Genomic DNA, 57,118 nt, shown 5'->3' with positions numbered 1-57,118 from the left:
CTCGCCGATGATGGCGACCTTCTCGCCGGCTTCGATGGCGATCGAGAACTTGTTGATCAGCGGCTTTTCCATGCCCTCGTAGCCGAAGCTGATGCCGTCGACTTCGCAGGCCAGGCGGTGCAGCTTGTCCTTCTCGTCGTAGTCGAAGCGGATCCACGGGTACTGGCGGCTGGACGGCTTGACGTCCTCGGGCTTGAGCTTGTCGATCAGCTTCAGGCGGCTGGTGGCCTGCTTGGCCTTGGACTTGTTGGCCGAGAAGCGGCGCACGAAGGCCTGCAGTTCCTGGATCTTGTCCTTGGCGCGGGCGTTGGCGGCGGACTGGCGCTCGCGCGCCATCGTCGACGCTTCCATGTAGTCGTCGTAGTTGCCCGGGTAGATGGTGATGGTGCCGTAGTCCAGGTCGGCCATGTGGGTGCAGACCTGGTTCAGGAAGTGGCGGTCGTGGGAGATGATGACCATCGTGCAGTCGCGGTTGTTCAGCACGTCTTCCAGCCAGCGGATGGTGTTGATGTCGAGGTTGTTGGTCGGCTCGTCCAGCAGCAGGATCTCGGGGTTGGCGAACAGCGCCTGGCACAGCAGCACGCGCAGCTTCCAGCCGGGGGCCACTTCGCTCATCGGCCCGTTGTGCAGCGCGGAGTCGATGCCCACGCCGAGCAGCAGTTCGCCGGCGCGCGCTTCGGCAGTGTAGCCGTCGTATTCGCCGACCTTGCCTTCCAGCTCGGCGGCGTGCATGTAGTCGTCTTCGGTCGCGTCCGGGTTGGCGTAGATCGCATCGCGTTCCTGGATGGCGGCCCACAGCTCTTCGTGGCCCATCATCACGACGTCGAGCACGCGCATGCTCTCGTAGGCGAACTGGTCCTGGCGCAGGTAGGCCATGCGCTCATGCACGTCCTTGGAGACGTTGCCGGCGGAGGGTTCGAGAATCCCGCACAGGATCTTCATGAAGGTCGACTTGCCCGCGCCGTTGGCGCCGATCAGGCCGTAGCGGTTGCCGTCGCCGAACTTGACGGAAACGTTCTCGAACAGGGGCTTGGCCCCGAACTGCATGGTGATGTTGGCTGCGACGAGCACGGAAAATCCTGTTTATCAGATAAAACAAAGCCTTGCATTATAGCTCAGGCTGTTCGACAGGAGTGTTTCAGGACTGTGGCGCGCAGGAGTGCCGCAGGCATGCCGCCCTGGCCGGAGCAGGCAGGAAAAACCCCCTGCCGGGCGCCACCGGAGCGGGCCGCGGAAGGGGGAGAAAGGAGGACAGGAATAAAGGAGGGCCGGCTTATTTCAATCGCGGCTGGACGATGATCTTCACCGCCGACTCATTGTTGTGGATCAGCGTTTCGAAGCCTTGCGAAACCAGATCGTCGAGCTGGATGCGCTGGGTGATGAAGGGCTCGAGGTCGATCCTGCCCTGCTCGACCAGCTTGATGGTTTCCTGGTGGTCGTTGCAGTAGGCGATGGTGCCGCGCACGTCCAGCTCCTTCATCACCACGCTGTGCACGTTGATGGTGGCCGGATGACTCCAGATCGACACGATCACCACCACGCCGGTGGGCTTGGTCGCGGCCACCAGCGCGTCCAGCACCTTGTTCACGCTGGTGCATTCGAAGGCCACGTCCACGCCCTTGTCGCCGGTCAGCTTCATCACTTCCGCGACCACGTCCACTTCGGACGGATCGAGGATGTGGTCGGCGACGCCGGATTCGCGGGCCTTCTCCTTCCGCTTGGCGCTCAGCTCGGTGATGATGACGGTCAGGCCCTTGGCCTTCAGGATCGCCGACAGCAGCAGGCCGATCGGGCCGGCGCCGCCGACCAGGGCGACGTCGCCGGCCTTGGCGCCGCTGCGGCTCCAGGCGTGGTGGCCGACCGACAGGGGCTCGATCAGCGCGGCCTGGTCCAGCGGAATCCTGTCGGAGATCGGATGCACCCAGCGGCGCTTGACGGCGATCTTTTCCGACAGGCCGCCGCCGCGGCCGCCCAGGCCGATGAAGTTCATGTTCTTCGACAGATGGTAGTTCTCGCCCGGTCCGGTAGGCACGTCGTCGGCGACGATGTAGGGCTCGACCACCACGTGCTGGCCGACCTGGATGTCGGTCACGCCTTCGCCGACGGCATACACCACGCCGGAAAACTCGTGGCCCATGGTGACGGGGGCGGACTCGCCGGAAATCGGGTGCGGATGGCCGCAGGGCGGAATGAAGATCGGCCCTTCCATGAACTCGTGCAGGTCGGTGCCGCAGATGCCGCACCAGGCCACTTCGATGCCGACGGTGCCCGGCGCCACGACGGGTTCGGGGATGTCTTCGATGCGGATGTCGCCGCGGTCGTAAAAGCGTGCTGCCTTCATGGATCAAACTCCGTGGTTGTGAATTCCTGTGGCCGTCGCCGGAGCGCCTCGCCCCTTGCCGGGGAGGCGCTCCGGAAACCTCCCGCTCAGCGCAGGTGATGCACTTCCTGCATGCCGTAGACCTGCACCGGCAGGTCTTCCTGGCGCGCCTTCAACTGCAGCGCCAGGTACAGCGAATAGTGGCGCGACTGGTGCAGGTTGCCGCCGTGGAACCACATGTTCTCCTGCTGCGTGGGCTTCCACATGTTGCGCTGCTCGCCTTCCCAGGGGCCGGGGTCCTTGGTCGTGTCCGAACCCAGGCCCCAGACCTTGCCGACCTTGTCGGCGACTTCCTGGCTGACCAGATCGGCCACCCAGCCGTTCATCGAGCCGTAGCCGGTGGCATAGACGATGAGGTCGGCGGGCAGCTCGGTGCCGTCGTCCAGCACCACGGCGTTTTCGCTCAGGTGACTGATGCCCTTGCCCGACTGCAGCTTGATGCTGCCGTCGATGACCAGGTCGCAGGCGCCGACGTCGATGTAGTAGCCCGAAGCGCGGCGCAGGTACTTCATGAACAGGCCCGAGTCGTCGTCGCCGAAGTCGAGCATGAAGCCGGCTTCCTCCAGCTTGCGGTAGAACTCGGCGTCGCGCTCGCGGATGCGGTCGTAGATCGGAACCTGGAAGTCCGCCATGATGCGGTAGGGCAGCGAAGCGAAGATCAGGTCGGCCTTCTTGGTCGTCACGCCGCTGGCGACGGCGCGTTCGGAATACAGGTCGCCCAGGCCGATGTCCATCAGCGAATCCGAGCGCACGATGTGGGTCGAGGAGCGCTGCACCATGGTCACGTCGGCGCCGTGTTCCCACAGCGCGGCGCAGATGTCGTGCGCCGAGTTGTTGGCGCCGATCACCACCACCTTCTTGCCCTTGTATGCGTCCGGCCCGGGGTGCTGCGAGGAATGCTGCTGCTCGCCCTTGAAGACGTCCTGGCCCTCGATCTTCGGCACATTGGCTTTGCCCGACATGCCGGTGGCGAACACCAGGTGTTTCGGCCGGATGACCAGCGTCTCGCCTTCGCGCTCCACCGTCACTTCCCATTCCTTGCGGGCCTCGTCGTAGCGGGCCTTCACGCAGTTGGTGGAAGACCAGTAATTGACTTCCATGACCTTGGTGTACATCTCCAGCCAGTCGCCGATCTTGTCCTTGGGCGCGAACACCGGCCAGTTCGGCGGGAAGGGCAGGTAGGGCAGGTGGTCGTACCACACCGGGTCGTGCAGGCACAGCGACTTGTAGCGGCTGCGCCACTGGTCGCCGGGGCGGGGATAGCGGTCGATGACGATGTGCGACACGCCCAGCTGGCGCAGCCGCGCGCCCAGCGCGATGCCGCCCTGGCCGCCGCCGATCACCAGCACGAAGGGCTGCTGGCTGCGGCCCAGTTCGGCCGCTTCTTCCTCGCGGCGTTCCAGCCAGGTCTTGCGTCCGCGCTGGATGCCGTGCTCGGCGCCCATCGGCCGGCGCGGGCCCAGCGGCTCCTCGTGGTCCTTGAGTTCCTGCGCCGTGGTCAGCAGCGTCCAGATGCGGCCGTCCTTGATGCGGATGTGGCCATGGCCGGCGATGAGCCGGGTATCGATGTCGATCCACGCGGAAACCACGCCATCGGCTTCGTCCACCGCTTCGCCGGGAGTGAGGCCGAAGACGACCGGCGCGGCGGCATCCAGCTGTGCGTCCAGCATCTGCCGGATGGCGTCCCGGCCTTCCAGGGTCTTGAGGTTCCAGGTCAGCAGCACCAGGTCGCGCCAGTACGATTCGTCGGCGAACAGTTCGGCTGCGGCCTGGATGTCGCGTCTGGCCAGTGCGTCGTTGAGCTGGTCCAGCATTGCCTGGGCGCGGGCAGTGGGGCTTGTGGTCATGATGTCTCCAGAATTGTTGTTGGTGTATGCCCGTGGGGTGTGCGGGCGGAGGAGGTATCGCAAAGGCCGTGCCATGCCTGTCCGGGCCACTCGGGCATCATGAAATCAATGGCTTGCCGAACGACGGCTTGAACATCTGCGTCGCGCTGGATCATTTCGCCGCTTCAGGTGTTGCAATGGCTGCGACAGGTGTCGCATTGGCCATGCTGCGGTGCAATGCCATTTCTGGGTAAACCTTCATTCACCTGCGGGTGCTTTGATTCCAGAATCCCTGGCACTTTCCGCCGCGCAATACGCCACGCCATTCGGGCAATTCAGGATTTGGGCGCGCACATGTTCCATTGCAAGCCAATCAACGGCAGGCGTGCCTGAATGAGCTGCCGTGCCGGCCGGCTGGTTTTTCCGATTTCGGCGTCATCGATTTTTCGATCGTTCATTCACCAGGAGGCATCATGAGCAAGAAAGTCGCAGTCATCACCGGTTCCGCCGACGGCCTGGGCAAGGGGATTGCCGAGCGCCTGGCCGCAGACGGTTTCCGCATCGTGCTGTCGGACATCAATGCCGGATTGCTCGCCACGACCGAGCAGGAATTCAGGAGCAATGGCTTCGAAGTGAGCTCCTTCGTCGGCAACGTCGCCAGGCGCGACGAGCAGTTCGCGCTGGTGGCGCATGCCGTGGCCGCTTTCGGCCAGGTCGATGTCTTCATCAACAATGCCGGCATCGAGGACGTGATGCCGCTGGATGCGGTGCGCGAGCCGGACCTGGAGAAAGTTTTTGCGGTGAACGTCTATAGCGTGGTCTATGGCACGCAGGCCGCCGCCGAGCAGATGAAGAAGCAGGGCACGGGCGGCAAGATCATCAATGCCTGCAGCATCGCCGGGCATGAATCCTACGAATTCCTCAGCGTGTATTGCGCCACCAAGCATGCCGTGCGTTCGCTGACGCAAAGCGCCGCCAAGGAATTGGCGCGGCACAAGATCACCGTCAATGCCTATTGCCCCGGCGTTGCCGCGACCAGGATGTGGGACCGCATCGACGAGGAAATGGGCAAATACCTCGGCACCAAGCCGGGCGAGGCCTTCGAGCGCTTTTCATCGGGCATCCTGCTGGGCCGACCGCAGACGGCCAAGGACGTGGCCGATTTCGTTCACTACCTGGCCTCGCCCGATTCGGACTACATGACCGGGCAGTCCATCATGATCGATGGCGGTATCGTGCTGCGCTGACTGCCGATAAACTGCAGCGGATGGGCGAGGGGCTTGCTTGCAGGCCCATCGTCCAGGTGCAGACACCCAGCAGCACACACCCAGCGCCCGAGCCTGCGATGCCACCCCAGTCCTATGCCTCGCACATCAAGGAGATCGAAGCCTTCGGGCTGGGGCAGCCCATGCACGGGGGCAGCAGGGACGAAGCCGTGCTCGACAGCTGGCGGCGCTGCCTGGACCACCACCGGCTGGATCCGGCGCGGACCTGCGAAGCCGTCATCGTCCCCGAAGGGCAGTTGCGCCAGCACCGGGAAGAATCCGAGTCGCTGATCCGCATCGCCCGCAGCGGGCTGGAGCGGCTCTACCAGCAACTGAAGGGCCTGGACTACGTGCTGCTGCTGGCCGACCGCCACGGCGTGGCGGTGGATTTCCTCGGCCGCGAGGCTGCCAGCGGCGACCTGCGCCGCGCCGGCCTGTACCTGGGGGCCGAGTGGCGCGAAGACCGTGCCGGCACCTCCGCCGTCGGCGCCTGCCTGGCCACCGGCGACGCCCTGACCGTGCATCAGAGCGACCATTTCGATTTCACCCACACGCGGCTGTCCTGCACCGCGGCACCGATCTACGACCTGCGCGGTGAGCTGGCGGCGGTGCTCGACCTTTCCCAGCTCAGGTCGCCCGAGGAGCGCGCCAGCCAGGGCCTGGCGCTGAACCTGGTGGTCGCGGCGGCACGGCGCGTGGAACTGGCGAACCTGATGGCGCAGTCGCGCAGGGACTGGGTGCTGCGCTTTTCCCAGTCGCCGGACTTTCTCGACGTGGACCCGGACGCCGCCATCGCCCTCGATGCGCATGGCCGCATCAACGCCATGACCCACGCCGGTGCCCGCCTGCTGGCCGCGGCGGCGCGGCTGGACTGGCGGCAGCGCCATGCCCTGATCGGCCAGCCGCTGGAACGCTTCTTCCAGTTCGACGCGCGCCACCTGCCCAGTCTGCGCGCCGACCGCCCGGCGCAACAGCGCATCGTCCGCGCCTGCGATGGCAGGGTGCTGTTCGCCCATGCGATCGAGCCGATGCGGGTGCTGAGCCCGGCCTCACGCCCGGCGGCGCCCGCGCCGCTGCCTGCCGCCTTGCAGATGCTCAGCGCCGGCGACCCGGCAATGGACGCGCTGCTGCACAAGGCGGCGCGGCTGGCGCCGCAGAACCTGCCGATCCTGGTGCAGGGCGAGACCGGCGCCGGCAAGGAATTCCTCGCCCGCGCCATCCATGGTGCCAGCGGCCGCAGCGGCGCGTTCGTGGCCATCAACTGCGCCGCCATTCCCGAGTCGCTGCTGGAGAGCGAGCTGTTCGGCTACCTGCCCGGCTCATGGACGGGCGGTGCCAGCAAGGGCCGCCAGGGCCTGATCGAAGCCGCTCATCGCGGCACCCTGTTCCTCGACGAGATCGGCGACATGCCGCTGGCGCTGCAGGCCAAGCTGCTGCGCGTGCTGTCGGAATCGCAGGTCCTGCCGCTGGGGGCGCGCGAGCCGCGCACGGTCGATATCCGCGTGCTTTCGGCCTCGCACCGGCCATTGGCCGAACTGGTGCAGTCCGGCCAGTTCCGCCAGGACCTGCTCTACCGCCTCAACGCCGCGGAACTGCAACTGCCGCCGCTGCGCCGGCGCTGCGATCTGGGCGGCATGATGGACCGGATGCTGGCCGAGCTGGGCAGCCGGTACAGCCTCGGCGAGGCGGCGCGGGCGATGCTGCTCGCCCACCCCTGGCCCGGCAACCTGCGCGAGCTGCACAACGTGCTGCGCTACGCCGTCGCGCTGTGCGGCGACGGGCCGCAGGCCGGCGCGCCGGCCTGGGAGTGTGTCAGGGAGTGTGTCATCGAGCCGGCTCATCTGCCCGACAGCCTGCAGGCGGCCGATGTGCTGGATGCCGGGCCATCCATGCTGCAGATGGACAGCACTGCCGGGCTCGACGCGGCGGACGGCGCTGGCGGACGTTTCCAGCCCGGCACGGCCGTGGAACTGGAACAGTTGCTGGCGCAATGCCACGGCAACGTCTCGGAAGTGGCGCGGCGCCTGGGCGTGAGCCGTTCCACGGTACACCGGCGCATCCAGCGCCTGCAACTGGGCGTGCGCTGCGCCCGCTGGAGCAAGAGACCGTCCTGATCGCCGCGCCGTTCGAGTTCAGTGCTGCGGGAAGATGCCGCCAATGATTTGTTCGTCAGGGGGAGGCGTACGGTCCATCCGGCGGCCCATCGCTCCCGGCTTCTGCGTGATATGGTCACTGCTCCCGGCGAATCGGCGCCATGGAACTGTACGCAAGCGTGAGGACCATCATGAAGATCGCGGTGCTGGACGACTACCTGGATTCGGCCCGGAGACTCGCGGACTGGGAGTCGCTGGGCGCGGGGGCGCAGGTGTCCTTTTTCCGGGAGTACCTGGCCGACGACGATGCGCGTGCACAGGCACTGGCACCTTTCGACGTCGTCGTCGCCATGCGCGAGCGCACCCCGTTCCCCGCCGCGCTGATCGAGCGCCTGCCGCGCCTGCGGCTGCTGGTGACCACGGGCATGCGCAACAATTCCATCGATATGGCGGCCTGCCGCACACGCGGCATCGACGTCTGCGGCGCGCCGGGCAGTCCCGACAGCGCGGGTGCCACGGCTGAGCTGGCCTGGGCGCTGATCCTGGCGCTCTTCAAGCGCATCCCCCGCGAACACGCCACCATGGTGGCGGGCGGCTGGCAGAGCGCCATGCCCGAGCCGCTCGCCGCCAAGCGGCTGGGCGTGGCCGGGCTGGGCAATCTCGGCCAGCGCGTGGCCCGCGTCGGCCAGGCCATGGGCATGGACGTGGTGGCCTGGAGCCCCAACCTGACCGATGCCCGCGCCGCCGAGGCGGGCGTGGCGCGGGTGGACAAGCACACGCTGTTCGCCACCTCGGACGTGGTCAGCCTGCATCTGGTGCTCAGCGCCGCTACCTGCGAAGTGGTGGACGCCGAGGCGATCGCCGCCATGAAGCCCACCGCCTTCCTGGTCAATACCTCGCGCGCGGGGCTGGTCGACCAGCAGGCGCTGATGCGGGCGCTGCGCGACGGCGGTATCGCCGGCGCGGGCCTGGACGTCTATCCCGAAGAGCCGCTGCCGGCCGACGACCCGGTGCGCGGCCTGCCCAACGTGGTGCTCACCCCGCACCTGGGCTACGTTACGCCGCAGAACTTCGGCGCCTTTTACTGCAACGCGGTCGAGGCCATCGCGGCCTGGGCCGCGGGCCAGCCCATCCGGGTACTGAACAAGCTCGGTATGGCAGGTGACGGGCGCACCCGGTAGGAGTTGCAGGGCGGGTCTCGGCCCGCCACCTGGATTGGTGTCGTCGCAGAGTTGGAGCAGGGCCGCCAGATTTCGAGTGTGATGGCGGCCGGCTGTCGGAATCGTCCGACGCGGCTTTCGGATCGGGCTGATGGGGCGCGCGGGCGGCCTCACCTAAAGTGAAGGCGTGCTCAGACACCGAGCCGCATCCCCAACCCCAAGGAGAGCAGCCATGAACAAGGACATCATCGAAGGCAACTGGAAGCAGCTCAAGGGCAAGGTCCAGCAGCAATGGGGCAAGCTCACCGACGACGACTTCGACGTCATCGCCGGCCGCGGCACCGAGCTTGCCGGCCGCATCCAGGAACGCTACGGCATCAGCCGCGACGAGGCCGAGAAACAGGTCAGGGACTGGCAAAGCCGTCTTTGAGCCCGTTGGCCGATGAGTGCCTGCATTCGTCGCCGGATTCCCGCCTTCGGGCGGGCGTCCTGTGGCTTTCCCGACCTGCAAGGAGAAAACCATGCTTCACTACGCAGTCGTTTTCTTCGTCATCGCCCTGATCGCGGCGCTGTTCGGCTTCAGCGGCATTGCCGCCGGCGCGGCGGGCATCGCCAAGATCCTGTTCGTCGTCTTCCTGGTGATGGCGATTGCCAGTTTCGTCGTCAACCTCCTCAGGGGACGCTGAGCGAGCTTGATCAACTTCGACCGGATGAACCGACATGTTGCGCATCGCCATCGTCGATGACCACCAGATCGTGCGCGCGGGCTTTCGCGAGATGCTCGCCGATGAGTTGGGCTTCGCCTTCCCGTTCGAGGCGGCGTCCGGCGAAGAGGCGCTGCAGGGCCTGCGCGAGCACGAGGTGGATGTTCTGCTGCTCGATTTGTCGCTGCCGGGGCAGAGCGGCATCGACGTACTGCGTGCCGCGCGCCAGCGCTACGAGAAGCTGCGCATCCTGGTGCTGTCCGGCTTCCCGGAAGAACGCTACGCACTGGCGATGATCCGCAACGGTGCCGACGGCTATCTGTGCAAGGACTGCTCGCGCGAGGACCTCATCAACGCGATCCATGCCGTCGCCCAGGGCCGGCGTTACCTTTCGCCCCGCACGGCCGAACTGCTGGCGGAGGAGCTGACCGGCGGTGGCGGCGGCGCGCCGCATGAAAAGCTGTCCGACCGCGAACTGCAGGTGTTCCTGCGCCTCGCGCGCGGCGAATCCGTGTCCGACATCGCCGCGGTGCTCAATCTCAGCGTCAAGACGGTCAGCACCTACCGCTCGCGCCTGCTCGAAAAGCTCGAGGTGTCGAGCAATGCCGAACTGGCGACCTATGCCCTGCGCCATGGGCTGATTCTCGAATGATCGAATGACCGGTTTCGAATCATGGCTGCCCCTGCGTCTTCTTCTTCGCTACGCGTCGTGCTGATCGAGGATTCGCCGATCCTCTGCGCGATGCTGCGCGACATGTTGAACGAGCTCGACGGCGTCGAGGTCGTGGGCAATGCCGATGGCGAGCAAGCGGCCGTGGCCGAACTCGAACGGCAGCAGGCCGATGTCGTCATCGTCGATCTGGAATTGCGCCAGGGCAGCGGCCTCGGCGTTCTAGCCTGCCTGCAGGCCGAACCGGAGCGCTACGGCAGTCCGCGCGCGGTGGTGTTTTCCAACTATGGGCACAGCGCGTTGCGGGCCCGCTGCAAGGGGCTGGGCGTCGAGCACTTCTTCGACAAATCCTTCCAGATGGACGAACTGCTCGAATTCGTCCAGAGCGCTGCCGCGCGGCGCTGAATCGCCCTCGGCGAGCTGTTCTCAGCTCTCCACCGCCGCCGCAAGCGGGATGCGCGCCACGATGCGCGTGCCGCGGCCGGGGCGGCTGTCGATGTCGAGCTGGCCGGCCAGCATCTGCACGCGGTGGGCGATGCCGGTCAGGCCGTGGCGCATCGGCTGGCGGACCGACGGGTCGAAACCGGTGCCGTTGTCTTCCACCTTCAGCACGATGCGGTCCGCCTCCGCGGCGAGGCTCAGGCGGACGTGCGTGGCCTGGGCGTGGCGGCGGATGTTGGTGAGCGCCTCCTGCGCGATCCGGTACAGCGCCAGCGATACCGGCGCCGGCAGATCGGGCAGGGTGTCGGGCAGATCCAGCTCGATCCGGCCGCCGTCCTCGTCCCCCGTTCCCGGCTGCGCCAGCGAGCGCAGCGCTTCGACCAGGCCCAGGTCGGACAGCAGCGGCGGGCGCAGGTCGGCGACCACGCGGCGCTTGATCGCGATGATCTGGCCCAGGGTGTCGAGCAGGCGGTCGAAGCGCTCGCGCAGCGGGGCGATGGCTTCGTCCGGCAGCTTGCGCGCAATCCAGGCCGCATCCATCTTCGCTGCGGTCAGCATCGAGCCGAGTTCATCGTGCAGTTCGCGGGCGAGGCTCTCCTTCTCGGCTTCGCGCGCATTGGTCAGGTAAGTCGCCAAGCTGCTCAGTGCGGCGGTGCGCATTTCCACCACGGACTGCAGGCGCTCGTTCTCGGACTGGAGCAGCGCCGACAGGTGATCGCGCAGGCGGTCCTGCCGGTAAAGCAGCACGATGATCGTCGCCAGCAGCACCAGCACGCCCATGCCGAGCACGGTGTTGGTCCGCCGTGCATCCCCCAGGTTGTCGAACGAGGCCAGGATGGTGTCGTGGATCTGCTCCATCGTCTGCGTCCGCAGCGTTTCGATCAGCGTACGGATGTCGTGGGTGATCTGCTTGCCGTTTTCCGTGCCGTCGTCGGCTTCCGGGCCGGCGCTGCGTTCGATGGCCCGGGCCAGCAGCGCCCAGCGGGTTTCGACCCGCCTGGCCAGCTGTTCGACCGTGTCGCGCTGGGCGGCATCCGGCCAGTTTTCGGCCCGCAACGCGGCAAGCGTGATGTCGATGTCGGCGCTGCCGTCCCGGTAGGGGGCGAGGTGGGCCGGATCGCCCGTCAGGATGAAGCCGCGCACGCCAGATTCGGCATCGAGCAGATGCACCAGCAGGCTGTCGAGATGGGCGACGCGGCTCGATTGCTGCTGCAGCTTCTGCAGCGCGTCGCGGCTGGTTTCGGCGTGATGCTGCGCCGCCATCAGCCAGACGGCCCCCAGTACGAAGCCGAGCACCAGCACCACCAGCAGAAGCAAGGTGGAAGCGCGCGGCAGGCGGGAAGGCAGGCGGGGCAAGAAGCGTCTCGGCAAGTGGTGTGTCTGATCGTGGAGATGTTATAGCGGATGCCCGCCGCATCGGCCAGACGGGCCATACCCTGATGGCGCACCATGGCAAGAAGGGGGATTGCTCCCCCTTGCTTGCGCGTACCGCGGCCGAGGCTTGGCCGGGGCTTACTGGCGGATGACGATGTCGTTCTTGACCGCATGCACGCCCGGCGTGCTGCGGGCGATGTCGGCGGCGCGGCTGCGTTCGGCGGCGCTCTTGGCGAAGCCGGAGAGCTGGACCGTGCCTTTCAGCGTCTCGACGCTGATCGCCATGGCGCTGACGGTCGGATCTTCGGCGAACTTCGCTTTCACTCGAGTGGTGATGGTGGCGTCATCGACGTACTCGCCGACGGTGGATTGGTCGCGGGTGACGGCGCAGCCGACTGCGGTGAAGGCGAGCAGACCGGACAGGGCGAGCGTGGCAGCGGTATGTTTCATGATGCGTCTCCTTGGTATTCGCGGGCTTTCCCGGATATCCGCGGCGGGCTTCATTCCCGCCTGCAGGTGCGATTCAAATGTATCCTCGGGGCCGACCCGGCGCTGTCCGACAGCGCGGATTGCGTTGTAGGACGATTCTGTCAGCCGCTCCGCATTTCCATCCGGCATTCATCCGAACACTTCAGCCGCCATGCGCTTCCTCCATTCCGCCGACTGGCATCTCGGCCGTGTGCATCACGGCGTTTCGCTGCTCGAAGACCAGGCCCACATCCTGGGCGAATTCGTCCGCCTTGCTGCCGACGTGCGGCCCGATGCCATCCTGCTGGCCGGCGACATCTACGACCGCTCGGTGCCGCCGGCCGAGGCGGTGCGCCTGCTCGACCTGGTGCTGACCGAACTGGTGCGGGGGCTGCGCATTCCGGTGGTGATGATCGCCGGCAACCACGACGGCCCCGACCGCCTCGCTTTCGGCGCCGGCCTGCTCGGCGGCGCGGGGCTGACCGTGCGCGGCCCGTTCGAGCCGCAGCCCCGGCCGCTGGTGCTGCACGACGCGCACGGCGTGGTCGCGATCCATGCGCTGCCCTACGCCGAACCCGCCGTCGTGCGCAGCGCGGTCGCCGGCCAGCAGGGCGAAGACGGCGCAGACGCCGCACGCGCGATCGATTCCCACCAGGCCGTACTGGCGGTGCAGCTGCAGGCCGCGCGTGCGGCGCAGCCGCAGGGTGCGCGCAGCGTCGTCGTCGCCCATGCCTTCGTGCTCGGCGGCAGCGAAAGCGAATCCGAGCGGCCGCTGTCGGTCGGCGCCAGCGGCGCGGTCGATGCGGCACTGTTCGACGGCTTCGACTACGTCGCGCTGGGCCACCTGCACCGGCCGCAGCAAGTGGGGCAGGCGCGTGTCCAGCAGGGTGGGCGGCGGGGGGCCATTCACTACTCCGGCTCGCTGCTGAAGTACTCGTTCTCCGAGGCGGATCACGTCAAGTCGGTGAACCTGGTCGAGCTCGATGCCGCCGGCGCCTGCACGGTCGAACGCATCGCGCTGACGCCGCGCCGCGACCTGCGCATCGTCGAAGGCCCGCTCGACGCCATCCTCGCCGCCGGTGCGGCCGATCCGGCGCGCGACGACTACATCCTCGCTCGTCTCACCGACAGCGGCGCGCTGCTCGACGCCATGGGCCGGCTGCGCAGCATCCATCCCAACGCGCTCGCCATCGAACGTCCGCAACTACTTGGCGACGGCCCGGGGCGGGCGGCGGCGGACCATCGCCGCGTGCGCATGCAGGATCTGTTCGCCAGCTTCCATCGCGACACCACCGGCCAGCCGCTCGACGAAGCCGGCACGGCCGTGCTCGAGCGCATCGCCGAGCGGCTGGAACGGGAGGCGCGCCACGCATGAAGCCGCTCAAGCTCAGCCTGCAGGCTTTCGGCCCCTTCGCCGGGCGCGAGACGGTGGATTTCACCCGCCTGCCGCCCGGTGCGCTGTTCCTGATCTCCGGTCCCACCGGCGCAGGCAAGACTTCCATCCTCGACGGCATCACCTACGCGCTGTACGGCGACACCTCCGGCGGCGAGCGCAGTGCGCGCGAAATGCGCAGCCACCATGCCGACGCCGCGCTGCAGACCGAAGTCGAACTGGAATTCGCCCTCGGCGGCCAGCGCTACCGGGTGCGCCGCGTGCCGGAGCAGTCGCGCGCAGCCCAGCGCGGCGGCGGCGTGGTCAATGCGCCGGCCAAGGCCGAACTCTTCCGCTTCGACGCCGATGGCCAGAGCTGGCAGCCGCTGGCGCAGCGAACGACCGAAGTCACCCAGCAGGTCGAGGCCCTGCTCGGCTTCAAGGCCGAGCAGTTCCGCCAGGTCGTGCTGCTGCCGCAGGGTCAGTTCCGCAAGCTGCTGGCGGCGAGTTCGGCCGAGCGCGAGAAGATCCTCGAAACCTTGTTCGGCACCGCCGCCTACAAGCGCCTGCAGGACGCGCTGAAAGCCGAGGCCGCCGTGCTGCGCGAACGCGGCGAGCAGGCCAGCCTGCGGCGCGCCACCTTGCTGCAGCAGGCCGAGGCGGAAACGGCCGAAGACCTGGCCGTCCGCCTGGATGGTCTCGGCGCTGCGCTGACGGCACTGGAAGCGGAGGAAAAAGCCGCCCGCGACGCGGATGGCGCTGCCCGCGCCGCGCTGCAGCAGGGGCAGGCGACCGCGGCCCGTTTCGCCGAAGCCCAGGCCGCGGCTGCGGCGCTTGCCGCGCTGATGGCCGGGCGGGCGGAAACCGATGCCCGGCGCCTGCGCCTGGACGATGCCCGGCGTGCGCAACAGGTGTCGCCGTCCGCCGCCGCACTGTCTGCCGCCCGCAGCGCCGCAGCCGAGGCCGAACAGCGCGCGCGGCAGGCCGCGCAAGCCGCCGAACAGGCGGCCAAGGCATTGCACGACGCCGATGCAGCGCTGCAGGCCGAGGCCGCGCGCGGTGACGAGCGCGAAGCCGCGCAACGCGAACAGATGCGGCTCGAAGCCTTGTCCGATGCCGTCGCCCGCCTCGCCGAAGCGGAAACCGCCTTGCTGGACAGCCAGCGCCAACGTGTCGGGGCCGATGCTCGGCTCACACAGGCAGAAGCTGAGTGCAAAACGCTCGACAGCCAGCGCAGCCAGCTCGCCGGCCGCATCGACACCCTGCAGGCCCAGGCCGCGCAGGCGGCGGTACTGGGCCTGCGCATGCAGCAGGCCGAACAGCGTGCACAGGCGCAGGCCGGTCTCGATGCCAGCCTTGCCAGACTGAAACAGGCGCAAATGCTGGAGGAGGCGAAACGGCAGGCGTTCGAAGCTGCGCAGCAGCAGATGCTGCGCCAGCGCGAAGCGTGCGATGCCCTGGATGCAGGCTGGCGCCGTGCGCAGGCGGCCATCCTCGCCCATCATCTGCACGACGGCGACGCCTGCCCGGTGTGCGGCAGCGCCTCGCACCCGTCGCCGGCCCGTTTCGACGGCGAACTGCCCACCGAGCAGGCTTTGCAGGCCGCGCGCGACGCTCTTCGAAAAGCCGAAGCCGCGATGGAAGCCGCCCGCCACGGCAGGGACGAGGCCGCGCAGCAACGCGCCGCGGCCCAGGCCGAAGTGAACACGCGCCAGACTGCGCTGCACGTCGGCGCTGCCGATGATCGGGTACAGCAAGACCTGTTCGGCGCCAGCGTCGACGAGGACTTGCCCGCATTGCGGACAGCCTTGCAGGCCGCGCGTGCCGCGGCGGCCGAAGTCGAGCAAGTACGCGGGCAACTGCGGCAAAGCGAGACCGCACTGGTTGCCGCCCAGGCTGCGCTCGACGACGCGCGCAAGCAGGCCGCGGCGGCGGCCAGCATGGCCGAAGGCGCCCTGCGCGTGGCAGAGGAAAGGCGCAGCGCCGTGCCCGAAGCCTTGCGCTCGCCGCAGGCGCTCGGCACCGCGCTGGCGGCGGTGCGGGCCAGGCGCCAGCAGTTAGAAACTGCGCTGCAGGCCGCCCAGGAGGCGCAGCGGCAAGCCCTGAACCACGATGCAGCGCAACGCGCCCAGCGCGACGCCCAGGCCCTTGCCGCCCGCGCCGCCGAAGTGCGCGTGGCCGAAGCCGCCGCGCAGTTCGCCGATGCGCTGCACGCCGCCGGTTTTGCTGCGGCCGGCTCAGGCATGGCCGGCGGTGCCAGGTCCGATGCCGCCGAAGCCACATGGCGCGCGGCTGTGCTGTCCGCCGAGCAGATGGACGCGCTCGCACGGCAGATCCGCAGCGCCGATGAACAGTTCGCCGCCGCGCAGGAGCGCAAGCAGCGCGCCGCGCAGGCCATCGACGGGCTGACGCCGCCGGACCTCACCGCACTCGACGCCCGCGCCACCGCCTGCCGCGAACAGGTCGAAGCCGTCGTCGCCCGCATCACCCACAACCGCGGAGAACAGCACAAGCTGGCGCGCACGCTTTCACTGCTGACCGACATCGCCCGCGAACACGGCGCCATCGAAGCCGAATACCGCGTCGTCGGCCACCTGGCCGAGGTCGCCAACGGCGACAACGGCCGCAACCTCACCTTCCAGCGCTACGTGCTCGCCGCCCTGCTCGACGACGTGCTGCGCGCCGCCTCGCTGCGGCTGAAGGCGATGAGCCGCGGCCGCTACCTGCTGCAGCGGCGCGAGGATGTCGCCGACGCCCGCCGCGCCGCCGGGCTGGACCTGGAAGTGTTCGACGACTACACCGGCCGCGCCCGCCCGGCCAGCACGCTGTCCGGCGGCGAAGGCTTCATGGCCTCGCTGTCGCTCGCGCTCGGCCTGTCCGACGTGGTGCAGGCCTACGCCGGCGGCGTGCAGCTCGACACCTTGTTCATCGACGAAGGCTTCGGCAGCCTCGACCCCGAATCGCTCGACATGGCCATGCGCGCCCTCATCGACCTGCAGCAGCGCGGCCGCACGGTGGGCGTGATCTCGCACGTCGAGGACATGAAGCAGCAGATCGGTACGGCGATCGAAGTGGTGCAGGGGGTGAGGGGGAGCAGGGTGCGGATGGCCGGGGCGGGGAAGGATGGCTGATCCGTTTTGCAGGGGGAGGGTGCCACTTGCGTGGCCCGATCTGCCCTTACCTGCTGGAACGGGTTTACGCCGTCAAGCATTCACAGCAACACCAGATGTTTGGCCCGTGCGTCTGGCACCGCGCTCAAGGGAATGCGCTGATCGAAGCTGACCAGGCGGCCGCCGTGGCGTACCGCCAGACTCAGCAGATACAGGTCGGTCAGTTGCCGCGGGCCGTGGATGTGGGCGTGGTTGAAATGCGCGGAATCGAGCACGCTGATGTCGTCCGGCCAGAATTCGTGGAAGGGCGTCGAAGTGGAACGAGCCAGCATTGCCAGCAGGGCCGCCAGCGGTTGTGCCTGGCTGTAGCCAGGTTGCGCCATGATGCGAAGGCAGCCGTTCTGGGTGAGCGGGCAACTGGCCCAGCCATGCTGAATGTTCGCCTGGAACCAGCGGGATGCGGTCTGATGATGCACGTGATCGCAGTCATGCAGCGCAATCAGCACGTTCACGTCGAGCAGGGCACGCATCGGTCAAACGCCTTCTTCGTCGCGCAGCCGGTCGATGAGCTCGTTGCTGATGACCGCGCCGCGTGGCGGCAAGGGATGGATGCCATAGGCCGCGAGCGGTTCTTCGGCACTCGGCGGTGAAGATTCGGCTGCATCGCCAGGCAGGGTGAAGGCCCGGCGTGCCAGTTCGCTGATCACCTGACCCAGCGGTTTTTTTTCCCGGCGAGCCAATTCCTTGGCTGCGAAAAGTACGTCGTCGGCAATATCGAGCGTTGTGCGCATGGGAGGCACTCCATCTAGATTCTGATGTTTGATGCTAGTACACCAAACATCAGAATGACAAGACTCATGTGGAAATCATCGTTTCATGATTGGCCGTTGTGGAAGCCTTGGCGCAGCTCTGCCGCACACGCCCGGTGCGCGCGGTATATGCGATGCCCACGCTGCACAACCCGCTGGGCTGCGTGATGGATGAAGCCGCGCGACAGCGGCTGGTGGCCGTGGCCCGTGTCCACGACCTGCTGCTGATCGAGGGCGCCGCCTACGCTTTCCTCGTCGAGCAGCCTCCGCCGCCGCTGTTCCAACTGGCGCCCGAACGCACAATTTACGTCTCCAGCCTGTCCAAGAGCGTCGCCACCGGCCTGCGTTTCGGCTTCATCGCGGCGGCACCGGCCCACATCCGCGGCATCGAGCGCGCCATCCGCGCGACGACGTCGAATACCTCCTGCGTGGTGACTTCCATCGCTTGCGGCTGGATCGAGGACGGCACGGCTGCCCGCCTGGAAGTGCAAAAGCGCGAGGACGTCCATAACCGGCAGGCCATTGCCGCCGAGGTGCTGGCCGGGCTGCCGATGGTGCGCTATCCCGATTCCTACTTCGTATGGCTTCCACTCGGCCCTGACTGCCGTGCGGATCAGGTTGCGGCGATGCTGAACGAGCAAGGCATCGCGGTATCCACTGCAGAACCTTTTGCTACGACCCTCCACGTTCCCCGTGCGTTGCGGCTGGCGCTGGGATCGGTGGATGGTGGAGCGTTTGCAGTGGGCGCTAGAGCGGGTGAAGGAGGCGCTGGAGTGGGGGAGGGGTAAGGGATGGGGCTTACAGACTCGCTTGCAGGTCTGCTAATGTGACCATCAGCGTCATCGGGTCGAGCGGTGAGGGCTCGAATCCGATGCGTTCGTAGAAGTCCCTGGCCTCAATGGAGAGCGCATGCACCAGAATGCCTCGGATGCCAATGACGTCTGCCGCCTGGATCACACGGTGGCCCGCATCCCTGACCAGTGCGCGGCCCAGTCCTCGTCCCTGCCAGGACAGATCGACTGCCAACCTGCCCAGCACCACGACCGGAATGGGGTCAGGCATGTTGCGGCGGAAGCTGCCGGGGGCTGCGTCGTGAATTACTGCACTCGACGCCAGCGCGTAGTAGGTGAGCACGCGCCTGCCTTCACTGGCGACGAAGGTCCTGGAAGCCCGGTGGCCTGGTTCTTCAGGGCACGGCGTCTGAGCCATTGATCCAGGCTGTTCGTGCCACAGGTAAACGACTGGATGTCGTGGTGCGCAGCCAGTGGCTGTGGCGCGCAGAGCGTCATTCTTTCTCCCACGGGGCTGGCGTCTGCATGGTCTTGCGCAGGCGCTCATTGGGTTGTGGCGGCATGTCCAGCCGTGCCAGAAAGGCAGTGTAGGCTTGTGGGTCGGCGGAAATGAGGGCCCGATCCAGCAAGGCATCTTCGGCTGCTGCGCGAGCGGCCTCCAGCACGAAATCGGTACGGTTCTTGCCGCGGACCTTGGCGGCACGATCGATGAGGCTGCGTTCTTCCGGCTTGATGCGGATGTTCAGCGTTTCACGCCTGCCTGGTAGGACAGTCATTGGGGGCATAGCTCGATCTCCTATGAGCTCAAGAAGCATAGCACTGTGTACTGTCAGTGTCATTACGCGGCTGCCGTGGTGGGCTGAGGCGTAGCGCTGCCATTATCGTCGGATCATCTATCTACAATGTTGCGTGCGACTAGTCCGTCGCTACGATCATTGCATTGGCAGCCTGTACTGTTGTCTGGAAACGAAAAAACGTAATTGTATCAGAGCTCGTCACTGTACCCCCTTCTTCGTTAGAATTCTCAGGTTAGAGGGGCGCAAATATGACTGTTTTCACCATAGGATATGAGGGATTGGATATAGACGGGTTTATGTCGTTGCTTGCTGAGCACGGCATCGATACCGTCGTGGATATCCGCGAGTTACCTCTGTCGCGCAAGCCTGGGTTTTCAAAAAAATCGCTGGCTAGTGTGCTGAACATTTCTGGTCTTGAGTACATTCATATGGCTGATTTGGGTTGCCCGAAGCCTGTGCGTGACCGCTATCGTGCAGATGGTAATTGGAAGAACTACACTGAAGGTTTCCTGGAGCACCTCAAGTTGCAAGGTGCCGCTATTGTCGAACTGTCAGAGTTGGTGAGTTCGTCGAATTGTGCGCTGCTGTGCTACGAGGCCGATTTCAATTTTTGCCACCGTTCGATGGTGGCCAATGCTGTGCGCGATTACTGCGGTGCGGGTGTTGAACACATCAAGGCTGTAGACACTAGAATAACGAACCCTGCCTTGATTCCACTGGCTTTCGCTTAGGAGGATAAACCAGGCTGATGATTAACCACTGGTCTTGGAATCGGTGCTGATTGCCCATCAGGAACATCAAATCCTTGCTGGCGAGTTGTTGCTCCAGCTTAGAGCGGAACGGTGTTTCCCAGGCCGTCCCGTGGCTGCGGCGGCAGTTCCAAAACAATGCACCAGCCTCCCAGTCGACGATCTTGTGCTTGTGCTCCTTTTCGCCCTCCGGTGTGTCGCATACGTACCGATAGTAGAAATCGAACGGTACCTTGCGTAGCTCCGTCACTTGCCGCTTTGCCTCAGCTTCAGAGAAGAGGTTGCCCTGCATCTGTTCGCGCATCAGCTTCTCTTTTTCTTCTTTTGTCCAGTCTTTGTTCCGAGCCTTGGTGATTTCGAGGCTTAGCAGCCGCTTGGGGCGCAGCAGTGCAATCGATAATTGGTCGCTGAGCCGTCCAGATTCGATAGCATCGAAGTTGTCGAATATTGGGATCTTATCCAACCATTCCCAACGTGACGTCCACTCCTTCCGTGTGTCGATTACATCTCCACAGGTAATAGTGTCGACGTAGAGCTTGTGGCTCTCAGGTCTGTGATCCTTGTTGGTCTTCTCGATCCGGGCGTTGATCCACTGCCATTTTCTGAATTGCTGGCCTTCCTCAATCATTCGGAAAGGAACTGGATAAAGGCGCCGCATTGAGCCGTCTTGACTGATACCTGCAACACACGATGTTTCGACGTATTGGGCACTGGGCGAGGGGTACGTCTTCGCCAAAATCAGAATACGTTCCATTCGATCAAATGCCATTGGTTGTTTCCTCCAGTGGTTTCCGCGGCCGTAGCCTCTCAGGGTCAAAATAGCTGCTTGGCCTTGTTTCCGATGTTCGCTGACATTTCATTTTTTCCGTGATGATAAGCGTTGATCACAATGCTCTTTGTGTTGCAGGTTGACTTGATATGAGTTGATGCTAATGCTCATGGTCTTAGTGTGCGGCGCCTGGCACTGGCGATGGTGGAGTGATAAGGATAATAATGATGTTCTTAATATAGAGGGCGAGCTCTAGAATGAAGTGCAGCACCCTGTTCATGATAGGGTGGGTGGCGGCCTATTTTAAACAAACCAAGGTTCAGATAAAAAAGTCAATGCTGTGTATCTGTCCAGCGCTTCCGCATTGAATCTCTGATCGAAGTCTAGGACGCAATGGGGGCATACGCTGTCGCACCGCGCAGGACAATCGAGGCGACGGCGGGCATTCTCGAACAGGGTGGCAAGATCGCCGTCCTGAAGCCCTGAGGAGTAACCGGCGGCATAGCGATCGTAGATTAGGATGGAGCAGCAGGCGGAATGGTCGGGGGTCAGGGCCGGCTTGAAGTCGCAGCCCAGCTCGCTCGCCTGTACCCCGATCATCTCCGCGAGTTCGTCGCGCAGGGCGACGGCCAGAGTCTGGGCAACGGTCTTGTCGTTCATCCATAGCCCTGCCTCGTTTTGTAGCTGGATTTCTAGCATGTCGGACAGGGTCTCGTGGCCAAGCAGGGTGCCACGCTTGATCATCCATTCGTTGTGGCTGCCTTCGCATATGCCCTGGTGGTCGTCGGAGCAACGCAGTTTGTTATGCTGTGTCTGGAAGACCGAAGGGATGCCGCCGATCGGGTTGCCTGGGGGATCGCCCGGGGTCATGGGTTCTGCGCGGCCGCAAGAAAGGCACAGGGCATAGCCGGTACCGTTGATCCCACGGGAGTGGAAAAGGATGTGACCATCCGTACACATCCGATAGCGTCCGCGTCCGTTGAACAAGGGATGCCAGTCGCCGTGGGCGTTCACCCAGGGACGCTCCACAGGCACGAAGTGCTGGGAATTGATATCGTTGTTGGGTTCCTTGTGGAAGTCCACGGCGAATCCGGCCGGTACGAGGAACTCATTGCGGTCCTGGTCTTTGATTTTTTCGCCGCATTCCGTGCAGTGGCCAGCACTGTCGAAACTGAGGGTGGAGCCGCTTGCGCCGCATTTGCTGCAACGCCAGGCCCAGCGGAATTCCTGGATTTCCCGCACGTCTGTCTGGGCAGCGGGGATGTGCCAGTTCAGGGTCACCCCGCTGGAGCGGAACACGAGGCCGTCCATGACCACTTCGGCCCCGGGCGCGTATTCCCGCAGGGCCGTCTGCAGGTCACGGCTGGCGAGTTCGCGACGCTGGGAGACGTTGTCTTCTCGCCGGCCCTGCTCCCGCTGGCGCCGCTCGCGCAGAAATTGCCCGCGCGTGTAGTTGTCGAAGGATGCAATGTGAGTGGGGAATCCATATACCGGCAGGAAACCGCGGGTTGCCAGTTCGCGTAGCAGGTACTCGTCTTCCATGCGGGTGAGTTGCAGGGTGACCGCCCGGGATGCCGGGGACTCCCGGCCGCCAGCTATCAGACGGGCGAGTTCGGCGCTCAGGTTGCCATGTTCCAGCCGCCAAGCTCCGGCGATGGCCTCGATGGATCGGGCCGCATCCAAGGCAATCGCGTCGATTGGCCGGCTCTCGAGGCAAGTTTTGCGCTGAAGCATGCGCACACCGTCAACGACGGGCTGTTGGTCGGGGCGTGGAAGCTGGCGGCTCCAGTCTGCGAATCGCGCGGCGAGGGATGCGTCGTTGAGGAAGAACATGCCGCAGGTCAGGCGTGTCTGCTCCTGGCCGCTGCCCATGAGCACCTCCTGCATGAATGCGGCCAGCAGCAGAGAATGGATGTGCCGTTGGACGATGACGGGGCTATCCAGGGAGACGCGTGGCGCAGGCAGGAGGCTGTCGAAGGGCCAGCGTGTGTTGGAGAAGACCGTCTGGTCGTGGGGGTTCGACTTGCACAGGGTCATGGACAGGGAGCGGGGTTCCCGCCGCCGCCCGGCCCGTCCGGCCCGCTGCAGGTAGTTGGCCGGGTTTGGTGGCACGTTGTTCATGGCTACGATGCTGATACCGCCGATGTCGATCCCCATTTCCATGGTGGTCGAGCAGGACAGCAGATTGAGATCCCCACGTTTGAAGTCATCCTCATAGACCTTGAGCCTGCCGGAGGTCTGCTGGGCGGAATGTTCGGCCGCCGTGAAGTAAGGGGGCAGTTCGATAACCCGGTCGTTGAGATCGCCCCAGAATCCCTCTTCGCGCAAGGGAGTGAGGCTGTCCTGAGCCGCAAGCCAGTCCCGCCCTCGATGAACGCGGACGATGTCGTCCGGCGTGCCGCCGAAGGGTATGTCATAGAGGGGTAACGAAATGCGCTGGCACTGGGCACGCGCCGGAGACGCTGTGCGAGGCAGATAGGGGGTGACACCGCGCAAGGTGGTATCCAGGAACCGGCGCGTGACCGGACATTGCCAAGCCTCGGCCATAGGCAGGAAGGCCATGCCTTCGAGATGCAAGGTATAGCCGTTCGCATCCAAGGTCAGGACGTTCGAGGCGCTTGTGAGGGCATGCCAGGCATCGAGCAGGATGCCGTCCAGGATGTCCTCGTGATGGGGAACTTGGGGGTTGAGCTGGAGCACATGGGCCAGCAAGCGGATCACGGTACTGCGATCCCGGCTTCGGGACACCCGGGGCCAGTACCGTTGGTTAGGCGCGCTGGCGCCGGCATCCCGGTCTATGAGGTGGTTCAGGGTGAAGCGCTGGCCGAGCCAGTTTTTCCACGGCGGGGGGTACATCAGGGAGCCGCCGCCGCGCACGAACTGGTCCAGTACGATCTTCAGGAGCTGGCGCCATTCGTCGAGGGTGAAATCCGTATTTTGTGCGACGAACCTGGGCAGATCCTGGATTCGCGCCAGGCCGGGGTATACACCACCGCCACCAGGCCCATCGATTCGAGGTTGTTGAGACGCTTGGGCCGGCGGCCGAACTCCCGCATCAGGAACATACGGGCCAATTCCAGGACGCCTCCGCCGTCACCGAATACCTCCGGGACATTGCGGCGATAGGTTTCCACCATGCGATTGAAATCCTGGGATTGCTGGGACAGGCGCAGAGCAAGGGTATTGAAGTCGATCGGCCTGGGTTGGATGAGTTGGGTAAGCTTGGCGCGCTGCTTGGCAATCGTATCCGCCAGAGCCGGATTCTCGTCGACGAGGAATTCGAGCTGCTGAATCAGACTCCTGGTGGATTCGATCTCCGACTGATCCCCCTCTCGGCTGTGTTGCAGGGCGAGGTGGTATACCAACCCGCGAACACGATTGCGTTCCGCGTCCTGTTGAAGCTTGCCCGCCATGCGCGCCGTGCCCTGACGGCTGTCGTTGAAAGCCAGCAGCCGGCGGCCACGATAGGGGTGTTTGGCCGGGCTGTCGCTGTCCGGGGCGAATTCCAGCAGGCTGGGCAGCAGGTTGGTCACCATGAAGGGGGCGCCGAGTCGGAAGGGGATGAACAATGGCCGGGTCCGGTTGCTGGTCGCGCGGCAGTCCGGGCACGGCGGGGAGTTTCCGTGACTTTCGGCCACGATCACATCCAGGGCAGCTTCTGCCCCCGGGGTCACGATCCGCCGGGAGAGCTTGTCCACGCCGATCCGGGAGGTGCCGTGCAAGGGTTGGTTGCAGACCAGGAGCTTGAACTGCCGATTCGCTTCTTCCTGTTCCTCGTCGTCTCCACCGCTGTCCTGCTCGACGTCCAGTTCGAATTCGTCCAGCAGCGCCTGAGGCTGAAGATGAAGCAGATGCCCGTTCCGGTCTCCGGCCATCAGGTATACGTGTCCGCAGTCGTCGCAGAACGCCGCCTCGTACACGGGGCGCCGCAGGCGCAATGCTTCCTGGGTTCCAGATAGACACGACCGAAAGGCCAGTCCGCGTGATCGAGTTCCGTTCCCGGCTTATGCGTGCAGGCCGGGTCCGCGCAGGCCCAGATGCCGGAGACGGTCTGGTGGAAGAGGTGAGCGCGCAGGGGCGTGAACGTGTCGCCATCGTGGCGGCCCCCTCCTGTGTTGTCCTGGGTGCCGGAGATCAGATCGAGCCACGCCAGGGCTTCCTGTTGCTGGCCGAGTTCGTAGTGGTCCCTCCTGCCGAAGACGATTTCGCAGATCTCGGACAGGGTCGCCACACCAGATCGGTCCTTTGTCGGCGCGAAACGGTCTCGCAGACGGCGGGCCGTCTTGTTCTCGCACAGGGCGGAAAAGCGCGGCACGGAAACCAGCGCGCCGGGATCGATCGTCTGTAGCGCGTCCAGCCCAAGGGCGTTCTGCACCTCGATGGCGTCCAGGGAAGGGATGAGGCGCTCACCCGCTACGAGATGCACACGGCCGATGTCGGTGCCGGCGACGTCGGCAAGAAAGGCCCGCAGTTTCTGCCCTGCCTCGCCTTGAGGGCCGCCGATGGTGGCTGACGTGGCCACGAACCGTACGTTCTCGGGCTGCACGCCGAAGGCGTGCAGCACCCTGCGGATCAGCAGGGCCGCCTCGGCCGCCTGGGAGCCGATGTAGGTGTGGGCCTCGTCCAGCACCACCCATTCCAGCATCCCTTGTGAGCGGGCAAGGATCGGCGCGTCTCACACCCCGAACCAGCATGTATTCGAGCATGCTCGCGTTTGTAACCAGGATGGGCGGAGGTGAGGCCCGCAGGGTGTCACGGCTGAGTACCTCGCAGGGATTGGCGTTCTGGACGTCGCTGCGTACGGTTTCTGGAGTGTTGCCGTTGTAGAGGCAGAACCGGATGCCTCCCCCAAAAGCGTGAGTCCAGGCCCGCAGGCGTTCCCTCTGGCTATTGATGAGTGCGTTGAGCGGATACAGGAACAGTGCCCGTACGCCCACCAGGTTGCCGCCATGCTGGTCATGGAGGCGGGCCAGGTGATCCAGGAGCGGCACCATGAAGCATTCCGTCTTGCCGGAACCCGTGCCGCTGGACACCACCACGGACTGCGGGACCGGGCTGTGCAGGTGTTCCCACGCCGCAAGCTGGTGGGTATAGGGCCGCCGGCTGCGCTGGAAGCGGTATGTGTCGGCAAGGTCTGCCGGGGGATTGTCCAGGGCGTGGACCAGGCTTTCGTGGAGGAGCCCGCCGGCCAGATCCCCAAGGCTCGCGTCCGCCGTACGCCAGCCGAATACGGCTTCGAAGACGGGGTCCGCCAGCAGTGCGCCATCGTTTCCGTAGGGTTGCCCAAACAGATCCTTGAGGTGACGCCTGAGGGGCGGACTGTCGAAGCCGAGCCGCTGAATGGCAGCCAGAGAGCTGCGGTGGGCGAGGGTCGGAAAGATGTATTTGAATTGCATCATGGGATTTTGAAAAGGCAGCTTGCGAGCGTGTAACTGTAGGCCGTCTCGAACCAGTCGGGATCGAAGTGTTTCACCGTGCGCAGAAGGTGGATTTCGTGAGGTGCGTCGAACCATTGCTCGGTCTGGTTCCACGGCCGTCTGCACGGCCACAATGATGGGAAGGTTGACCACGCCGAGGTGATGCCGCAGGGCCGTGTCCATCAGGAACGGTTGTAGCGTGGGGTTGCGGCGGGCACGCTTCAGGATGGCGTCGAATCCGTCGGGCCACTGACCTGCGGACTGGCGCGTGATGAGCGCCTGGTAAGCCGCTCCCAGGAGCGTGTCGCGGACTCTGCCTATTTGGCGCAGTCTGGCAAGCTCGTTCTCCAAACCAAGCAGAATGCCACTGCTGGCGATGCCGAGTTGATAGGCCAGGGCATTGTGCCGAGCGAGCAACTCGTCCATGCGGGATCTGATGTGGACCGGGAAGACCGCTTCGCCGGTATCGGGAGGCAGCATGGCCAGGATATGGCGTCGGCTTTCCTGAATGGCATCGCGCCAGACTTGTGTCGGGATGGTCTCCCAGGCGAACGGCAGTTCCTGGTCGAAGCGGAAGCGGAAACCTTCGTCCAGGCTGCCGAGCCGGAGCGCCATCGCGGCCATGGCCGAAGACGACCTGGCGAACCGCTTCCACATATCCAGATTGGACAGGGGGAGATGTCCAGCATGGCTGGCCAGGCGTTCGACGTCTGCCCAGGCTGGGTCGCCGAAATCCCTCGCCATGCCCGCAAGCACTTCGTCCAATGCCCTGGCGCGCATATCCGGGCTGGCGTGCCCGATGGCACGAGCCCACGGGCTGTCTGTCGTGACCTTGCCAGGGACCGGCCAGAGCGTCGGGCGAAACGCCAGGCGGGAGCCCTTCCCCGGATAGACAAGCCATGCGCCGGGCTCCCGGCTCTGCTGGCCGAACCGCCATGACCAAGACACATTCTCGGTGGGCAGGACATCGGCCTCGCTGGCTGGATCCTGCAACCGAATCGCCATGACCACCGCGCTGTCAGCGTGTTCGGCATCTTCTGGGCCAAGGGAAAGTGCATCGTCCCCCCGGTTCAGCACGGCGCCGTAGCGGTGGATGGTCAGCAGGAAGGGTTCGGCATCGCCAACCTGCAACTTGAAGCGCACCTTGGCGTCCGTCTCGTCGTCGATGGACAACAGGTGTGCAATTTCGGTCGCATAGTCTTGTAGGCGAATGGTGAGTTGATGGCTGCCGGGCTGCGGATGGAGTTTCACTTGCCGGCCGTGACGTTCGTCCCTCACGTACAAGGAAAGATGGATGGGCAGATCGTTTGGCGGCGAGACCACCATGAGGCGTATACCGGCAAGGTCCTGGGCGCAGAGCCTGTTCCGGGTCCGGAGTTCGACGCCGTCGGCAGCGAAGGCCCGAACCCCGAGAGCCGGGAAAGGCAGGCGAACCCGGGCTGTCATGCGGTTATCAGGCCACAGAGCCTCGATCTCCACGGTTTCCGGCGTTGTCTTCCCCTCCGGCACGGCAAAGGCAAGCACCAGATCCTCGCCATTGCTACTGCATGATAACGTTGCTGATTCACCAAGGAGCCGGGCACCAGATATCCCCCATTGCTTCAGGATGATTTCGCCGTGGCGGGCACTGCGGGGCACGAGAACGTGCCCCGCACTCCTGGGAAGCAGTAGTGCGCGGGCGCGCAAGACGGTCTCGCCGTGTTGGGAAACGATGGCGGTGAGAGGACCGCATGGGGTTTCGGCGGGGCGACCGTTGCATAGCCACTGGACGGGGAGCAGGGACGGCAGCAAATGGCCGTCGGAGGTGACGCTGTTCAGGGCCGGTTTGCCAAAGAAGGCGGCTGAGGGAGAGAGGAAATCCAACCAGTAGTGGGTGCCGGTAAGCGTGAAGGCCAGAGCATCGGACTCGGCCTGACCGGTCTTCAGCGTGAAGATCCCGCCATCGGCGTCGACAAGCCTTGCCTGTCCGACACAGCGCAGAATCGCCCGGCTCTGCCCCGCAAGGCTTCCGAGAAGATCGATTTGGCCGCCATCGACGGGGTGCCATGTCCAGGATTCCGGCACACACGCAAGAACCGATGCAATGGACGTGCGGCCTGCCCCTTGGCGAATGAAAGTGGGATACGAGTCCGTATCCGCGAAGAGCCAGGGCATGTTTTCGTCCAGTGCCTCTCCCCGTGGCGCGATGGCGGACCAAGTGCGCCCGTCGGCAGCGTTCCACGTCAGGCGGTGCACGTTTGAGGCATCCGCGCCGGACCAGGAGAACTGGCCCGTGTAGGGTCGGTAGGCAGATGTTGCCCCGGCCACCTTGCGCACCGCAGCACGGCGGGTCATACCACCGGCACTGGCAGCGCATTCCGACACGCCATCCGGCAGCTCCGACTGATCCACGGCGAACAGTGCGCTCATGGCGGCAGCGGGCAAGGCATCTCCGAGTTCCATGCGGGAGTAAAACCCCCAGTCTCCTGATGCGCCTCGTTCAAGATAACGGGACACGGACAGGATCATCGCTGGACGCGCGAACCGTGCGTCGGCCACATTCCGGATCAGGGTTTCCAGGAGGGATTGAGCGACAGCGTCCTCCATGGGCAGGGGGAATCTGGTGCGCCAGTCGGGCACGACTTGGTCAAGGTGTTCGATGGCTTCCGTGCTGTTGGTGAGACGGGCTTCGTGCTTGAGGGAGAGCACAGTGGCGGCTACGCCCGCCAGGAGGGTGAAGATCTCGTCCCTGCGATAGGACTGAGGCAGGTCGCCGGCCTGGGCCACGATCCAGGTTTTGATTTCGTTGACATTGACCAAGGTGTTCCGGGACTGCCAAAGCACTTTGCTCAGGAGTCGTTTCAGCCATCCGCCGCCCGTTTTGGAGGCATCCAGCAAGCGCGTCGGCAGGCCGCCCTGGACGGCGATGCTTCCTAGATAATGCAGGCCACCTTCCTGTAGGCGCTGACCCCAGTCCTGAAGGCCGGTCACTACGCATGCGCTGCGCCGTGAGGGTGCCCAGGTGGAGGATAGCCCGAGTTCGGACAGGATAGGCTCCCATGACCAGTTGCTGCCGGCGAAGCACCGCCGCCACCACTCTGTTGCGAACAACACGAAAAGGGCGGGATAGCCAGGGACGAGGGAAGGGTCGCGGCAGGCATATTCCTTGAGTGCCGAGCGGATGCGCGCGAACTCCTCGTCGTCGATACGGTACTGGTAGAGGGGCTGACCGTTCTGGCTTGCCAATCCACGCCGGGAGAGCAACTGCATGCGGAGGGCGGCCAGCGGGGATGGGGGGCGGCTGGTCATAGAGAGGTCAACGCGCGAAACGGCTCACGATCTCGCTGGAGAGCGCCTTTAAAGGAGGCAGGCTTCTGAGGTGGGATAGTTCGTTACGGGCGTTCTTGATGGCTTTGACTCGCGCGCTCACGATCCCGGATCTGGAAAGCAGGTAGTCGACTTCACCGAGTTCCAGATCGTCCGGAGATTGGATCCATTCTTCGTAGAGGTTCTTCCATGGCAGGCAAGCGCGCAGAATGTCCCGGTAGGCGTCCACGATCTCCTGGCGACGCATCTCCAGGATCGGCATGAGGACGGAGGCTTGTCCGGACCAGACGCGGGACGCCAGGTCCAGACTGTCCCCTCGGATTGCCGCAAGACCGCTATGGACGCGGACGGCTCCATCGCAGGTCTTGAGCCCCCCGTTCGTCCAGTCTGGCGTTGTTTCGGGTGACCAGTCCAGCTCGCTGGCATAGTCCATGAGGACGGGGTCGGGCTGGAACAGGCGTTCCATGGGTTCGTCCAGCAGGCGGTCAAGCAGGCCGAAATCCCAGATGGCCAAGTGGGAGCAGGTTTGCCCGACGAGTTGGGACTTGATTCCGGAGCCGCAAGTCATGCGTGCCCGGTGCATGGCGACCAGCAGGAGGTCGATGAAGTCGAGATGAGCGTCCGCATCCAGAACCTCGATACCCACCTTTCTCCCCACTGCGCAGGTCAAGGCCCCTTCTTCGAGAAGCAGCAGCAGACGGGGCGACAATCGACCCGGGTGGGTTCGCCGCAACGTGGCAACTTCGTCCAGAAACTTCAGCCAAGGCGTAGTCCGGGCCACGTCCGTAAGCCGTAGCCAGAAAACCGTCCCTTCCAAACCAGGCTTATCCAGTAGGCAGGCCGTACTGATCTCCACGCTCAACTCAGGATCGTCGGGGTCCAGTGCTGACATGAGCCGGCGCGCCGGCGAATGCTCGTCGGGGTCGATGCGTTTGAGCATTTCTCCGCTTTCGCGGGCAGCAGTTCGCACCCTGGATTCGAGGCCGGCAGGGAAAAGCCTGGGAATGCGCACCACGACGGACGACCCTTCGCACAGCTTGCTTACCACGGCCTCGACCAAAGCCGTGAGTCCTGGTGTGAGCCATTCGTTCATTCCTCTTCAGCCTTCTCGAGAAGGGCTACGACGAAGGGGGAAACCTTCCAGCTATCGTTGCCAACTGGATAGGCGAGATGCATCAGCCGCGCCCATTCGAGAAAGTCCTCGCCAAGGGGGCCGTCCGGCAGTTCTGTCCGCAAAGCCTCGACGATGATCGGTTGCTGTTCGCCAGAGAAGGCGGCGAGGACATTGAGGCCAGTGATGGCATCGTCGGTGACGACCCCAAGCCCGTCGAGGATGGCTCTGGCCTTGTCCTTGGCCAGCATGCTCTCCTCAAAGGTCTTGCAGCGTTCGACAAGCTTGCTGCTTACATCCAAGTCTGCACTTAGGAAGCGAAGCAGGCCGTGGCGGCCGTCCGTCGCCCGCAGGACAGCTTCACGGCTGGTGCGATCCGATGGCATCTGGATGTCGTCCAGCCAGGTCTTGAGGAAGGCATCGGCCCACGGGGCCAGGACGAGGGTTTCTGTGGGTGCCAAATCCTTGAGGTGGTTGCTGCTGAGGAATCCCCAGAGCTTCTTGCCGTCCGCCGCGAAGACGACCTTCACATGGCTGGTAGTGGAAACCCGGGAATCAAGTTGTGATTTCGCAATGCCCACCCATTCCAAGGTCCAATCCTTATCCTCGCCGACCACGAGAAGGTGAGCCCCCTGTCTGGCTTTACTGCGGATGTTGCCGATTTCATTCTCCAAGTCTTTGAGTGTCTTGCCTTTGAAGGCAACGACCTTGGCCCCGAGTTGGCGGCGCTCAATGGCGGGGAAAACTTCGGAAAGACCGTTCAGCGGCGGGCCGCAGACAATGCGAATGCCGTTCGTCTCATCCAGCAGTTCCTGTTCCTGGCTGACGGTCAGCGGGCTGCGTTGTGGGTCGCGCACCGTGTCTTTGATCGGGTTGCGGGAGGTCGTGCGGTCAAAACCGGAGGGCACCTCCTGAGTATTGGAAATGCTGAGCATGCGGTCCTCAACCTCTTCGAGGCTGCCGAGCAGATGCAGGACATTGGGGTTGCGGAAGGTATAGCCACCCTCGCGAGTATTGCGTAACACACCAAGGCCGATCAGTTCGTTCGCCAGGGTTTCGAACTCGATCTGTGTAATGCCCCGGAAGCCGGCGGGCCACCAACTGGCAACCCCTTCGAACATGTTCTTGATCGGGGCACCGTCCGATGCCGTGATGTGACCGCTGAGGTGCTCGGCGGCGAGCCAGTTGGCGATCAATCCGTAGCGCGGATCCAAGTCCAGGGTCATGTTGAAGTAGTACCGGATTTCGCCGCGCAGGTCAGTGCCTTCGTATACGCTCGCCACCATCCGATCGGTAATGATGCGGGGAAAGCGAGTGTCGCTGGACTGGCGCGCCCGGGCCAGGAGCTTGCCGCAGAAATGGTTGATGAGCACGGGATAGTAGTTGGCTACTGCGAGAATGCGCATGATCAGTGCGTCGCTGTCGAACCTGTAACCCAGTGCCGCGAAGGGGCCGCGGACCAGTTCGAAGGCGGAGGACGACTCCCCGTTGGCGTACAACGGCCCGATTTCCACCGCCCCGAGATGTACCAGGGGGTTGTTGGGCGCAAAAGTCGAGCGAAGCACGTTGTGCAAGCCCACGAACACGCACTTGAACGCGCCGTCGGTCTTTTCCATGAGCCGCTTGAGCTGGCGGGTGACCGGGTAGTCCTTGGCTGCATCCTCCCGGAGGAAGTCATCCGTCTCGTCCAAGAGCAGGAGCATGCGCCTGTCCGGCCTGCGTTCAATCCAAGCCTGGATTTCGCCCATAAGATGTGTCACTTGCCTGTGGTCGCCGGGCTTGAATTTCATCCAATCGGTCTGGGCCACGTTGAGTGGACCGAGTTCCTGGATGATCAGGACAAAGAGGTGCTCTGGCGGCAACGAGCGTCCGACGCCAGCGCCGAGGACGTCGATCCATTTGACGATATGTCCGGCCTCCGGATCGTGGACCTGGCGCTCGATCTCCTTGATGAGGGCAGTCTTGCCGAGCTGACGGCCGCCATAGACCGTAGCCTTGCCGCGGGGATTCACGATGAGATCGTGTTCCAGGGTCCGTCCGAAGAACATTTCCGGTGGCACAATGCCGCTTTTGGTGCTCTTGTACGGGTCCGAATTCGTATAAGGCAAAGCAGCGGAAAAGAATGCGCGTAACCGACCCTGGGGATGCAGGGCGAGGTGGTAGAGCATGACTTCGTCAAGAGCCAGCCAGGAATATCGGTTCTTCTTATTCAACAGATACAGCTCTTCGCGGCCCTCGTCGCTGAGTGGGCGCATGAACAGGATCAGCGTGGGCAGGACGGAGCCCGGTTTAGGCTGTGGAATGTCCGTCGGCTCGAGTTCGCCCTGTTTGGCAAACAGGCAGATCACCCGGTAGCGGCCCTTGCTGTCCGAACCGAACTCGGGGATGGGGCAAATCCGACGATCTGCAATGGGATCGACGGAAAGCGTGAACTCGATGCTCGAATCCTTGCTGGTTTCGTTCCGGATAGGGGGTGTCCAGCAACTTGAATCCGATTCGGGTCAGCAGGCGGCGGAAGGGCTCGATCTCGCGTTTGGCGTTCCGGCCGAGGCGCTTGACCGCATCCCAGGCATCCAGCAGTTCGACTGCACTCTTCTGGGTCTCCGGGTTGAACTCAGCCTTGGAGAGGGAACCGGGTAGTTTGCCGTCGCGGAGATTCTCGGAGAAATGCTCCAGATGCGGCCTCACCCTGCGTAGGAATTGCTGGAATTCCACGCCGGGTACTTCCTGATCGCTGCCGCTCGGTGGCTCCGCGCCGCGTCTCAGGTGGTCGATGTACTCCTCTGCCGCCAGCAGATCGCCTTTGTTCAGCAGGTTCTCAAGGGTTGCTGCATGAGCAGAGTCTTCCGGGAGGCGCAGGGGCACGATGCTGTCGCGGATTGATTTCACGCGGGTGTTGGACGAAGACTGGAGGGCACACTCGATCTCCTCCAATCCGTTGCGCACGATGTCTGCTCGCTTGGAAGCATCAATGTCCTGACCGATATCGGCCATGCGGGCCACCAGTTGCTCACGCTCGCTGTCGCTGAGAGATCCGGAGCGGAAACTGGATTCGATCCTGAGCTCAAGTCTCTCATGCTGGGTACGCAGCGCCATGCGTGCTTCAGCAAGCCTTTCCAGTGATTGGAGGCACAGTGGGTGATCCGCCGCGAGCAGTTCGGCTAGATGCTCAGCACCGAAAAAATCGCCCTCACCCATGAGCCGTTCAATGCTTTCTTCAACGGATTGCGGTTTGCCGAAGGCGTCCATGTCGACGGCGGGCGTCTCCAGTTCCAGCGCATCGCTCAAGTGGTAAGAAGGGATTCTGAGGACGTCCAGGTTCAGGGCCAAGCGCGGGAGCTTTTCCGTGAGGTTTTGGCTGTCGTTCGGATTGAAAAGTCCGTACAGCGATTCCACGGCCTTACGCAGACAATTCGCCGCTGCACGCATGGAAAGCTCGTCCGAGCCTCCGGCACGGTCGATTTCAGCGAAAACTGCCTGCTTGTGGGACTCAAGGAACTGGTCCAGTTCGCCGATCAGACGTTCGCTGTAGTCATTCAAGCGCCTTGGTGCATCCAGTTCGGTCCAGCGTAGCGCCAGATTGGCGGCCTCCGCACAGCGTCGGCGGATGGAGTTGAGGGCAGCGTAATCGATATTCCCGAAGCGTGAAGTGCTCCCGAACCGAGCGCCGCGCAGTTGCTTGTCGGTTTCCTGGACGTGGGCTTCGACCTGATCGGGATCCGTGAGGAAAGCGATCAATTCCTTCCACTCCGCCTTGCCAGACAACCCCGTCGTCATGTCCGCGACCGGCTTGAGCAGTCTGCAAACCACTCCGTCCGTTGCCGTTACCCAGCGGTGCCACACACTGGTGGCGGCCTGGTACGGCATTTTGCTGTGTGCGTTGTCTTCGAGCCAGTTCCTGACCTCGCCGGCCAGCATGGCACGGCGCTGTGCGATGTCCTTGATGGCCTGTTGCTTGCGAAAAGAATCCGGCCCCAGGATGACGCCGTGCATCTGCGGGGCGTCGTGGGCGATGCGCTGTGCGATGGCGTGCAGGGTTTCCCAGCCGGGGCCGAGGGAAAGGTCGCGGGTCAGCAGTGAAGATACCCCCGATCCTGGGGCAATCAGGCCCGATCGGATGGCACTGGATACGACAAGCAGGTTGCAGGCGTAGTAATCCTGCTCAGGAACGCCCGTCAGACATTTTGCCAGATCGTACTCACCGACAACCTGTTCCAGTGCGCGGGCCATCTGACCATGGGGATAAACGAGACCTTGTCCGTAAACCACGAGATCCATCAAGGTGCATTCCGGGGTGCCGGACCGGGGGGATGCCTGGCTGAGCTGTCTTGCGATGCCGTACAGCCCATCCAGAATCAATGACCAGAATACGTCGCGCAGGGATGCCTCCCTGGCCTCGTTTACCTTGGCGACTGTGCCGGGAGGCAGTACAGGGCGGAGTGCTGACACTTCGGAAGCGCCGGTCTCGACGTTTTCGGCCTCGTGCTCGACCTGTAGGGATTCGGCTTCGTCCACGGCAGGTTCGACAGGCATTACCGGCCCGGTTTGTTCGGCTGGCGGGATGGGTTCGGAAGGTGCTGCAGTCTCGAATGGCTCCACATGAACACGCTGGGTCTCAGGAATAGTCACGGCCGGTTCAGCGGAAACAGGGGCCTCTTGCGATGCAGGTTGATCGGAGACCTCGTTCACAACATCCGTCGTGGCGGGGAGCGAAGCCTGGCCGTCATCTCGACCTGCAGAATCGGCTTGGGTGGTACTGGATATGAAGGTCTCGATGTAGTCGGCGACCGGCACGAGGCGAGGCTGGGAGCAATAGTCGTAGAAGCGTTCCACGGCATCCTGGTGCCGGGCCGTATAGGTATCCCATAGGGAGATCATTCGGAATGCCTCATCCTCATTCTCCTCGAACGGATACAAGGCTTCCAACAGGGCGTTGCCGGCCTGGATAAGCTCCTCCATCAGGCGGTTGCGCTCCGCCTCCAGATCGTTGAGTGCTTGGCGGGCAGCGGCCCTCTCGAAAAGAGGTAACGACTGCAGTTGGCTGGAAGCAGACTGGACTGCTTCGACCTTGGCCTGGTAGGCAGCGCTGGTCTCGACAAAGGCATCGGCACCCGTGTTACAAGTACCACCCTGCCCGCTGAACAGCAGGTAGTCCGCGTCGATCCGGGCCGTGCAAGATGTGAAGACCCTGGCATTCCATTTCGTCAGGCAAGTACCCAACTCGGTACGCAGCGGGTGAAAGCTGTCTGACGGTTCGTCAGCCTTGAGCAGGTAGAAAACGGCGGTGTACAGCTTCACAAGAAGCGGAAGCGCTTCACAACCCGATGGCAGGGCCTTGAGCTTGTCCACGATACGATCGATACCGCCGATCAGGACGGGATCAGGGGACTGCAAATCGTAAATCCTGCTGGCGACGATCAGCGCGGCCGTTTTCAGATCTTCAAAGGTGCTGAGTTCGCCAATCAGACTATCGAATTCGGATGAGCAGATCGGGCCAGCATCAGCTCTCTCCTGGACGCTCGTGGCGAGTTTCGCGAGGGCTCTGTTGTCAATGGTTCGCGCGGGAATTTCCAGGGGTTCGCCCGGACAATCTTCCGTCTCAGACACTTCCATACTCACGTAGTACGGCCCGAGACCCGGGCATCGTTCGACCGCCAAGTCCATCAGGCAGGGCGCACCCAGGGAGGAAGCCAAGGCAAACACTGCTTCGCTGAGCAATAGTCGCTGCTCGTCAGGCAATGCGTCCCAATTCAGGAAATCGTCGGTGAATTCGTGCCAGACATTGACGTAGGACGAGTATGACCGGTAGTAAAAGTCCTTGGACTCCGCATCACGGCCGATGGGGCACTCCTCCAGAACGATGACGAGTTCTTCTATGGGCACGCCGTCTGCTTCAAGTGCTTCTATTTCATCGCCCGTCAAAGGTCTGCATGAGGCGAACAGGTCATTCCGGTAACGTGCAAGCAGGGAATGGAGCAGGGAGGAACGGAAGGATTGGAATGGGAATTGAGGATGCTGGGGGGTCTTCTTGAAGTTTTCTTCAGCTTTCCAGAAGAAAAGCAGCCTTTGGGATTGCTTGACGAATGGTGCAATCAGTAACTCGTCATCGGAAAGATTGTCGGTCTTGGTGCTGTGCTTTTTGTTGCCCCCCTTCATCCAGCGGAGTGCCCGTTTCCGATCATCGCGGTTGAGCAGGCCGGTGATCCTGTGCAGGGGAATGGGCTGACCCTTGCCTGGGGAGTGAATCAGGGAATCAGGTAGCTTGGAAGCAAAGTCATAACGTGACTGATAGCCATCAGAGCGTTCGTGTGCTTCATTGGCTGAGATTATTCGTAACATGATTATTTGAGTTTTATTTATTTTAACTATGTTTAATGAATTTTTCAGGCGTAAATCATTCTTTATTTATTCACTGTTCCGTTTTCGGTTGTACCTGTTCTGGATCAGGACGTGTTTAGCTTGCAACGTATGCTCCGGGTGTGTCAGGCGATAGAGTGTGCATGTCAGGATTGTTCTACTGCTCGGTTAGCATGTCATGGTTGAAGTATGCGAGGCCGAGAGGTTTAGGTCATGAGAATGTTGTGGGTTTGTGAGGAATGGTTCTCGTGAGAGGGAAAAATAAAGCACTATGTCCGCTATATCCTTCACCTCTTCCCACTTTTTGCACGATTTTGCGCTGGCCCCCAGGCTCCTTGATTTGTAGAATCGCCCCTTCCCTCGCGCCTGCGCTGCAGTCGCAGTACCGGGCGCTGTGCCCAAAAGACCAGAAACGGAGACATCCCATGCAGAAACGCCGCTTCACCGCCCTCATCGCCGGCTTGTTCGCTTCGGCCGCGCTCGGCCTGTCGATGCCGGCCACGGCTCAGCAGTACAAGGACGAATACAACCTGTCGACGGTGCTCGGCGAGGCTTTCCCGTGGGGCTGGGGCGCGCAGCGCTGGGCCGATCTGGTGGCCGAGAAGACCGAGGGGCGGATCAAGATCAAGGTCTATCCGGGCACCTCGCTGGTGTCGGGCGACCAGACCAAGGAGTTCACCGCGCTGCGCCAGGGCATCATCGACATGGCGGTGGGTTCGACCATCAACTGGTCGCCGCAGGTGAAGGAGCTGAACCTGTTCGCGCTGCCCTTCCTGATGCCGGACCACAAGGCGATCGACGCGCTGACCCGGGGCCGCGTCGGCGAGAAGATGTTCGAAGTCCTGGCTGCGCGCGACGTGGTGCCGCTGGCCTGGGGCGAGAACGGTTTCCGCGAGGTGTCGAACTCGAAGAAACCGATCCGCACGCCCGAGGACGTGAAGGGCATGAAGGTGCGGGTGGTCGGTTCGCCGCTGTTCCTGGCCACCTTCAATGCGCTCGGCGCCAATCCCACGCAGATGAGCTGGGCGGATGCGCAGCCGGCGATGGCGACTGGCGCGGTCGATGGCCAGGAGAACCCGTTGGCGGTGTTCAACGCCGCCAAGCTGCATACCGTCGGCCAGAAGCACCTGACGCTGTGGGGCTACGTTGCCGATCCGCTGATCTTCGTGGTCAACAAGAAGGTGTGGAACAGCTGGACCGAAGCCGACCGCAAGCTGGTTGCCGAGGCGGCGCAGCAGGCCGCCACCGAGGAAATCGCCCGCGCCCGCGCCGGCATTTCGGCGGACGACGAGTCGCTGCTGAAGGAGATCGAAGCCAACGGCGTGTCGGTGGTGCGCCTGAGCGATGCCGAGCGTGACGCGTTCCGCCAGGCGACGGCCGGGGTGTACAAGGAATGGGCCGGCCGCATCGGCAACGACCTGGTCAAGCAGGCCGAGGAAGACGTCGCCAAGCGTTGAGTAGCGTCCCGGCATCGCCGGCCGGATCGCCGGCCGCCGGGCCAACGTGCGGCCAGCTTCGCCCCGCCCGGGGCGGATGCTGGCCGCATGATTTTTTTCCATTGTTGATGGACCGTTTCACGCGATGAGTATCGAAGTTGAAGTGCCGCCGGCCGAGGCGGAAGCCGCCCCGCCGTCCTATACGATCGAGCAGGTCCTGACCGGCATCGTCATGGGGCTGATCGTGCTGATCACCTTCGGCAACGTGCTGGTGCGCTACTTCACTTCGCAGTCCTTCGCGGCGACCGAGGAGTTCTCGATCGTGCTGCTGATCGTGCTGTCCTTCCTCGGCTCGTCGGCGGCCTTCGCTTTCGACCGCCACATTCGTGTGAGCTTCTTCGTCGACCGGCTGTCCGGGCGGGCGCGGGTGTTCTTCGACTGGCTGTCCTTTGCCGTCACCGCCAGCCTATTCGCCTTCATCGCTTTCTATGCCGGGCGGCTGACCTGGGACCAGTACCGCTTCGAGGAGACCTCGCCGGCGCTCGGCGTGCCGCAGTGGTGGTACACCGTGTGGATGCCGGTGCTGGCGGTGGCGCTGGTGCTGCGCCTGGTGGCGAGCCGTGCAGGGAGGCGGGCATGACCGGCGCGGTGCTGATCGGGTTGTTCATGCTCGCGCTGGCGGCCGGCATGCCGCTGGCCGTCGGCCTGGGGGTGGCGAGCGTTGCCGTGATTGCACTGGCGGGCTTCGACCAGCTTGCGGTGCCGACCAACATCTATGCCGGCATTGCCAAATATCCCTTGCTGGCGATTCCGATGTTCGTGCTGGCCGGCATGATCTTCGAGCGCTCCGGCGTGGCCGTGCGCCTGGTGCGCTTCGTCACCGCCATCGTCGGCGAATGGACGGGCTCGCTCGCGGTGGTCGCGGTGCTGGTGTCGATGCTGCTGGGCGGCATCTCCGGTTCCGGCCCGGCCGATGCGGCGGCGGTGGCGGCGGTGATGCTGCCGTCGATGGTCGCGCGCGGCTATCCCAAGGGGTTCTCGGCCGGCCTGATCGCGGCCTCGGGGTCGACGGCGATCGTGATCCCGCCGTCGGTGGCGCTGATCGTCTATAGCGTGATGGTGCCGGCCGCGACCGTGCCGGCATTGTTCGCCGCCGGCCTGTTCCCGGGCATGCTCGCGGCGCTGAGCCTGCTGGTGCCGGCGATCATCATCAGCCGCAAGTACGGCTTCGGCCGCGACTACAAGGCCGAGCGCCCGCCGCTGGGCAAGAGCTTCATCGATGCGATCTGGGGCCTGCTGGCGCCGGTGGTCATTCTCGGCGGGCTGCGCACCGGCTTGTTCACGCCGACCGAGGCTGCAGTGGTGGCCGTGGCCTACGGCATCTTCGTCGGCATGGTGGTGTATCGCTCGATCGACCTGAAAGGCCTGTTCCGCATCCTGGTCGATGCCGGCGAGCTGTCGGCCGTGGTGCTGATGATCATCGGCATCGCCTCGGTGTTCGCCTGGGCGGGTAACACGCTGGGCGTCTTCGATGCCGCGGCCAAGTCGCTGGTCGGGCTGCATTCGAGCGAATGGCTGATGCTGTTGTCGATCAACCTGCTGCTGCTGGTGGCGGGCATGTTCCTCGACGCGATCTCGATCTTCCTGATCCTGCTGCCCGTGCTGGTACCGATCGCGGTGGCGATGGGCTGGGATCTGGTGTGGTTCGGCGTGATGATGACGATCAACCTTGCCATCGGCCAGTTCACGCCGCCGATGGCGATCTCGCTGATGATCACTTCGCGCATCGCCGGCATCGGCATGGAAGAGACTTTCCGCTGGGTGATCTGGCTGGTGCTGGCGATGCTGGGCGCGTTGGCGCTGATGCTGGTGTTTCCGCAGATTGCGCTGTGGCTGCCCGGCCGGCTGGGCTACCTGTAAAGGGGTGCCGCGCTCAGCGCGGCGTCGCTTCCAGTTCGTATTTCGGCGAGCGCGGGCCGTACAGGATGCCGTTGGGCATGCCGGCCGACAGCAGGCGGTAGCTGGTGATGCCGGCGATCGGGTGCGAGCGGTTGGTGGTGGTTTCGATGATCTGATTGACCACTGCCGTGATCAGCATGCCGATCAGGCCGCCGCCGGAGTCGCGGCCTTCGGCGCTCGAAGCGGTCGCCGAGCCTTGCCACAGCGTCTGTTCCGAGCGCAGGTCGATCAGGCGTGCCTGCGCGGTGACCCGGCTTTCGCTGGCGAGCACGGAATAGCTGGTGCCGTACTGTTCGATGTTGATGTACAGCGCCGCGTCGGCGCCGAAGATTTCGTGCAGCTTGGCCAGCGGCACGCCGTGCATCTCGCCCGGGTTGTGCAGGCCGTTCTGCTGGAAGGTTTCGTCGACCAGGCTGACCGGGAACACGTAGTAGCCCGACTCCGCCAGCGGCATCGTGACCTGCGACAGCATGCTGTAGCTGGCTTCGACCTCCATCGAGCCGTTGAGCGGCGGCAGCACCAGGATGGAAGCGGGCCGGCTCTGCCTGAAGGCCGAATAGTCGTAGCTGGCCTGTTGCGTGGCGCAGCCGGTGGCGAGCAAGGCCGCGCATGCGGCGATGAGGCCGGCCTTCAGGCGAAGGCGGCCGGCTGTCGTGGGGTGCATCGGTCGGGATCTCACTCGGATTTGGTCGCCTTGCGCATCAGGAAGTCCATGTAGGCGGCGCTTTCCGGATACAGGGTCTTTTCAGCCTCGAAGTGCCGCAGCATCTGGTCGGGTTGTTCGCTTTCGGCGTACAGGATGCCCAGGTGCGCGTGGTAGCCCGGCGGCACCGGCAGGCTTTTGGCGCGGGCTTTTTCCAGCCCGGCCTCGAGCGCGGCGAGCTGTTCCTGCGGGCCCCGTTCCTTGGTGAAATGGCCGTACAGCGCGGGCTGGTATTCGCCCCAGTAGTACAGCGGCTGATGGCTGTTGCTGGCGCAGCCGGCCAGCAGCAACAGGCCCGCGGCCGGCAGCGCGGCCGCGAGGCGGATGAGGGCGTGAGACTTCATTGCCGGCCTGGTCGTCGTTGGGGCGACGGATCAGCGGGCAGGCTGCCAGGCGCCGGATTCGATGCCTTCGACCAGGCGGTTGACGGCTTCGCGCATGGCGAGGTCGAGCACCTTGCCGTTCAGCGTCGAATCGTAGCTGGCGGTGCCGCCGAAGCCGACGACTTCGCGGTTGTCCAGGCTGTATTCGCCGGCGCCCTGGGTGGAGAAGACGACCTCCGAACTGGCGACATCGACGACGTTCAGGTTGACCTTGGCGTAGGCGACCTGCGACTTGCCGCGGCCGAGGATGCCGAACAACTGGCGGTCGCCGGTTTCCTTGCGGCCGAATTCGGCGACGTCGCCGGTGATGACGTAGCTGGCGCCCTTGAGCTTCTGCGCCGCGCCGGACAGTTCGGCTTCCTGCCTGATCTCCGGCATGTTGTCGCGGTCGAGCACGTTGAAGCGGCCGGTCTGCTGCAGGTGGGTGATCAGGATGGTCTTGGCCTGGCTGCCGAGCCGGTCGACGTTGTCGCTGAAGATGCCGCGCATGAAGCTCGAACGGTTGTCGAACTTGCCCACCGCGATCAGGCTGCGCTGGCCGGTGTAGGGCGTGGCGGCCGATGCGACCTTCGGGACTTCGAGCGTGCGGTGCTGCTCGGTGGCGCAGCCGGCGAGGAGGGCGGCGCCGATGCTCAGGGTGCAGACGGCGGCGAACTTGCGGGAAATGGGAAGGGCGCGCATGGAGGAGGGCTTCCGGTCATGTCGAATGGGATGGGGCGGCATTGTGCCGTAGCGATGCTGAGCAAGCGAGGAACTTGTTCACGTGCCACGACGGCATGATGCCGCCCGGGCTTCGACTGCGGAAGACGTATCCGGGCGACGCAGGCTTCCGCCCGCGCCGCCGCGTGTCAGCTACGGCGGCGGGCCGCGCCCGCAGCGCCCAGTAGCGCTCCCATCAACAGCAGCAGCGAGCCGGGCTCGGGCACCTGCGAGCTCGGCACCACGGTGCCGGACTGTTCCTTCCAGATGCCGACCGTATGGTTGTCCGACTCGTACCCTGCTCCCCGGTTGGCCTGCCTGAAGACGATCTCGTCGAAGCTGAAGCCCTCGTCGGCGAAGAAGTTCAGGAAGACATAGGATTCGCCGCGGTTCTGTCCACGGAATCCGTTGTTCGGGTTGCCGTGGTAGCCGGGTTTGCCGGACACCAGACCAAGCACGTCATTGGCGCTGAAGGAGAACACCTCGATACCGCTGCTATGGAAGGACAATTGGTTGCCGCCGTCGAGCGCGGACAGCCAGAAGCCGAAATAGGTCAGCTCCTGGTTGAAGGAGATCGAATAGCTGGAGGTGGCGTTGATGCCGGAAACCGCGTAGTTGCCGCGGCCGCTGGCGCCGCCATACTGGTCGGCAGCCCGGACATTCACGCCGCGGTAGGTGCCGATGATGCCGAGATCATCATTGCCGAAGTTCGAAACGTGGATTCCATGGACGCCGGTCGACAACGAATCGAAACGCTCGACGCCGACGATCTCCTCGCCCCGTGCGTTGGCGCCCGGCTTGAACGAAGCGGTGGTGCCGGTCACGCCCGCCTCTTCGTAGGTGACGACGAAGGCCGCCGCAGCGGTGGTGGAGAGGGTGGCCAGCGAGGCGGCCAGCAGGGCGGGTGCGAGAATGCGGGTCTTGATCATCGAGCGGGTTCCTTGGCAATCATGAGCTGAACATTCATCCGGGTACGTCGTGCCCCGCGCGATGTTCGCGTTGAAATCAGAATTGAGAAATAGGCTGTTGATGGCAATTCTGGCCGTTTCGCCCGGCGGACATGAGGAAGAACCGCACGGCCCGTGCATCGCCGGGCGCGGGAATTCGCGCCGAATCATGTTCTGTGCGCAACTTGTCACGCAGGATGCGCTCGAACCCTGAGCGCGTGGCCGGAGAAGCGGTGTGGTGCACGTGCCGGAGTCGGTACTGCCGCGGTGGCCGGGCGGTTTGTCGTCATCAGGAGGAGCAATGAAGAAATCGGTGTCGGCGCAGGGCGCATCCATGCGGGAGGCAGCATGGATACGCTGACGCACGCACTTTCCGGGGCGCTCGCGGGGCGCCTGCTGGCACCGCGCGGCAAGCAGGCATCGGCCGCGCCGCTGCCCAAACCCTGGCAGGCGGTGGTCGCCGGCGCCGTCGCGGCGACTTTCCCCGACTTGGACTTCGTCCTCGGCTGGGTGTCGGAGCTGACCTACCTGCGCGGCCATCGCGGCGTCACCCATTCGCTGCTGCTGTTGCCGCTGTGGGGGCTGCTGATCGCCTGGCTGCTGTCGCGCTTCTGGCAGCGCGGCGGCCGTCGCGGACCGGACTGGCGCAGCCTGTATGTCGTCGTCTGCGCGGCGATCCTGATCCACATCCTGGGCGATCTCATCACCCAGTTCGGCACCATGATCCTCGCGCCGTTTTCCGAGCGCCGCTTCGGCTGGGGGACGAGCTTCATCATCGACCTGCCGCTGACCGGGATCATCCTCGCCGGCCTGCTCGGCAGCGCGCTGTGGCGGCACAGCCGGGTGCCGTCGGCGCTGGCGCTGGTGGCACTGGCAGGCTGGATCGGTGTCCAGGCCACCGGGCGCGGCGAGGCGATCGACGCCGCCCATGCCTACGCCGAGCGGCAAGGCATCGAGCCGGTGCTGGTCGATGCCGCGCCGCGTCCGGCCTCGCCCTTCAACTGGACCGCGATCGTCTTCGACGGCGAGCGCTATCACTACGCCCACATCAACACCCGCCGCAGCGAACCGCTGGTCGCCGGTGCGGACGACAATTTCATCCGCCGCTTTTCCGCGCCCTACCTGCCGGTGGCGCAGGCGCAGTGGGAAGTGCGCGAGCGCTTCGGCGACAACGGCGTGCGTCAGCTCGTGGAAAAGGTCTGGGGCGCCGAGGACTTCGCCTTCTTCCGCTGGTTCGCGATGTTCCCGGTGCTCGACCATGCCGAGAACGGGCCGTCCGGCCAGTTCTGCGCCAACTTCGTCGATCTGCGTTTCATCACCCCGGGCCGCGACGAGACGCCTTTCCGCTACGGGCTGTGCGGCCGCGAAGGCGGCTGGCGGCTGTTCGAGCGCGAGCCCGGCGGCCTGCGCTGGGTGATGGACTGAAGGGCTTCAAACGCGAAGCTGCGAGCGCAGCTTGTCGAGCAGCTTGGCGCCGATGCCCCTGACTTCGATCAACTCGTCGACCGACTTCCACGGCCGGCCGGCGACGATGCCTTTGGCGATGGCGGCGGTGACGCCTTTCAGGCTGGCGAGCGTCGCAGCGTCGGCATCGTTGATCGAGACCTGCGCGTTTGCCGGCGCCTGTTTGGCGGCTTTCGCTGCGCGGGCCGGGGTTCGGCGCGAGGGCTTCGGGGCTTCGGCAGGTGCAGCAGCCGGTTCCGCAGGCGCGACGGGCGTCTCGCTGTCGATTTCGGGCAAGGCAGCGGCTTCGGGGGCAGCACTGGTGGCTGCTTCAGCCGTGGGGGCAGCGATCTCGACGGCGGCTTCCTCGGTGGCGGCAGGGGCGGGCAGCGGGCCATCGACCGGCAGCGAGAAAGTCCGGTAGTCGCGCGTCACATGGCCGCTGGCGGTCCATTCACGCAGCATCAGGGTCAGGTGCCAGCGGCCGGCAGGCAAGGTGCAGGCGGGCAGTTCAGCATCGATCGCACCCGTCGCATACTGGCCGGCGATGCAGCCCTGTTCGGTGCTGCCGACCAGAATGCCGCTGAATGCACCGCCACGATAGGGTTCGGACAGCGCCCACAGCTCGAGGATTAGCGAGCCCGACAGGCTGCCGTATGTACGCGGGTTGCTGATGCTGTCGGCGTGGATGGCGGTATGGTCCTCGGCCAGCGTGTAGCCGACCGAGCCGTCGATGCGCGGCAGGCAGAAGCGTTCGCTGCGCGGATAGCCGGCGCTGTCGCAGCATTGCAGACCGCTGCCGTCGTCGCATGCCAGCGCCAGGCTCAGCGCATGTTCAGCGGTACCGGCAGGCAGCATGGCAGCCACCGTGGCTTCCACCGAGGTGTTGCCGGACGCATCGGCCGACAGCGCACCGCAGCCGGCATTGGCGATCAGCGTGTCCCCCGCCCACAGTTGCAGTGCCCAGTTCCGTGCAGCGGCGGCCATCGGGTCGAGGATGCGGATGTCTGCCCGCAGGCTGACCTGGTCGCCATCGAAGGCGTAGCCGTGATTGTGGCCGAGTTGGGCGGCGTGCGTGGCCGGGGCGAATTGCGCGTCGATGAAGGACATGATGCTCAGTCTGGTCGTATGGTCGGGGGCGCATTCTGCGGCAGCGGGGTGGGGATGAAAAGCGAAAATTAATCAATATTTTCAATGCTCTAAGATGGGGCGGCATAACCATAATGGTGCATGGCCTGTGTGCGGGCACTGGCCTGTTGATGCTTATGGAATTTTTTTAGGCGGCTCGTGCGCGATTGCGCCGGGTCAGAGGAAACGGCCGGGGGCGTGCGTCAGGCCTGGGCCGAGTTTGCGTTGGCCTGTTCTTCCTGCGTCCTGAGACAGCCGATCGTCATGTGTGCGCCGAAGAGCATCATTCCGCTGCTGATGGAGGTGAGGAACAGGGAGTCGATGAAGATGGCGGTGATGAAGGCAAGCAGACCGATCGCGATGCTGGCGGAGCCGAACTTCACCTGCGGGATGCCGAAGACCGGCGAGCCATCGTCTGGCTTGTCGCCGGCGAGTCGTCCGAAAAGAACCCAGAAGCCATAGCAGGCACCGCCCGACAGCAAGGAGAACAGGGCGGGCGGCGCGATGAAGAAGGTCAGGACGCCGAGCAGGACGAAGCCGCCGCAGAAGACGAGCAGGGCCGTTTTGCTTTTCTTCATCATGCTGTCTCCTGTGTGCCGGAATGCGTCGGCGGGGACTGTTCAGGTGGGTCGGGTCTTGCGCGCGTCGCCCGTCGAACTCACCGGTTTCGCCTTCACCATCAGCGAGTAGGTGGACAGCTCGAAGCCGTGCTCGCGGCAGAATTCTTCGATGGCATGGCTGAGCGCTTCATCGGCGAGCCAGTAGTCGCGGCCGGTGTCCTCGCACAGGATGTGCTGGCGGAAGTCCTTTTCGGCCAGCGAATAGTGGGACTTCCCGGCGTCGATGGCATGGAGCGTCAGCACGCCCGCTTCGACGAAGCGCTTCAGCACGGTGTAGATCGACGACAGCGACAGGGTGACGCCGTTCTCGGTGAGGCGGGCCTGGATGTCGTAGGGCTGCAGCGGCTCGTCGGCCTGGGCCAGCACCGTCCATACCGCCAGGCGGGGCACGGTGACGGAGACGCCGGCCTTGCGCACGGCGTGGATGGCGGCGCTGGTCGAATCGTTGGAGTGGACCAGGGATGGCATGCGGGTTTCCGGACTCAGCATCATCAGGTTTGCGCCCATTGTCGTATCAGGTTGTGATAAGTACCGGTGAGGCGGTTGACCTCGTCGGCGTTCTCCGCCCGCGTGGCCAGCCGCTGGATGCTGTTGTCGAGGTCGTACAGGATGGCGCGGCGTGCATCGTCCTGGACCATGCTCTGCGTCCAGAAGAAGGAAGCCAGGCGCTGGCCGCGCGTGACCGGGCTGACGCGATGCAGGCTGGTGCCGGGATAGACCACGGCGTGTCCGGCAGGCAGTTTGACTTTCTCGACGCCATAGGTGTCATTGATGATCAGTTCGCCGCCCTCGTATTCCTCGGGGTCGTTCAGGAACACGGTAGTGGAGATGTCGGTGCGGATGCGCTCGCCGGATGCCGGGGCGACGCGTATCGCGTTGTCGATGTGGAAGCCGTATTCGCCGCCGCCCCGGTAGCGGTTGAACATCGGCGGCAGGATCTTCAGCGGCAGCGCGAAGGAGATGAAACAGGAATTGGTCGACAGGGCGCGGAGAATCATGCGGCCGAGCTCGATCGCCGTTTCGTCCTGCACCTGCAGTTGTTCGTTGCTCTTCTGCTTCACCGCGACGTAGCCCGCCGTCTCGCGGCCGTCGTGCCAACTGGCCTGGTCGAGCCGGCTGCGCATCTCGGCGACTTCCTGCGGGTTCAGCACGTCTGGAATCACGAGCATCATGGTTGTGGATGTTTCCGTTGAATGCGGCCGTCGGGTAGTCCGGGGACACGATGACCGTGCCCCCGGAATGGTGAGTCGCCCCAGCCTGGAGGCTGGGGCTTCCTCGCCACGAGCTTGTGGAGCCTTCGGCTCCAGGGACACTTGTCTCGCTGACCCCGCCATGAATGGCGGGGCTTGCGCGCGACCCGTGGTCAATGACCGTCAGTCGAAGCGATAAGTTGCATTGAGCATGTACGAGCGGCCCGGTGCGACCATCGCGAACAGGCCGACGTGTGAGGCTTCGTGCATTTCCTCGTCGGAGATGTTGTTGATGTTGAGCTGCAGGTCGAAGTTCTTGTTGACTTCGTACCTGGCCATGGCGTCGTAGCGGGTGTAGCTCGGCAGTTCGAGCGTGTTCGCGTCGTTGGCGTAGCGCATGCCCATGTAGGTGGCGCCGCCGCCCAGGGTCAGGCCCGGCAGCACTTCATAGGTCGTCCACAGGCTGGCGCTCTGCTTGGCGATGAACTTGATGCGGTTGCCGTCGAACACGCTGTTGCCGCTGCGGTAGTTCAGGATGTCCGGGTCGAGATAGGTGTAGCCCGCCCACACGTTCCACTTCGGGGTGATGGCGCCGGCCACGCCGAACTCCATGCCGCGCACGCGGTTGCTGCCGTTGAGCGTGACTTCGCCGGTCAGCGCGTCGGTGGAGCGCGCATCGGTCTTCTTGGTCTCGAACACCGCGGCGGTCAGCGACAGCATGCCGTTCATGACGTCCCACTTGGTGCCGAGTTCCCAACTGCGGCTCTTTTCCGGCTTCAGGTCGCGGATTTGCGCACCGCCGGCAACGCCGTCGGCGCCGCCGCCCTGGCCGAGGTTCTCACCGGCAGGGTTGGACGAGGTGCCGTAGGACAGGTAGATGCTGCCGTTCGGCGCGGGCTTGTACACGATGCCGGCCTGGTAGTTCCAGAAGCCGTCGGAGCGGCTGTTCGTGTAGTTGTCGACCTCGAAGTGCTCACGGCGCAGGCCGGCGTTGATCGAGAACTGCTCGTTGATCTCCATGGTGTCGAAGAAGTACAGCGAGCGCGTCTCGATTTCGCCGGCAGCGGTCTTGCGGCCGTAGGTGATGCCGTAGTTGTAGTACCTGCCTGAATCGGGGTTGTGCAGCGAGTCGCGTTCGCTGGGCAGGCCGGTGAGGCTCATGGACTTGTTGTAGATCTTTTCCTTGCCGAACTCCAGGCCGGTGCTGAAGGTGTGCTTGAAGCCGCCAAGGACGGCGCTGCCGTACAGATCGGTCTGGTTGATCACGGATTCGCTGGCTCGCCACCAGGCACGGTTGCCGCGCGTGAATTGGGCATCGGGGCTGCTGGGAACGCATGCCGAGCTGGTGTTCCCGGCGGCGCAGTTGTCGAACGTCGGGCGCGACAGCAGGTAATGGTTCAGGGTCTTGGTGTGGCGCGTGACGTTGCGCACTTTCAGGTCGTTGGAGAAGTCGTGTTCCAGCAGCGCCGTCGCGGTCTTCATCTCGTTGAGGCGGAAGTCCGTCTTCACTCGCCCATAGAAGTTGTCGCGGTCGACCTTGGGGGGACGTTTCAGTTCGGGATGTGCAGCATTGCTGAACGGAATGCCCTGGTCCGGCATGTCCTTGTTGTCGATGTGCGAGTACGACAGCGTCACCCGCGTGGGCGTGCCCAGGCCGAAGGCGATGGAGGGTGCGAAACCCCAGCGGTCGACGTCCACACCGTCGCGGCCGGGAACTTCACCACCCATCTTCATCATGTTCAGGCGGAAGGCGCCGGTTTCGGAGAAGGCATAGTTGCTGTCCACCGTGGCGCGCCACTGGCCGGCGTTGCCGAAGCCGCCCGAGACTTCGGTGAAGTTCTGCAGCTTCGGCTTCTTGGTCTGCAGGTTGATGCTGCCGCCGGTGCCGCCGCGGCCGGTGTAGGCCGAGCTGGGACCCTTGACGATCTCGACCGATTCGAGGTTGAAGGTTTCATGCGAACCGCGGGCGTAGTCGCGCACGCCGTCGATGAACATGTCGGTACTGGCTTCGTAGCCGCGCACGAAGGGGCGGTCACCGTTCGGCGTGCCGCCTTCGCCGGCACCCAGCGTGATGCCCGGCGTGGACCGCAGCACGTCCGTCAGCGAGGTGGCGCCGCGATCCTTGATCAGTTCCTCGGTGATGATGGTGATGGTCTTGGGCGTTTCCAGCAGCGGCGCGGTGAACTTGGGGCTGCTGGCCGCCGCCGGAGCTTGGTAGGCATTGTCGTGCTGGCCTTCGACGTGGACCGGGGCCAGCGTCGCATCCTGGGCGTGGGCCGTCGGTGCGATGGCGACCGCGCCGCTGATCATTGCACCCATCAGTACGGAGCTGGTTCGAACGCCGGTCCGGGCGGGCTCGAAGGCCGACTGGAAACTTTCCAGCGGCAGCAGCGTGACGGCCGGCGCCGTCTGCTTTCCATCATTGTTCATGTACACGGCTTCCTTTGCGGATTCTGGGAAAAAGGGGCGGCACCGACCCGTCCGGCGGCGGCCGGGCGTTCAGGGCGGTGCGGGGGAGGCTTGACCTGTCGGAGTTGAGCCCAGCGCAAGAATAGGAAGCGGCGCGTCGAATTTCCGTTGAAAAAGAACGCGGAAGGGAAGAATAATGAGAACGGAACTCATTAGATTTTGATGTGATCGTTATTCGACGTTTTTTTCACATGCGAGCTGATAGCCTGCCAGAAAGCGCTTGTTTGCCGATATACGTGCCGTGCGACCCATGTGGCCGCGGCGAGGTCTGGATGCCACCCCGCAAGAAGCAGCAGATTCCCTACACCGTCCTGATCGTCGAGGACGAGCTTGCCATTGCGGAGAACCTGCTGCTTGCACTGGAAGGCGAGGGCTTCATCGCCGACGTGGCGCGGGACGCCACCGCCGCCCTCGAACGGCTGGGGCACGAGCCCTACGACCTGGTGCTGCTCGACATCGGCCTGCCCGGCATGGATGGCTATGGCCTGCTCAGGCAGATGCGGGAAGGCCTGCAGCTATCGACGCCGGTGCTGATGCTGACCGCCCGCGCCACGCTGGAGGACAAGTCGCTGGGCTTTTCCAGCGGCGCCGACGACTACCTGGTCAAGCCCTTTGCGCTGGAAGAGGTGCTGATGCGCAGCAGGGCGCTGATTCGCCGCTCCAGGCAGCTTTCCGACACCGCCTTCGTGCTCGACTACGGGCCCTTGCGCTACGTGGTGGCGGACCAGCTCGTCACCGTCGATGGGCGGGAGATCAAGCTGTCGCGCAAGAACCTGATGATTCTCGAACTGTTGCTGCGATATGGCGGGCGGGTGGTGCCGCGCCGCCGGCTGGAGGAATACCTGTGGCAGGGCGAGCCGCCCTCGGCCGAGGCCTTGCGCAGCCAGATGCACCTGCTGCGCAAGGCGCTGTCCGCACATGGTTTCGATGGCATCGAAACGGTGCACAGCATCGGCTGGCGGCTGGCGCCGAACGCCATTCAGCCATGAAGAAATCGCTCAAGCGGCGCATCACGCTAGTGCTCACCAGCCTCGTCAGCCTGGCGGTGTGCGTGACGGCGGCGCTGACCTATGGCGTCTATCTTCACGTCGAGAAGAAGATGGTCCGCGACCTGATCGACACTGAAGCGAAGCGGCTGGTGCCGCGGGTGTCGCGCTTCGGCGACGAATGGACTTCGGCGCTGGAGCGCGACATGGCGCCGTCGATGTACGTCTGGGGTGAATCCCCTACGGTACGGGCAGCGAGCCTGCCGGACGAGCTGCGCAGCCTGCCCGTCGGTTTGCACGAGCTGCCCAGGGAAGACAGCACCTGGCATGTGGCGGTCGTCGAAGCGAGGGACGGACTGCTGTACGTGGTCTACGACACCGTGGTGCTGGAAAAGCAGTTGCACGATTTCACCCGCGCCTTGCTGGCCATCGTCGTCGGTTGTTCGCTCGTCGCCGTGCTGCTCAGCAGCGGCGTGGCGCGGCGGCTCGTGATGCCGCTGAACGCGCTCACCGAGCGGCTGACGCGCTGGGTGCCGAGTTCGGTTGCGGTGGAGAGTCCGCATGCCAACGAAGCCGACCGCCTGATGGAAGTGTTCAATCGCGTGCAGGACCAGGTGGATGGTGCCATCGCCGACCAGCGCGAGTTCTCCGCCAACCTGCACCACGAGATCCGCACCGCGCTGACGGTGATCCGCAGCGATGCCGAGCTGATGCTCAGGTATGACACGATGGGGCCGGAGCAGCGGCAGCCCCGGCTGGAGCGCATCGTCAAATCGGTGCATGAGATCAGCCAGTCGCTGGAGAGCACCTTCAGCCTCGCCCATGCCCGTTTCGAGGACAAGGGGCGCGTCGCCATCCATGCCTGCGTCGAGGACATCTTCGAGAGCCTGAGCATGGACGCGCACAAGGCCGGGCTGGAGTTCGTGAATGCGGTAAGGCCCGGGCACGAGGAAACGATCAGCCGCCACGCCCTGATGACGGTGATGCGCAACATCGTGCGCAACGCGGTGCTGCATGCGGCGCCGGCGAGGCTGACGGTCTCGAGCATCGCGCACGGCCTGCAGTTCACCGATTCCGGCCCCGGCATCGCGCCGGCCGAACTGCCGCATGTCTTCGATCGCTACTTCAGCAATCGCCGCGCCGACCAGCGCCAGCACGAACAGCGCGAGCCGGGCGCCGCCGCGGGCATGGACCAGGCGGGCATCGGCCTGGCCATCGCCAAGCGCGTCTGCATCATGCAGTCGTGGACGCTGGACGTGGTTTCGCCGGCGGGCGAGGACAGGGGCACCTGCTTCACGTTGACCTTCGGACAGGACGCATAACCCCGGTTCAAGTTTTTTCGCCCCCTGCCGCTAATGGCATGAAGGCTGCATCGGCCAGCCGGTCAACGACACGCAGGGCGAAACCATGTTCAAGAACCTTTCCATCGGCCTCAAGCTCAGCCTGATGCTGGTCGCGTCCATCAGCGTCCTGCTGCTGGCCGGCACCGTGGGGCTGTCGAATTACCTGGGTAGCAAGCTGGAAGAGCGATCGGTCCGGACGCTGGAGGACACGAACGCCACCGTCATCACGATGATCGACGTTTTCAACCGCAGCCTGATGCTGAGCACGGTGCGGATGGCCAAGCTGTTCGCCAGCGAATACCCGGAGGGCTTCGAGTATCGGGATGGCAGGCTCTATCACGGCGAAATCCCGGTCGTCGAGCACGATACGCGGGTTCCCGACAGGTTCACCACCGTCTCGGAAGCGTTCGGAACGGTGCTGACGCGAGTGGGCAACGACTTCGTGCGCACCGTGACCTCGCTCAAGGACGGCCAGGGCCAGCGCGTCGCCGGCACCCTGCTGGGGACGGCGCATCCGGCCACCCTCGCACTGCTGCGCGGCGAAGCCCTGACCCACAAGATCACGATGTCCGGCCGCGAACTGATGATGCACTACGTTCCGCTCAAGGATGCGTCCGGCGCAGTCATCGGCGCCTTGTCAGCCGGGATCGACTACACCCCCGGACTCGCGGCCCTGGGGCGTTCCATCCTCAGCGTCCGGGTCGGCAGCAGCGGTTACCCCTTTGCGATCAGCGCCGGCGGCGACAATCGCGGTACGGTGATGATTCACCCGGAGATCCAGGGGCAGTCCGTGCTTTCCACCACCGATGCCGAAGGGCGGCCCTTCATTGCCGAAATGCTCGAGCGCAAGAATGGATTCCTGAGGTATACGTGGAAGAACCCCGGCGAGGACAAGGCCCGCGAAAAGGTGGCGGAGTTCAACTACTACGAGCCGTGGGACTGGCTGGTCATTTCCGGCAGCTACCTGGAGGAGTTCAACAGCGAAAGCCGGCAGGTGGGGCAGGGCATGATCCTGCTGTTCCTGGTGCTGGTGCCGATCGTGACGCTGATCATCGTCGTCGCGACCCGGCGCTGGGTGAGCAAGCCGCTGAACGACGCCGTCGCGCTCGCCACGCGCGTTGCCGATGCCGATCTGAGCGTGCAGGTCCGCGCCAGTTCGCGGGACGAGGTCGGCAAGCTGATGGAGGCGCTGGGGCGCATGGTCGGCGGGCTGGGCAAGACCATCGCCGAAGTGCGCAATGCCGCCGCCACGGTGAGCGACGACGCCAACGTGCTCAGGCGCCAGGCCGACGAAGTGGCGGTCAACTCCGACAAGCAGAGCGACGCGACGGCCGGCATGGCGGCCGCGGTCGAGCAGATGAGCACCAGCATCGACCTGATCGCGGCCAATACCGACGAGGCGCGCGAGACCAGCGCCGAAGCCGCGCAGATCTCGGCCGACAGTTCGCGCATCATCCGGCTCGCCACCGAGGCGATGCAGGACATCGCCGGCACCGTCGGCCAGGCGTCGGAAAAGCTCAGCCAGCTGGGGCAGTCGTCGAAGGAGATCTCCAGCATCGTCAACACGATCCACGAAATCGCCGAGCAGACCAATCTGCTGGCGCTCAATGCCGCCATCGAGGCCGCGCGGGCAGGCGAGCAGGGCCGGGGCTTCGCGGTGGTGGCCGACGAAGTGCGCAAGCTGGCCGAACGCACCTCGAGTTCGACCAAGGAGATTTCGCGCATGGTCGATCACATCCAGCATGACACCGACGATGCGGTGGCGAGCATGAACAAGGGCGTCGAGCAGGTCGACAGCGGCGTCAAGCTGGCGACCGAGGCCGACCAGGCGATCCGGCGCCTCTACGATGGTGCGATGAAGACGTCGGAGGCCGTCGTGAGCATCAGCAATGCCGCCAAGGAACAGAGCGCCGCTGCCGCGAGTGTCGCCCAGGGCGTCGAGCAGATCGCCCAGATGGCAGAGCGCAACAATTCCGATGCCCGGCGCTCGGCCGAGGCCAGCAAGGCGCTGGAGGACGTCGCCAGCCGCCTCAGGCGGAGCGTGGAGCATTTCCGCGTCTGAGCGCGTCGTATCGCGAAGGCGCCGGCTGGTGCCGGCGCTTCATCCGCCCGCCCCGGCCGAGGCCGGGGCGGGCGTTCGTTCATGGGCGTGCCGCGAGTGCGTCTTCGCCGGGCTGGTTGAGCAGGTCGCCGATGGCGATCTGGATGCGCTGCGTGACCTTGTCGCGGTCGAGTCCGGGGTTGCGGATGGTGCGCTGGAGCAGGCCCTCGAAGAGACAGGCCAGCACTTCCACCATGCCGTCGATGGCGGCGGCGCTGTCCTGATGGCCGGCGCGGCTACGGATGTCGCGGATGAGGGCGGCGAGTTCGCGCCTGCAGGTGGCGTCGGCTTCGCTGACGATCTGCGCCACGCGCGGATTGCGTGCGGCCTCGGCGACGATCTCGAGCTTCAGGCCGGCGGCGTCGGGGTCCAGTTGCTTGGCGACGCCTTCGGCGGCACGTTCGATCAGCGCGGCGCGGACGTTGCATGCCGCACGGAACTGCGCCGTCATCTCCAGCAGGCTTTCGAGGTCCTGGGCGACGATCGCCGCGATGATGGCTTCCTTGTTCTCGAAGTAATGGTAGATATGGCCGGGGCTCATGCCCGCAATGGCGGATATCTTGGCGATGCTGGCGCCGTGGAAGCCATGTTCACGGAAGCACTGCGCGGCGGCGCACAGAATCTGCTGGCGGCGGGCGGTGGCGCGCGGGGCGTCGGCGTGGGACGTCGTCGTATCCGTGTCTTGCATGCGTGTGGTATGGAGTCGGGTCCTGGTTGTCTGCACAGGGTGGAAGTTCTTGCGATGCAGCAAAGGCTAACATAGAATGAGCGTTCAATCTAGAACAACCCTTCTAAAAGGGCGGGAACATCGCGCGACGGAAGACCTCCCATGATGATCCTGTTCCTCGAACCCACGAGGCTCCAATGAAGAGAATCAATAGCGCCGTCATCAAGCCCGCTGTCGTGCTTGCGCTGAGTACCCTGTTCCTCACTGCCTGCGGCGGCGGTGCAGAGCAAGGCGGCGCTTCGGCACAGGGCGCGCCGCAGGCGCCTGCCGTCACCGTGCTGACGGTCAAGACCGAAGCGGTGCCGATGGTCACTGAACTGCCCGGCCGCACCAGCCCCTATCTGATCGCGGAGCTTCGTCCGCAGGTTTCCGGCATCGTCACCCAGCGTGCCTTCAACGAAGGCAGCGAAGTCAAGGCCGGCCAGGTGCTGTACCGCATCGATCCCGCGCCTTACCAGGCCGCTTTCGACAGTGCGAAGGCGACGCTCGCGCGCGCCCAGGCCAATGCCGAAGCGGCGCGCCTGACGGCCGAGCGCCATGCCGGCCTGGTCAAGATCGAGGCGGTCAGCAAGCAGGCCAACGACGACGCTCAGGCCGCGCTGCAGCAGGCCAGGGCCGAAGTCGCGGCGGCGAAGGCGGCGCAGGACAAGGCGCGCATCGACCTCGACTACACCCAGCTCAAGTCGCCGATCGCCGGCCGCATCGGCCGCTCGGCGGTCACGCCCGGTGCGCTGGTCACCGCCAACCAGGCGCAGACCCTGGCCACCGTGCAGCAGCTCGACCCGATCTACGTCGATCTGAGCCAATCCAGCGCCGACATGCTGCGCATGCGCCGCGAAATCGAGGCCGGTCGCCTGCAGACCAATGCCAAGGGCGACGTGCCGGTCAAGCTGATCCTGGAGGACGGCACCGAATACGGCGCCGAAGGCCGGCTGGCGTTGTCGGAAGTGACGGTCGACGCGGGCACCGGCAGCGTCACGCTGCGCGCCCGTTTCCCGAACGCGGACGGCGTGCTGCTGCCCGGCATGTACGTGCGTGCGCGCCTGCCGCAAGGCACGCGCAACGAAGCCATCCTGGTGCCGCATGCGGCGGTGTCGCACGACCCGCTCGGCAACGCGGTGGTGATGGTGGTCGGCGCCGAGGACAAGGTCGAGTCGCGCACCGTGCAGGCATCGCAGTCGCTCGGTTCGAACTGGGTGGTGACCGGCGGGCTGGCCAGTGGCGAGCGCGTCATCGTCGAAGGGCTGCAATTGGTGCGCCCCGGCGCGCAGGTGCAGGCGCAGGAGGCGGGCGGTGCGCCCGCGCAAGCGCCTGCCGCAGCCGAAGCGAAGTGAGGTAGCGTTCCATGGCACGCTTCTTCATCGACCGGCCCATCTTCGCGTGGGTCATCGCAATCGTCATCATGCTGGCCGGCGCGCTGTCGATCCTCGAACTGCCGGTGTCCCAGTATCCGTCCATCGCGCCGCCGGCGATCGTCGTCAACGCCCGCTATCCGGGCGCATCGGCCAAGGCGGTCGAGGATTCGGTCACCCAGGTCATCGAACAGAAGATGACCGGGCTGGACGGCCTGCTGTACATGAACTCGAACTCGGATTCGTACGGCCAGGCCTCGGTCACGCTGACCTTCTCCGCCGATACCGACCCCGACATCGCCCAGGTGCAGGTGCAGAACAAGATGCAGACCGCACTGCCCCTGCTGCCGCAACCGGTGCAGCAGCAGGGCGTCACGGTCGCCAAGTCGGCGCGCAACTTCCTGATGGTGATCGGCTTCGTGTCCGAGGACGGCAGCCAGTCCGGTACCGACTTGTCGGACTTCCTCGTCGCCTCGGTGCAGGATCCGCTGTCGCGGGTCGATGGCGTCGGCGAAGTGACGGTGTTCGGTTCGCAGTACTCGATGCGGGTCTGGCTCGATCCTGCCCGCCTGACCAACTACAAGCTCACCTCGGCCGACGTGCGCGCAGCCATCGTCGCGCAGAACGCCGAAGTGTCGGCCGGCCAGCTCGGCGGTACGCCGG

Annotated in this window: 47 protein-coding genes and 1 pseudogene (2 of these 48 cut by a window edge); 20 read left to right on the top strand and 28 right to left on the bottom strand. The window is 64.6% G+C overall.

Annotated features, from left to right (window positions below):
* The 4 genes from AAFL97_RS20430 to AAFL97_RS20415 form a co-directional block, all read right to left on the bottom strand.
* Positions 1 to 1,071 carry the 5' portion of an ABC-F family ATPase gene (locus tag AAFL97_RS20430; protein WP_341646490.1) on the bottom strand. 555 nt of this gene lie to the left of the window's left edge, so the window shows 1,071 of its 1,626 coding nt (coding positions 1-1,071); its start codon is at positions 1,069 to 1,071; the stop codon falls past the left edge of the window.
* Positions 1,072 to 1,273: 202 nt separating this feature from the next.
* Positions 1,274 to 2,341 (bottom strand): 2,3-butanediol dehydrogenase, encoded by a 1,068-nt coding sequence (locus AAFL97_RS20425; protein ID WP_341646489.1) that lies wholly within the window; start codon positions 2,339 to 2,341, stop codon positions 1,274 to 1,276.
* 86 nt (positions 2,342 to 2,427) lie between these two features.
* Positions 2,428 to 4,227 (bottom strand): NAD(P)/FAD-dependent oxidoreductase, encoded by a 1,800-nt coding sequence (locus tag AAFL97_RS20420; protein WP_341646488.1) that lies wholly within the window; start codon positions 4,225 to 4,227, stop codon positions 2,428 to 2,430.
* Between the two features lie 314 nt (positions 4,228 to 4,541).
* Complete coding sequence (locus AAFL97_RS20415; RefSeq protein WP_341646487.1) at positions 4,542 to 4,664, bottom strand: hypothetical protein; 123 nt, start codon at positions 4,662 to 4,664, stop codon at positions 4,542 to 4,544.
* A gap of 15 nt (positions 4,665 to 4,679) precedes the next feature.
* On the opposite strand from AAFL97_RS20415, the gene AAFL97_RS20410 reads away from it, so the two are divergent.
* From AAFL97_RS20410 to AAFL97_RS20380, 7 genes are all read left to right on the top strand, one after another.
* Positions 4,680 to 5,453, top strand: a complete 774-nt coding sequence (locus AAFL97_RS20410) for an acetoin reductase (protein WP_341646486.1) — start codon at positions 4,680 to 4,682, stop codon at positions 5,451 to 5,453.
* Positions 5,454 to 5,551: 98 nt separating this feature from the next.
* Positions 5,552 to 7,585 (top strand): sigma-54-dependent Fis family transcriptional regulator, encoded by a 2,034-nt coding sequence (locus AAFL97_RS20405; RefSeq protein WP_341646485.1) that lies wholly within the window; start codon positions 5,552 to 5,554, stop codon positions 7,583 to 7,585.
* A 140-nt stretch (positions 7,586 to 7,725) separates the two neighbouring features.
* A complete protein-coding gene (locus AAFL97_RS20400) occupies positions 7,726 to 8,745 on the top strand; it encodes a D-2-hydroxyacid dehydrogenase family protein (protein ID WP_341646484.1) in 1,020 nt (339 codons plus the stop codon).
* Between the two features lie 211 nt (positions 8,746 to 8,956).
* A complete protein-coding gene (locus AAFL97_RS20395) occupies positions 8,957 to 9,154 on the top strand; it encodes a CsbD family protein (protein WP_263460315.1) in 198 nt (65 codons plus the stop codon).
* Positions 9,155 to 9,245: 91 nt separating this feature from the next.
* Positions 9,246 to 9,410 carry a DUF1328 domain-containing protein gene (locus AAFL97_RS20390; protein WP_083953669.1) on the top strand — a complete coding sequence of 55 codons (165 nt, stop codon included), beginning with the start codon at positions 9,246 to 9,248 and terminating at the stop codon, positions 9,408 to 9,410.
* A 34-nt stretch (positions 9,411 to 9,444) separates the two neighbouring features.
* Entirely contained in the window at positions 9,445 to 10,080 is a 636-nt protein-coding gene (locus AAFL97_RS20385; RefSeq protein WP_263460316.1) for a response regulator, read from the top strand.
* Positions 10,081 to 10,101: 21 nt separating this feature from the next.
* Positions 10,102 to 10,503 (top strand): response regulator, encoded by a 402-nt coding sequence (locus AAFL97_RS20380; RefSeq protein ID WP_341646483.1) that lies wholly within the window; start codon positions 10,102 to 10,104, stop codon positions 10,501 to 10,503.
* Positions 10,504 to 10,524: 21 nt separating this feature from the next.
* Here the strand turns inward: AAFL97_RS20380 and AAFL97_RS20375 are convergent, their stop codons facing one another.
* Positions 10,525 to 11,895, bottom strand: a complete 1,371-nt coding sequence (locus AAFL97_RS20375; protein WP_341646482.1) for a CHASE3 domain-containing protein — start codon at positions 11,893 to 11,895, stop codon at positions 10,525 to 10,527.
* A gap of 156 nt (positions 11,896 to 12,051) precedes the next feature.
* Entirely contained in the window at positions 12,052 to 12,363 is a 312-nt protein-coding gene (locus tag AAFL97_RS20370; protein WP_263460319.1) for a BON domain-containing protein, read from the bottom strand.
* Positions 12,364 to 12,553: 190 nt separating this feature from the next.
* Between AAFL97_RS20370 and AAFL97_RS20365 the strand changes: the two genes are divergently transcribed.
* The gene (locus AAFL97_RS20365; protein ID WP_341646481.1) at positions 12,554 to 13,756 is read left to right on the top strand and encodes an exonuclease SbcCD subunit D; all 1,203 of its coding nucleotides are present in this window, start codon (positions 12,554 to 12,556) and stop codon (positions 13,754 to 13,756) included.
* Positions 13,753 to 16,884: an SMC family ATPase gene (locus AAFL97_RS20360; protein WP_341646480.1), complete on the top strand. Its 3,132-nt coding sequence runs from the start codon at positions 13,753 to 13,755 to the stop codon at positions 16,882 to 16,884. Before AAFL97_RS20365 ends, AAFL97_RS20360 begins: the two co-directional genes overlap by 4 nt.
* A gap of 80 nt (positions 16,885 to 16,964) precedes the next feature.
* Here AAFL97_RS20360 and AAFL97_RS20355 read toward each other — a convergent pair whose 3' ends face one another.
* Positions 16,965 to 17,393, bottom strand: a complete 429-nt coding sequence (locus AAFL97_RS20355; RefSeq protein ID WP_341646479.1) for a TA system VapC family ribonuclease toxin — start codon at positions 17,391 to 17,393, stop codon at positions 16,965 to 16,967.
* Between the two features lie 3 nt (positions 17,394 to 17,396).
* Positions 17,397 to 17,654 (bottom strand): hypothetical protein, encoded by a 258-nt coding sequence (locus tag AAFL97_RS20350; RefSeq protein ID WP_341646478.1) that lies wholly within the window; start codon positions 17,652 to 17,654, stop codon positions 17,397 to 17,399.
* A 98-nt stretch (positions 17,655 to 17,752) separates the two neighbouring features.
* Here AAFL97_RS20350 and AAFL97_RS20345 point away from each other — a divergent pair, with 98 nt between their 5' ends.
* The gene (locus AAFL97_RS20345; protein ID WP_341647212.1) at positions 17,753 to 18,460 is read left to right on the top strand and encodes an aminotransferase class I/II-fold pyridoxal phosphate-dependent enzyme; all 708 of its coding nucleotides are present in this window, start codon (positions 17,753 to 17,755) and stop codon (positions 18,458 to 18,460) included.
* 10 nt (positions 18,461 to 18,470) lie between these two features.
* Here AAFL97_RS20345 and AAFL97_RS20340 read toward each other — a convergent pair whose 3' ends face one another.
* Entirely contained in the window at positions 18,471 to 18,806 is a 336-nt protein-coding gene (locus AAFL97_RS20340) for a GNAT family N-acetyltransferase (RefSeq protein WP_341646477.1), read from the bottom strand.
* A 151-nt stretch (positions 18,807 to 18,957) separates the two neighbouring features.
* Positions 18,958 to 19,248, bottom strand: coding sequence for a type II toxin-antitoxin system TacA family antitoxin (locus AAFL97_RS20335; protein WP_341646476.1), 291 nt, complete (start codon positions 19,246 to 19,248; stop codon positions 18,958 to 18,960).
* Positions 19,249 to 19,508: 260 nt separating this feature from the next.
* Here AAFL97_RS20335 and AAFL97_RS20330 point away from each other — a divergent pair, with 260 nt between their 5' ends.
* Positions 19,509 to 19,991: a DUF488 domain-containing protein gene (locus AAFL97_RS20330; RefSeq protein WP_341646475.1), complete on the top strand. Its 483-nt coding sequence runs from the start codon at positions 19,509 to 19,511 to the stop codon at positions 19,989 to 19,991.
* Here AAFL97_RS20330 and AAFL97_RS20325 read toward each other — a convergent pair.
* From AAFL97_RS20325 to AAFL97_RS20290, 8 genes are all read right to left on the bottom strand, one after another.
* Positions 19,948 to 20,778, bottom strand: coding sequence for a hypothetical protein (locus AAFL97_RS20325; RefSeq protein WP_341646474.1), 831 nt, complete (start codon positions 20,776 to 20,778; stop codon positions 19,948 to 19,950). The two genes, AAFL97_RS20330 and AAFL97_RS20325, sit on opposite strands and share 44 nt — an antisense overlap.
* Before the next feature lie 303 nt (positions 20,779 to 21,081).
* Positions 21,082 to 23,499, bottom strand: a complete 2,418-nt coding sequence (locus AAFL97_RS20320; RefSeq protein WP_341646473.1) for a helicase-related protein — start codon at positions 23,497 to 23,499, stop codon at positions 21,082 to 21,084.
* Positions 23,500 to 23,675: 176 nt separating this feature from the next.
* Entirely contained in the window at positions 23,676 to 24,653 is a 978-nt protein-coding gene (locus AAFL97_RS20315) for a hypothetical protein (RefSeq protein ID WP_341646472.1), read from the bottom strand.
* On the bottom strand, positions 24,653 to 25,153 hold the full coding sequence (locus AAFL97_RS20310; RefSeq protein WP_341646471.1) for a hypothetical protein: 501 nt from the start codon (positions 25,151 to 25,153) through the stop codon (positions 24,653 to 24,655). The genes AAFL97_RS20315 and AAFL97_RS20310 overlap by 1 nt, the downstream gene beginning before the upstream one ends.
* Positions 25,154 to 25,184: 31 nt before the next feature.
* Complete coding sequence (locus tag AAFL97_RS20305; protein WP_341646470.1) at positions 25,185 to 29,444, bottom strand: STY4851/ECs_5259 family protein; 4,260 nt, start codon at positions 29,442 to 29,444, stop codon at positions 25,185 to 25,187.
* Positions 29,445 to 29,490: 46 nt separating this feature from the next.
* Positions 29,491 to 30,594 carry a hypothetical protein gene (locus AAFL97_RS20300; protein WP_341646469.1) on the bottom strand — a complete coding sequence of 368 codons (1,104 nt, stop codon included), beginning with the start codon at positions 30,592 to 30,594 and terminating at the stop codon, positions 29,491 to 29,493.
* Complete coding sequence (locus tag AAFL97_RS20295) at positions 30,591 to 32,960, bottom strand: hypothetical protein (RefSeq protein WP_341646468.1); 2,370 nt, start codon at positions 32,958 to 32,960, stop codon at positions 30,591 to 30,593. The genes AAFL97_RS20300 and AAFL97_RS20295 overlap by 4 nt, the downstream gene beginning before the upstream one ends.
* Positions 32,902 to 36,951 (bottom strand): hypothetical protein, encoded by a 4,050-nt coding sequence (locus AAFL97_RS20290; RefSeq protein WP_341646467.1) that lies wholly within the window; start codon positions 36,949 to 36,951, stop codon positions 32,902 to 32,904. The genes AAFL97_RS20295 and AAFL97_RS20290 overlap by 59 nt, the downstream gene beginning before the upstream one ends.
* A 443-nt stretch (positions 36,952 to 37,394) precedes the next feature.
* On the opposite strand from AAFL97_RS20290, the gene AAFL97_RS20285 reads away from it, so the two are divergent.
* The 3 genes from AAFL97_RS20285 to AAFL97_RS20275 all read left to right on the top strand — a co-directional run bounded on the left by AAFL97_RS20285 (position 37,395) and on the right by AAFL97_RS20275 (position 40,325).
* Positions 37,395 to 38,426 carry a DctP family TRAP transporter solute-binding subunit gene (locus AAFL97_RS20285; RefSeq protein ID WP_341646466.1) on the top strand — a complete coding sequence of 344 codons (1,032 nt, stop codon included), beginning with the start codon at positions 37,395 to 37,397 and terminating at the stop codon, positions 38,424 to 38,426.
* Positions 38,427 to 38,550: 124 nt separating this feature from the next.
* Positions 38,551 to 39,045: a TRAP transporter small permease gene (locus AAFL97_RS20280; RefSeq protein WP_341646465.1), complete on the top strand. Its 495-nt coding sequence runs from the start codon at positions 38,551 to 38,553 to the stop codon at positions 39,043 to 39,045.
* Positions 39,042 to 40,325 carry a TRAP transporter large permease gene (locus tag AAFL97_RS20275; protein WP_341646464.1) on the top strand — a complete coding sequence of 428 codons (1,284 nt, stop codon included), beginning with the start codon at positions 39,042 to 39,044 and terminating at the stop codon, positions 40,323 to 40,325. The genes AAFL97_RS20280 and AAFL97_RS20275 overlap by 4 nt, the downstream gene beginning before the upstream one ends.
* A gap of 13 nt (positions 40,326 to 40,338) precedes the next feature.
* On the opposite strand, the gene AAFL97_RS20270 is transcribed toward AAFL97_RS20275, so the two are convergent.
* The 4 genes from AAFL97_RS20270 to AAFL97_RS20255 form a co-directional block, all read right to left on the bottom strand.
* Positions 40,339 to 41,028 carry a DUF799 domain-containing protein gene (locus AAFL97_RS20270; protein ID WP_341646463.1) on the bottom strand — a complete coding sequence of 230 codons (690 nt, stop codon included), beginning with the start codon at positions 41,026 to 41,028 and terminating at the stop codon, positions 40,339 to 40,341.
* A gap of 11 nt (positions 41,029 to 41,039) precedes the next feature.
* Entirely contained in the window at positions 41,040 to 41,411 is a 372-nt protein-coding gene (locus AAFL97_RS20265; protein ID WP_341646462.1) for a DUF4810 domain-containing protein, read from the bottom strand.
* A 30-nt stretch (positions 41,412 to 41,441) separates the two neighbouring features.
* Positions 41,442 to 42,131 carry a CsgG/HfaB family protein gene (locus AAFL97_RS20260; protein ID WP_341646461.1) on the bottom strand — a complete coding sequence of 230 codons (690 nt, stop codon included), beginning with the start codon at positions 42,129 to 42,131 and terminating at the stop codon, positions 41,442 to 41,444.
* 167 nt (positions 42,132 to 42,298) lie between these two features.
* The gene (locus tag AAFL97_RS20255) at positions 42,299 to 43,462 is read right to left on the bottom strand and encodes an Npun_F0296 family exosortase-dependent surface protein (protein WP_341646460.1); all 1,164 of its coding nucleotides are present in this window, start codon (positions 43,460 to 43,462) and stop codon (positions 42,299 to 42,301) included.
* On the opposite strand from AAFL97_RS20255, the gene AAFL97_RS20250 reads away from it, so the two are divergent.
* On the top strand, positions 43,445 to 44,521 hold the full coding sequence (locus AAFL97_RS20250; protein WP_341646459.1) for a metal-dependent hydrolase: 1,077 nt from the start codon (positions 43,445 to 43,447) through the stop codon (positions 44,519 to 44,521). The two genes, AAFL97_RS20255 and AAFL97_RS20250, sit on opposite strands and share 18 nt — an antisense overlap.
* 6 nt (positions 44,522 to 44,527) lie before the next feature.
* Here AAFL97_RS20250 and AAFL97_RS20245 read toward each other — a convergent pair whose 3' ends face one another.
* From AAFL97_RS20245 to AAFL97_RS20225, 5 genes are all read right to left on the bottom strand, one after another.
* Entirely contained in the window at positions 44,528 to 45,649 is a 1,122-nt protein-coding gene (locus tag AAFL97_RS20245) for a ComEA family DNA-binding protein (RefSeq protein ID WP_341646458.1), read from the bottom strand.
* Positions 45,650 to 45,870: 221 nt separating this feature from the next.
* Complete coding sequence (locus AAFL97_RS20240; protein WP_341646457.1) at positions 45,871 to 46,248, bottom strand: hypothetical protein; 378 nt, start codon at positions 46,246 to 46,248, stop codon at positions 45,871 to 45,873.
* A gap of 39 nt (positions 46,249 to 46,287) precedes the next feature.
* Entirely contained in the window at positions 46,288 to 46,755 is a 468-nt protein-coding gene (locus AAFL97_RS20235; protein WP_341646456.1) for a Fur family transcriptional regulator, read from the bottom strand.
* 23 nt (positions 46,756 to 46,778) lie between these two features.
* Positions 46,779 to 47,459 carry a Fe2+-dependent dioxygenase gene (locus AAFL97_RS20230; protein WP_341646455.1) on the bottom strand — a complete coding sequence of 227 codons (681 nt, stop codon included), beginning with the start codon at positions 47,457 to 47,459 and terminating at the stop codon, positions 46,779 to 46,781.
* A gap of 201 nt (positions 47,460 to 47,660) precedes the next feature.
* A complete protein-coding gene (locus AAFL97_RS20225; protein WP_341646454.1) occupies positions 47,661 to 49,907 on the bottom strand; it encodes a TonB-dependent receptor in 2,247 nt (748 codons plus the stop codon).
* A gap of 311 nt (positions 49,908 to 50,218) precedes the next feature.
* On the opposite strand from AAFL97_RS20225, the gene AAFL97_RS20220 reads away from it, so the two are divergent.
* From AAFL97_RS20220 to AAFL97_RS20210, 3 genes are all read left to right on the top strand, one after another.
* Positions 50,219 to 50,935, top strand: coding sequence for a response regulator transcription factor (locus tag AAFL97_RS20220; protein WP_341646453.1), 717 nt, complete (start codon positions 50,219 to 50,221; stop codon positions 50,933 to 50,935).
* Complete coding sequence (locus AAFL97_RS20215) at positions 50,932 to 52,254, top strand: sensor histidine kinase (RefSeq protein WP_341646452.1); 1,323 nt, start codon at positions 50,932 to 50,934, stop codon at positions 52,252 to 52,254. The genes AAFL97_RS20220 and AAFL97_RS20215 overlap by 4 nt, the downstream gene beginning before the upstream one ends.
* An 85-nt stretch (positions 52,255 to 52,339) precedes the next feature.
* Positions 52,340 to 54,337 carry a methyl-accepting chemotaxis protein gene (locus tag AAFL97_RS20210; protein WP_341646451.1) on the top strand — a complete coding sequence of 666 codons (1,998 nt, stop codon included), beginning with the start codon at positions 52,340 to 52,342 and terminating at the stop codon, positions 54,335 to 54,337.
* Positions 54,338 to 54,416: 79 nt separating this feature from the next.
* Here AAFL97_RS20210 and AAFL97_RS20205 read toward each other — a convergent pair whose 3' ends face one another.
* On the bottom strand, positions 54,417 to 55,064 hold the full coding sequence (locus AAFL97_RS20205; protein ID WP_341646450.1) for a TetR/AcrR family transcriptional regulator: 648 nt from the start codon (positions 55,062 to 55,064) through the stop codon (positions 54,417 to 54,419).
* Positions 55,065 to 55,240: 176 nt separating this feature from the next.
* Here AAFL97_RS20205 and AAFL97_RS20200 point away from each other — a divergent pair, with 176 nt between their 5' ends.
* Together AAFL97_RS20200 and AAFL97_RS20195 are read left to right on the top strand one after the other, a co-directional pair.
* A complete protein-coding gene (locus tag AAFL97_RS20200; protein ID WP_341646449.1) occupies positions 55,241 to 56,437 on the top strand; it encodes an efflux RND transporter periplasmic adaptor subunit in 1,197 nt (398 codons plus the stop codon).
* Between the two features lie 11 nt (positions 56,438 to 56,448).
* A pseudogene (locus AAFL97_RS20195) lies at positions 56,449 to 57,118 on the top strand (efflux RND transporter permease subunit) (it continues 2,484 nt past the right edge of the window).

The sequence above is a fragment of the Thauera sp. SDU_THAU2 genome, assembly GCF_038260575.1.
GTDB lineage: Bacteria > Pseudomonadota > Gammaproteobacteria > Burkholderiales > Rhodocyclaceae > Thauera.
The sequence above is the reverse complement of the archived record's forward strand: the minus strand, read 5'-3'. Positions and strand labels throughout refer to the sequence as shown.

What these genes read in the sequence shown, in the direction of transcription:
- AAFL97_RS20305 (WP_341646470.1), bottom strand. Translation starts at nt 29,444, where the DNA reads ATGCAGTTGCTCTCCCGGCGTGGATTGGCAAGCCAGAACGGTCAGCCC.
- AAFL97_RS20325 (WP_341646474.1), bottom strand. Translation starts at nt 20,778, where the DNA reads ATGGCATTTGATCGAATGGAACGTATTCTGATTTTGGCGAAGACGTAC.
- AAFL97_RS20205 (WP_341646450.1), bottom strand. Translation starts at nt 55,064, where the DNA reads ATGCAAGACACGGATACGACGACGTCCCACGCCGACGCCCCGCGCGCC.
- AAFL97_RS20390 (WP_083953669.1), top strand. Translation starts at nt 9,246, where the DNA reads ATGCTTCACTACGCAGTCGTTTTCTTCGTCATCGCCCTGATCGCGGCG.
- AAFL97_RS20245 (WP_341646458.1), bottom strand. Translation starts at nt 45,649, where the DNA reads ATGTCCTTCATCGACGCGCAATTCGCCCCGGCCACGCACGCCGCCCAA.
- AAFL97_RS20280 (WP_341646465.1), top strand. Translation starts at nt 38,551, where the DNA reads ATGAGTATCGAAGTTGAAGTGCCGCCGGCCGAGGCGGAAGCCGCCCCG.
- AAFL97_RS20365 (WP_341646481.1), top strand. Translation starts at nt 12,554, where the DNA reads ATGCGCTTCCTCCATTCCGCCGACTGGCATCTCGGCCGTGTGCATCAC.
- AAFL97_RS20225 (WP_341646454.1), bottom strand. Translation starts at nt 49,907, where the DNA reads ATGAACAATGATGGAAAGCAGACGGCGCCGGCCGTCACGCTGCTGCCG.
- AAFL97_RS20200 (WP_341646449.1), top strand. Translation starts at nt 55,241, where the DNA reads ATGAAGAGAATCAATAGCGCCGTCATCAAGCCCGCTGTCGTGCTTGCG.
- AAFL97_RS20240 (WP_341646457.1), bottom strand. Translation starts at nt 46,248, where the DNA reads ATGATGAAGAAAAGCAAAACGGCCCTGCTCGTCTTCTGCGGCGGCTTC.
- AAFL97_RS20330 (WP_341646475.1), top strand. Translation starts at nt 19,509, where the DNA reads ATGACTGTTTTCACCATAGGATATGAGGGATTGGATATAGACGGGTTT.
- AAFL97_RS20385 (WP_263460316.1), top strand. Translation starts at nt 9,445, where the DNA reads ATGTTGCGCATCGCCATCGTCGATGACCACCAGATCGTGCGCGCGGGC.
- AAFL97_RS20425 (WP_341646489.1), bottom strand. Translation starts at nt 2,341, where the DNA reads ATGAAGGCAGCACGCTTTTACGACCGCGGCGACATCCGCATCGAAGAC.
- AAFL97_RS20235 (WP_341646456.1), bottom strand. Translation starts at nt 46,755, where the DNA reads ATGCCATCCCTGGTCCACTCCAACGATTCGACCAGCGCCGCCATCCAC.
- AAFL97_RS20270 (WP_341646463.1), bottom strand. Translation starts at nt 41,028, where the DNA reads ATGCACCCCACGACAGCCGGCCGCCTTCGCCTGAAGGCCGGCCTCATC.
- AAFL97_RS20275 (WP_341646464.1), top strand. Translation starts at nt 39,042, where the DNA reads ATGACCGGCGCGGTGCTGATCGGGTTGTTCATGCTCGCGCTGGCGGCC.
- AAFL97_RS20415 (WP_341646487.1), bottom strand. Translation starts at nt 4,664, where the DNA reads ATGAACGATCGAAAAATCGATGACGCCGAAATCGGAAAAACCAGCCGG.
- AAFL97_RS20265 (WP_341646462.1), bottom strand. Translation starts at nt 41,411, where the DNA reads ATGAAGTCTCACGCCCTCATCCGCCTCGCGGCCGCGCTGCCGGCCGCG.
- AAFL97_RS20250 (WP_341646459.1), top strand. Translation starts at nt 43,445, where the DNA reads ATGGATACGCTGACGCACGCACTTTCCGGGGCGCTCGCGGGGCGCCTG.
- AAFL97_RS20300 (WP_341646469.1), bottom strand. Translation starts at nt 30,594, where the DNA reads ATGAACGAATGGCTCACACCAGGACTCACGGCTTTGGTCGAGGCCGTG.
- AAFL97_RS20285 (WP_341646466.1), top strand. Translation starts at nt 37,395, where the DNA reads ATGCAGAAACGCCGCTTCACCGCCCTCATCGCCGGCTTGTTCGCTTCG.
- AAFL97_RS20360 (WP_341646480.1), top strand. Translation starts at nt 13,753, where the DNA reads ATGAAGCCGCTCAAGCTCAGCCTGCAGGCTTTCGGCCCCTTCGCCGGG.
- AAFL97_RS20355 (WP_341646479.1), bottom strand. Translation starts at nt 17,393, where the DNA reads ATGCGTGCCCTGCTCGACGTGAACGTGCTGATTGCGCTGCATGACTGC.
- AAFL97_RS20400 (WP_341646484.1), top strand. Translation starts at nt 7,726, where the DNA reads ATGGAACTGTACGCAAGCGTGAGGACCATCATGAAGATCGCGGTGCTG.
- AAFL97_RS20410 (WP_341646486.1), top strand. Translation starts at nt 4,680, where the DNA reads ATGAGCAAGAAAGTCGCAGTCATCACCGGTTCCGCCGACGGCCTGGGC.
- AAFL97_RS20230 (WP_341646455.1), bottom strand. Translation starts at nt 47,459, where the DNA reads ATGATGCTCGTGATTCCAGACGTGCTGAACCCGCAGGAAGTCGCCGAG.
- AAFL97_RS20220 (WP_341646453.1), top strand. Translation starts at nt 50,219, where the DNA reads ATGCCACCCCGCAAGAAGCAGCAGATTCCCTACACCGTCCTGATCGTC.
- AAFL97_RS20370 (WP_263460319.1), bottom strand. Translation starts at nt 12,363, where the DNA reads ATGAAACATACCGCTGCCACGCTCGCCCTGTCCGGTCTGCTCGCCTTC.
- AAFL97_RS20350 (WP_341646478.1), bottom strand. Translation starts at nt 17,654, where the DNA reads ATGCGCACAACGCTCGATATTGCCGACGACGTACTTTTCGCAGCCAAG.
- AAFL97_RS20405 (WP_341646485.1), top strand. Translation starts at nt 5,552, where the DNA reads ATGCCACCCCAGTCCTATGCCTCGCACATCAAGGAGATCGAAGCCTTC.
- AAFL97_RS20215 (WP_341646452.1), top strand. Translation starts at nt 50,932, where the DNA reads ATGAAGAAATCGCTCAAGCGGCGCATCACGCTAGTGCTCACCAGCCTC.
- AAFL97_RS20380 (WP_341646483.1), top strand. Translation starts at nt 10,102, where the DNA reads ATGGCTGCCCCTGCGTCTTCTTCTTCGCTACGCGTCGTGCTGATCGAG.
- AAFL97_RS20335 (WP_341646476.1), bottom strand. Translation starts at nt 19,248, where the DNA reads ATGCCCCCAATGACTGTCCTACCAGGCAGGCGTGAAACGCTGAACATC.
- AAFL97_RS20210 (WP_341646451.1), top strand. Translation starts at nt 52,340, where the DNA reads ATGTTCAAGAACCTTTCCATCGGCCTCAAGCTCAGCCTGATGCTGGTC.
- AAFL97_RS20290 (WP_341646467.1), bottom strand. Translation starts at nt 36,951, where the DNA reads ATGTTACGAATAATCTCAGCCAATGAAGCACACGAACGCTCTGATGGC.
- AAFL97_RS20260 (WP_341646461.1), bottom strand. Translation starts at nt 42,131, where the DNA reads ATGCGCGCCCTTCCCATTTCCCGCAAGTTCGCCGCCGTCTGCACCCTG.
- AAFL97_RS20420 (WP_341646488.1), bottom strand. Translation starts at nt 4,227, where the DNA reads ATGACCACAAGCCCCACTGCCCGCGCCCAGGCAATGCTGGACCAGCTC.
- AAFL97_RS20395 (WP_263460315.1), top strand. Translation starts at nt 8,957, where the DNA reads ATGAACAAGGACATCATCGAAGGCAACTGGAAGCAGCTCAAGGGCAAG.
- AAFL97_RS20315 (WP_341646472.1), bottom strand. Translation starts at nt 24,653, where the DNA reads ATGGCCGGAGACCGGAACGGGCATCTGCTTCATCTTCAGCCTCAGGCG.